Origin of the sequence: Photorhabdus heterorhabditis (assembly GCF_018448905.1) — a bacterium.
Classification (GTDB): domain Bacteria; phylum Pseudomonadota; class Gammaproteobacteria; order Enterobacterales; family Enterobacteriaceae; genus Photorhabdus; species Photorhabdus heterorhabditis.
Genome location: NZ_RCWA01000012.1, coordinates 57,672 through 115,342, shown reverse-complemented (window position 1 = coordinate 115,342; position 57,671 = coordinate 57,672). Strand labels below are relative to the sequence as shown.

Below are 57,671 nucleotides of genomic sequence, written 5' to 3'. Positions count from 1 at the left end.
ATAACCTGAATATTGAATAAGAAATCGAGTTAACTGCCTGTCCCATAAATAAAAATTTACAAAGAAAAGTGATTTTTTATAGAACAGGCTTATAAATATTTACTTAATTTACAATTAAAAACAGCCAAAATTAAGAGAAAATGGCTGCTCGATTAAGAACATCCTCATAGTCATGTAATTCTTTGATTCTACCGTTGTTCAATTTAAATACATTAATATATAAACAATAAAAATCTTTTTTATCTGGCAAGGTCTTACCATTTAGTCGATATTCAACGATAAAAATATCAGGATTATCTGTAGAGTACAGTTCTACATCCTGAACAGAAGTAAAAACCAGAGGTGCCTGACCAAAACTTGCTGAATAATGCTCAAGTATCTGTGACTGGCTCTCAATTGCATCGCGACTGGTGCGAAATGGTAACCTCAGAATGCCATCGTTACAAAATAGAGCAGCAAGTTTTGTTGGTGATTTTTCCAAAACTGCTTCTATATATTTATCGAACACAACTTTAAACATCATTTCTCCTTAGTGTCTTACATATTGTTTGCTTTCAGGGTTATATGACCGTATGATTTCTTTATTCATAAAATAAGAAATTAGTTTTGAGAAAGTTTTTACATTAATATCTGGAAAATCGAGACCCAGGACTTTAATGGCTTCGCGTGTACTTCGATTGTTATAGGTACTATTACCAATATTCAAAGCATTTTCTTTAAAAAGGTGGATCAGTGACCCCAGAGCCACGTCATCGCCATTGACAACCATCTGTTCGAGTTTTTCTAACCATGCTGATTCAGAAACCGTTGTGATGTCATACTCTGTTTGTGTAATAGCCAAATATGCTGGGGTAAAATCTGTGCCTTTCGGATGAAATAAATGGAAGTTTTGATGCTCATGTATCTTATTAGAGGCTGATAATGCCACAATGGCCTGACTGACGAAATCAACTGGCAATAGATCAGTAGTTAGCAATTCAGGGTATGGTGCAATTCCCATTTGGATAAAGCTTTTAATTTGTAGCCATAAAAAATCATCTTCTTGACATGCACCGGTCACACTGTCACCTGATATACGCCCTATCCGATAAATATTGATATCAACACCTTGATATCGGGCCTGCTGTACATACTGTTCAGCCACCCATTTACTTTGGGTATAACCGATAGATAGTGAGTTCGGATAGTCAGGGAGACTATCTTCTGTTATTGGCTGTTTGGGATAGTCCGGTGCAAAGACGGCAATAGTAGAAATATACTCCAGCTTCTTACGCTCATGGTGACAGCAAAAATTAATGACTTCCACGATACCATCAACATTCGCTCCCTTAACAGAACTGTATGGGAGAACAAAATTAATATGGGCAGCTGCGTGATATATTTTAGATACTCTTTCTGATAATGATTGGTATTCTGCCTCTGTTAGATCAAATTTCGCTTTGGCAATATCCCCCACCACAATTTCAACACGTGAAAAATCAATGTTATGATCGATGCCATAGCAATGAGCATTTTTTATTATACGGCTCAATCCGGCATTGTTATTTGTGGCCCTGACTAAACAAATGACTCTACCCGTAATTTGTTGCAGTAAAGCCCGAAGCAGATAGATACCTAAAAAACCGGTAGCACCTGTGAGTAATACATCACTACTCATTGATGGATTTAATTGGAGCGTATACGTCCAATCATGCTGGATGAAAGCATCGTTAATAAATGTATTCTTTATTTCATCATCTGATTTTTTGTCGTTATTCAGATACATCTCAACCGAATCAGCCATCTCACGCAAAGTAGCAGCATTAAATAGTGATTTAATCGGGAAATCGACATTAAATTCTTTGCGCAGTAAATATACTAGCTGTGTTGCTAACAACGAATGCCCTCCGATATTGAAAAAATTATCTCCTAGGTTAATCGCTCGATTCGGAAAAATTTTTTGCCAGAGTAATTTTACTGTTTGTTCAGTTGAAGTCAAAACCTCTTCAATGTCGTTTTTTTCAACATCATCTGACATTTTAGTTATTTCAATGTGATGCAGTGCTTTTCGATCAATTTTACCACTGGGAGTAGTTGGAAGATCAGACAAAAATATGAACTCATTTGGAACCATATAATCTGGTAGATAGCTGCGTAACCTAGTTAACAATTCAACGCGTTCTAATGGCTCAGTTGTGATTATGAAAGCCACCAGCATTTTGTTACCTGCTGATATTTCCTTTCCAATGACTGCAGATACTTTTACACCATCCAATGAATTGATAACTGCTTCTATTCCTGATGGTTCAATGCGGAATCCTCGGATTTTTAACTGGTTATCCAAACGACCAAGATATGTAAATGAGTTATCGGATTTTAGTTTTATTAGATCACCAGATTTATAAGCATGTTGGCTCAGTGTACCTAGCCAGTTTCCGGTTAAAAATCGTGCTTGAGTTTCATGATCTTTGTTGTGATAACCTGGAGAAAGAAAATCACTGATAATCCAAAGTTCACCTGCGACACCAGCTGGAACTATACGTCTGTGTTCATCTAATATAAGCATTGTAAATCCGGGTAGTGGATACCCTATTGATGCGCTGTCTCCCCACGAAGATATATCTGCCGGCATGACATAAGCAGAACAAACATGACTTTCTGAAGGACCATAAAGGTTAATCAGTCTTCGGTTGGTACTAAACATATGTTTAATATCAGAAGTAAGAACCAGCTGTTCACCTGTTGAGTAAACTTCATCAAGCATTGATAGTTGAGCTTTATTCGTGGCTGTTAATTGAGCCAAATGTTGAAGTGCCACATAGGGAAAATATGCCCGGCGGATCTCGTTTAACTCAATGATACTTTGTAAATGATGTAGATCCTTACGTTCGTCTTCATCTGCAATATATAATTTTCCACCAGTACATAAAGTGCCAAATATTTCCTGTACAGAAACATCAAAAGATAAAGACATATAATGAAGTGTGCAATCACCTTCAACGCAAATAGTGATCTCTTTTTGCCATGTAAGAAGATTGGACAGTGTCTTATTTAGTAAACGCACTCCTTTGGGTTGTCCTGTTGAACCGGAAGTGTAGATGACATATAACTCATCTTCTGGCTTCCGTTGCACTGATTGCCAGTTAACATCCCGTATAAATACCGTTTCATCTAATAACACAATTTTATGAATGGTCGCAGATAATGTCGTGACAAACTCACTTGTGGTTATGATGCAATCCACCGCTGCGTCCCGGAGCATATATTCAACACGTTCTTGGGGATAATTGGGGTCAATGGGAACATAAGATGCACCTGTTTTCAAAACGGCTAGCAAAGCGGCAATAGAATCTTCATTTCGGTTTAGCAATAAACCTACTCGTGAACCCACACTGATTGTATGATTTGCATACATGAATTCAGCTAACTGGTTGGCGCGATGATCTAACCATCCATAAGTCCAGTGACCGTGACGTGTTATTAATGCAATACTGTTCGAATGAATTTTTGCATATTCCTCTATCTCACCAATAAAATATGGGTTGTTCATATCAACTAATGGAGTACTTGAACGATTTACGATGTATAGTTGTTCATCTTGAGTGAGTATTTCAACTTCACCTAAAGTCTTTTCACCCCACTCTCCCATATATAAAACTGTTTGTCTATATAGCTCCAGCCAATATTGGATGGTGTTGCCTCTAAATAGTTCGGCATTAAATTCCATAATTAACTGATGAGATATACCCGTTTCAACAAATAGGGTTAAATCATATTTAGCGGATTGAATATACTGCTCGGTGACCTTTATTGAGTAAGGGAAATCCTGTAATGCACCATTGATAGTATCGAGATTGACCAGTAATGTTTGAAACACGGGGTTATCTAAGCCAAAGTTCTGGCCTGTATTTGCAACAATCTCAGTAAACGGTAATTGCTTATTAAAGTGTGCCTGAATAAAGCAATTACGGACTGATACTGCAAACTGATTCACTGTACTACTTGAATCTAAATGAGATCTAAATGGTAAAGTATTAACTAAATATCCCACAGTTTCTTCAAATTCACTGTTATCCCTTAGCGTAAAAGGGATACCAATTGTGATATCTTTTTGACCAGATAAACGATACAGCAAAAACTGCCAGCACATGGTCATATACATGAAAGGAGTCATTGCAAGATTTTTTGCCTGCTGAGATATTTTCAATGCGTCATCATGGCTAAGTTGCAAATTCCGATAACCTGCTTTGGTTCCTTTGCACTCCTTTCTGGGGTAATCAGTTGGGAGATCTATCATAGAAGGGTACGGAGTAAGTACCTCCTTCCAATAGTCTTTCATGGTGGAAATTTCAGGTTTATCTAATTGCTCTTTTTGCCATTGAGTGAACTCCAAATAATCAGCACTGATTTTCAGATAATTAAACTCTCTATTTTCAACTAAATGAGCATAACATTCGAGAATATTCTTTATAAAAATAGTCACTGATGGCGCATCAACGATAATATGATGAAAACAACACGCCAACCAACATCGTTTTAATTCCCCTGTTATCAAACAGATATCGAATAACGGTCCTTTTGCCAAATCATATCGTTTTGACGCCATTTGTTGAATAATTTTTTCTGGATGATTCGCCTCAGTGATAGCTTTGTGCATAATATGAATATAATAGGGTTGTTCTATAACTTGATAAAGCTGATCTTGATGAAATGTAAAGTGTGTGCGTAAAACAGGAGTGACTTCAGCAAATTGAGTAACAGCCTTTTCCAGTAAACTATGATCTAACTGAGTCCCCACTTCTATAAGTAATGGGATATTGTAGCTTTCAGGTTGACTCAGCACCTGATCAAGTAACCATAACCCTTTTTGCCCTTGTGTACTGGGTATATATGTTCTGTTATCCCATGTATCCTTTACTGATTTGTTCAATGATTCATTGCCCATTTTTTCTCTCCAAGTCGTTTTTCCCAAACTTAGCTGCTAATTTTTTGACACTATCCACTGAAAACACATCGGCAGATGAAACATGAATACCAAGTGTTTTACTGACAAGAGAGGCTAATTTGATTAGATGAAGAGAATTTATCCCCTGTTCCCAAAACGAAGTTGCTGGATCAAGATTCTTATAACCCGTTATCTCCTCCCATATTGAGAGAATTTTTGATTCTACGTTATCATCTTGTTGTTTGTGCATTCCATCAGCAATAAGCTGAGCCATTTTATTTCGGTCGCGTTTACCATTTTTATTCATTGGCAAGGAATTAACCTGTGTAAACCGTTCTGGAACCATGTATGATGGCAGTCTTGAATTCATAAATTCGCGAAGATTGGTGTTGGATAGAGAGCCTGATTTATTCAGATAACAGGCATGTAACAGGGGTTCATTATCTGTCTGCTCTATAGTGACAATGACATCTTCTATTTGAGGATGCGAACGTAGCGTATGTTCCACTCCGGTGATTTCGACCCTGAAACCACGAATTTTGCACATGTGGTTGGTGCGTCCTAGTAATGTAAAATTACCGGATTTATCTCTTTTAGCTTGATCATTAGTACGGTAATAACGCTCGTGATTACCATTAATATCCAACCAGACAAAACACTCATTGGTTAATGCAGGATCTGAATATCCTACCGCAAGCCCTGCACCGCTGATGTAAAGTTCCCCAAGTATATCCGGAGCACAAATTTCTAAATTATCATCCAGGACGACCATATTGACGAGAGGTAATGGGCAACCAATAGGAACTGGAGAATTAGCATCAAATATTTCACCGGGTAACACCGGATAAACAGAAGTGAGAGCTGAATTTTCCGTACATCCCATTCCATTGAATATTCGCCCTTTACCTGCTTTCGCTGCAGTTGAAAACAACCTAGGGTTAATAAAATCACCTGAAACAATGACACAATCAGGTTTATGTAAAGTATCTGGAGAAACTTCTACAAATAACCGGAATAGTCCGCCAGATAAGAAAAGAATAGAAATATGCTGATGACTAATGATGTTATCTAGTTCTTCTAAATCGGGGACGTCTTTTGGATAAATAACTAGTGTGGCTCCGGTCAGAAGACTGATCCAAATTTCATTAGCACTTGCAGCAAATGACGGCTCTGCAAGTTGTAAATAACGGTCATTATCTGTGTTACCTAACTGGCTGATAGGGATTGCAAGACGAGTTAAACCACAATGGCGAATAATCACACTCTTAGGTTTACCTGTTGAGCCTGACGTCAACAATATCATGGCTGGGTCTGTCACAACTAACATTTCGGACATGGATTCAAATTTTATTGGTATACAATTTAAATCTCTGGCTTGAGAAAAAAGTTTTTCTACAGAAATAAACAGGAAATTTATTTTTAGATAATTTAATTTTGAACTATTTTTTTTAAATTCAGATGGCTCGAAGTGATCAGTATCTGAAATCAGTAAACTAACGTCAGCAGCTTTGATACAATCTGCTATATACTGTTTTGAAATATTATTAAATGAATTACTTAATGGAACAATAACAGCTCCTAACCTTATTATTGCTATCAGCGTCAGATATAACTCAAGACTACGAGTTATATTAATTGCTACTTTATCTCCCTTTTTTACCCCCATTTTTTGTAAAACAAATGCTACTTGGGCTGATTGTTCCCAAAGTTCACGATACGATAATTTTTTCGAATGAAATATTAACGCTATTTTATTAGGATATTTATTTACTATTTCACTCAAAACACTTGGTATGGTACACAATTGTTTAACCTGTTTTTTAATCATGCAGGAATCCTTCTCATACTTAATATGAATTAAAGTAGCTAAGATATAATAAAATACCCCGATACGAGTAGGGGGTATCTTAAAACCATCAATTTACACCATAGGTGGCGGAGAATTAGACCCTAAGAGCTAATAGTTTAGTTGTTTAAAGATATATTTAAACAATATATGTTCATTTGGGTTTGTTTCTATCTATTGTCTGAGGTGTTAATGAATCGAAGTCTACAATATAATCTTAAAACCAGTCAAATGATTTCCAAAATAAAAAACCATCTACTAAAGTAATTAGGTTAGTAATTAACGTACTGAAAGTGTAAAAATAAAATAATACTTCTTTGAGCATCACCCCCACCTATAATTTAAATTGTTTAAAATCAATTAATTATGATTTTTTTATATGATAATTTTATTTTAATGGTTGACAAGATATAGGTAAGTTATGGATGATTAATATCATCAAATCGGTGATTATTTATATATTCATAAAAGTTATTAATATAGAACAACTGTATGGCATGAGTGGAAAAATAACGATCAATTCAAGTGATAAAAAGCTACCTTGATGCCATTTCATAAAAAAATAACTATTAAATTTATCGTCATTGATTAATCATAAAAATTTTACGTATATTTATAAACAATTGGAAAAATTTTGGTTAGATAAAGCGGTAATAATTTAAATTAGTGATTGTGCTTAACGAGTTATTGCATGTGACCAACAATCGGTTACTCCGAAAGTCGATTTTTTACATAATTTATCAGAAATTTTTCTACTTTATTGAATAAAACTGTGATCACAGTTGGTCGTATATTGCGGGTCAATATGCAAAACCACATTCTAATGCATTTGAAAAATACCAAAATATAACATTACCAGTATGGAGCGGCGACTGTATAAATAGTCCGGAACCTGTTTTAGCTGAAGATATCGCCGAATATTTTGGTTGTGGCTTCAAACCTAAAGAGTCCGAATTATCAAACATTATATGCGGCCCACGATTAAATAAAATACAGGCAATTGAACTAATTAAACTATGAAAAATTGATCAGGAAACATTATGACATTTGACAAAAAGTATGTTGCAGTTATTACCGGTGCATGTGGTGGTATCGGAAAAGCCATCGCTAAACGATTGGCGATGGAAGGAGTAATCTTAGCACTTATTGATAAACAGGCTGATGTTTTGCAATCTCTGGTGAACAAACTCAGCCATGAATATTCTCAACCAATTATCGGTTTTTCTGTGGACGTTACCGAACCTCAACAAGTTGGTAGCACATTTCTTGCGATCAGAAATCAACTTGGACCAATCGGCTATTTGGTGAATGGTGCTGGTGTATTACATCACGGTTCTGTTGAAAATACAGATATTGATGCATGGAATCATATCGTTGCTGTTAATGCGACGGGGGTATTCAACGTCAGTAAAGCTGCAGCCAGTTATATGATGGAGCAAAAAAAAGGTAGCATCGTGACTGTTGCTTCAAATGCCGCACGAGTCCCTCGGGCAACGATGGCAGCATATTGTGCTTCAAAAGCGGCAGCCCAAGCCTTTACATATGCACTTGGGTTAGAGGTAGCTCCATTGGGAATCCGGTGTAATGTTGTGGCTCCTGGTTCAACAGATACGCCAATGCTACGCAGTATGTGGGAAAATGAAAATGACAAAAGTCGCACATTGGACGGTAATCCAGAGCAATTTCGTATCGGTATCCCTCTACGCAAGATTGCCACATCAGATGAAATTGCCGCAGCTGTTTGTTTCTATCTAAGTGAAGAATCAAGTCAAACTACGTTGTCAACTTTATTGGTGGATGGTGGTGCTGCATTAGGTAGCTGTTAGTACATAGCAAACAAAGAGATACAAAATGGAAAAAATATTATCGTACCCATTACCTAAATATACAGATTTGCCCAAATCGGCAGCAAATTGGCTTCCAGATCGGCATCGCACCGCTTTATTGATCCATGATATGCAAAAATACTTTGTGGATTTTTTTGAAACCGAAGCCAGTCCGATAAATAGTGTCATCAGAAACACCCATACACTATTAAGTATTGCTAGAAATTTTAATATCCCTGTATTTTATACTGCTCAACCCGGTAGTATGACCCCAGAACAACGGGGATTATTAAAAATAATCTGGGGTGAAGGCATGAAAGCAAAAGGTGAACATCGGGAAATTATTCCACTCCTGACCCCTATTAAAGATGAAACTGTACTAACTAAGTGGCGTTACAGTGCGTTCGTCAAATCTAATCTGCTACACCATTTAAGGGATTTGAACCGCAATCAACTGATCATTTGTGGTGTGTATGCACATATAGGATGTCTGGCCACCGCTATTGATGCTTACTCACATGATATCGAGACCTTTTTTGTATCAGATGCTGTGGCAGATTTTTCAGAGGAAAAACACCGCATAGCGTTGAATATAGCGGCAGAAATATGCTCTGTAGTGGCATCAACAGAGCAAATCATTGCAAATCTAAAAAAATAATACATCGGGAGACTAAAGATCCTGATAAAACAGATTATAAGGGGAAATAATGTCGCTGAAAGAATTACCACAAAGAGAGCTGAAATCAAATGATGCAAAAAATCTCTTTAGCCGTTTAGTTAAGACAAATAAACCTTTTGCATGTATTTATCGCCCATTATCTGATGCTAAAGACTCTTTTTTATTATTTGAGGGGGAAATAAAATACAGCCATTCACTCTCAGAACTAGAGCCAATTTCGTTGGAGCCAACTCTTTCATTGAAATCAGACGATTTCGATACGATGGATATAACACCTTCCGGAGAACTGAGTGCTTCTCAATTAATTATTATTCCATTTAATCAAATCGCTGAAAAAGGGTTTGCATGCCATAACGACAACGAACCTATCATTATCATGAGCATAAAAACACAAACTCGTTATCAAATAAATAACTGGGGAGTTATTGAGGATAGCAAGCCAATAAAAGCGTCTAATATACATTTCGACATCACAGATAAAAATTACAGCCAAGTGGTGGAACATGTGATCAACGATGAGATTAATGCTGGAGAAGGCAGTAATTTTGTTATGTCGAGAAGTTTAGAGGGTGATATTGAAGACTTTTCATTGGAGAATGCCCTTTCGCTATTTAATCGATTATTGATAAACGAAAGTGGTTCTTATTGGACGTGGATTGTTTATACTGGAGAACGCTATCTTATCGGCAGTAGTCCAGAGCAACATATTCTAGTGGATGGTAAAGATGTTGCCATGAACCCAATAAGTGGTACGTTAAAATATCCAGAAAAAGGAATAGAACAGGCTTTATACCATTTTATTAACAACAAAAAGGAACAGAATGAGCTCTTCATGGTCGTTGATGAGGAGCTAAAAATGATGAGCCGTATATGTGACAGTGATATTACGGTAACTGGTCCTCAATTAAAAATGATGTCTCGGGTTGCACATACGGAATATTTTATCCGTGGTTCAACATCACAGACAATTCAAACTATCCTGAAAGAGTCATTGTTCGCACCAACTGTGACCGGAAGCCCCGTGGAAAATGCATCTCAAGTCATTAAACGCTGGGAAAATCGTGGTCGTGGGTATTACAGTGGTGTTATCGGAATGATTGGCGTTAAGAATAACCAACGTTATCTGGATTCTGCTATCTTAATCCGAGCTGCTGATATTACGAAAAATGGGCATTTCCGATTGACATCAGGGGCAACAATTGTTCGTGATTCAGTTCCAGAAAATGAAGCTGAAGAAACCAAAGCAAAATTGAGTGGTTTAATGAATTCTTTTTTTGAGGAGAAAAAAAGTATTAATCTAACCAATAATACCCATTTATCTGAATATGTGTTGAGTAATATCACTACAATATTACAGCAACGAAATCAGAAAGTGTCTTCCTTCTGGTTAGGGAATTCTAAAAAAATTGCATTAACAACCAGTTCCCTCCCCTCCATTACACTCATTGATATGGAAGACTTGTTTACTGAGATGATTGCTCACCAACTACGTTATATAGGACATGATGTAACGATAGTTTCATGGTTTGAGTCTGGTATACGTTTGCCTCAATTAATGAATACAGGTAAAACAGATATCCTTTTTATTGGTCCAGGGCCAGGAAACCCAAACGCTGTTAATCATGACAAGATGGTAATGGGGCGGACACTGATTACAAATCGTTTAAAACAAAATTTACCACTAGTTGGAACTTGTCTGGGACATCAACTTATTTGTGCTGAATTTGGTTTGCCCATCAAACAGCTTCCCAAAACACGGCAAGGAATGCAGTATAAAATAGCTATTGATAGTATGACCTGCTATGTAGGGTTTTATAATAGTTTTGCCGCGATGCACAAATTACCACACTGGTTTACGCCAAAATACAATCGATTGGTTTATCTTGAACGATTAGATAAAAGTGAAATTATTGCTTTGAAATCTAATAATGTGGCATCAATACAGTTTCATAACGAGTCTTTTTTAACTACTGATGCATTTCCTATTTATAACTGGATGATTAATAATGCTATAGGTTACGCAGATAAGCAGGGTGTGAACATACTTTGATTAATATTTGGATTTAAAGTGTCAATATTGTTCTTTCACTCTTTAGTTTACTATAAAATCCTAAAAAATTATTTAATTAAATTTCATTCGATATAAACATTATTAAAGTTGGTTTTTAAGAAATAATCGTCTTTAAAAAATGGCTAAAATAGTGTGCTAGCGCCCTACGCAGATAAGGAATTGCAAATCAATACATTATAAAGTAACGTATTACTTATATACCCGTTATCTTTCAAGTTGCCTCTTTGTTGGCTGCACTCACTCACCCCGGTCACATAGTTACCTATGCTCCCGGGGATTCGCTCCCTTGCCGCCGCGATCCATCTTGAAATCCAATAGGGTATAGGATGTTGTTGGGACAATTGGTGTGGTATGCGAATAATACACTTGGTTGTCCCCACTGAGCCAATTAACGCTTTACTTTTTTGTTGGTTTTATTTATTAGCAATGCTGACGTAAGTAATCCGCAGTCAATGAATTACCCTCTTCAAACATCGTTTGTGGTGTGCCACTGAACATTACCTGTCCACCAGCAGTCCCCGCACCTTCTCCTAAATCAATCACCCAATCCGCTTCTGCAATAACTTTTATGTTATGTTCAATGATCAGAACAGAATTTCCCTGTTCGACAAGGCGACGAAACAACGTCATAAGTATCGTTACATCTGAAGGATGAAGCCCGGTTGTTGGTTCATCAAAAATATACACGTCACTTTCATTATTAAGGTAAGATGCCAGTTTCAGTCTTTGGCACTCTCCCCCAGACAGATGGTCAAGCGATTCACTAAGGCGCATATAGCCTAACCCAACATTCCGAATATTCCCTAATGTTAGCTGGATCTGGTTGTCTCCCGCGAAAAAATTTGACGCCTCCGTAATACTCATATCCATAAGCTCAACAATCGTTTTACCTCTGTATTTATAATTCAGGGATTGTTGATTGAATTTTTGTCCTTGGCAAGCATCGCAAGGTAAGGTTACTGAATCCATAAAAGCCAAATCAGTTTCAATGACACCCAATCCTTTACATTCAGGGCACGCTCCTTTGGCATTTGGCGAAAACCACGATTTATCCACCTTATTAGCCAAGGCAAAACGTTCCCTGATATGTTCAAAAATACCACTCCACGATGCAATATGAGAACGTTTCGAGGTGTGAATAGGTTTTTGGTCGATAACGACAGCATTGGCACATTTCGGGACAACCTCTCCCATAATCAGGGAGCTTTTTCCTGAGCCTGCTACACCACTGATCACGAGCATTATCCCCAATGGAATATCGATAGAGATCCTTTTAAGATTATGTAGCGTTGCGTTTTTAACAGGGACATAACCAATCGGCTTTCTTGGGTTTCGGTTGAGCTGGATTGTCTGAGAAAGATATTTTCCTGTTAATGTTTCAGAAATTAGCAACCCGTTCAGATTTCCCTGATAAGTGATCGTTCCACCGTTATCACCTGCGCCGGGACCTAAATCAATCACATGATCTGCAATTTTAATAACATCGGGATCATGTTCGACCACTAAAATAGTGTTGCCTTTATCACGCAGCTGCTGGATCAGCGTATTCAGTTTTGTAATATCAGCTGGATGTAAACCGGAACTAGGTTCATCAATAATATAAGTCATTCCAGTGAGGCTACTGCCTAAATGTCTCACCATTTTTAGCCGTTGGGACTCTCCACCTGATAATGTTGCCGTCGGGCGGTTAAGATTCAGATAACCCAAACCAACAGAACACATTGATACTAAACGTTCTTTTAAAGCATTAATCAGCGTATTAACAGAAGGGATATTTAGTGTTGCTATAAACTGACTCAACTCAATAATCGGCATATCAATACAATCGCCGATACTGTTACCCTGAATTAAACACGATAGTATATGTTTATTAAGCCGCTGACCATAGCAGGCAGAGCACTGTTTTATTGAAACAATTTTCTGAAATTCTTCACTTTTGTACTCTTTGTTGTTTTTCACAAGATAATTGCGCGTGAATCTGGGAATAATCCCTTCAAATCGAGCCGATTTAGGCCAACCTGAGGATGGATTTTCTGGAGTAATATTATCCGCATATAGTAAAATCTGGCGTTCTTCGGCAGAGTAATCGGCAATTTTCTTATTATTATCAAACAAACCAGAGTGAGTATACCGACGCCATCGCCAGGTGCCTGGTGCAAATGTGGTATATTCAATTGCACCGTCATTCAGCGATTTGTTTTCATTCACCAGCTTATTAACATCTATTGTGCTGGTAATGCCCAATCCTTCGCAATGTGGACACATTCCTGACGGATGATTGAAAGAGAAAATGTTGGAATACCCGATGAATGGTGTGCCTATTCGGGAAAATAAGAGGCGCAGTAAGGTATAAATATCTGATGCTGTACCAACCGTTGAACGGACATTTTCACCAATACGCTTTTGGTTGATGATAATTGCGGTAGTGAGGTTATTTATTTCATCCATATCCGGTTGACTATAGTATGGTAACCGATGCTGTATATAAGGTGGAAAAGTGTCATTAAGTTGTCGTTGGGATTCCGCTGCAATTGTATCGAATACCAAAGAGCTTTTACCTGAACCAGAAACACCGGTAAATACTGTGATGACATTTTTAGGAATACGTAAATCAATTCCTTTAAGATTATTTTGCCTAGCACCAAGAATTTCAATCGTGTTTTGTTTATGATCCCTCACTTCATTTATCTCCTTACACGTACTAATATTAAGGAAAATAGAGTCATAATCCCACATCCGATTAATACAATAGATACAGGAAACAGAGACACAGATTTGCCAAGACCAGTTAAAAATGCCGTCAAAGAAGCTATTCCAAACTGAAGGGCACCAAGGACAGCAGAGCCTGCCCCCCTTAAATCAGGAACCGCTGTTAATGCTAAACTGGCTGCATTGCCGAAAATTAACGCCATCGTAAACATAAGCATCATGAAAATGGCCGTAGTTAACTCAAGTTGATAAACACTGAGATAATTTACAATCAGTAACAAACAAGATAAGACAAAAGTTGTTACAACACCAACCATGACAAGCCTTTTAGCGCCGATCCGTTCAACCCATCGGGCACTCAATATGCTGCTGAACATCATAATTCCGGCATTAATTGCGAACACAACAGAAAAAAATCCTGGGGTGAAATTAAACATGGACTGGTATATAAAAGGTGATGCTGAAATGTAGGCAAACAGTGCTCCAAAGGTGGCCGAGAATACTAACGTATATCCCATATAGATTCTATTTCTGAACAGTTTGAAAAACTGTTTAACTAAACTGTTCTTAATCCCGCTATATGCTGATTTATTTGGCAAACTTTCTGGCACATAAGCAAACGTTAAGACGGTGAGTATCAGTGAAATAACCGTTAAAAAGACAAATACAACTGGCCACGGAAAATGTGCAGCAATGCCTCCTATCAATGGCGCAATTATCGGCGCTACACCTTGTATCGCTAACATCAGATTGAAATAGTATGCGGCCTTGTTACCAAAACTAAGGTCAGAAACAATGGCTCGTGTCAAGACAATACCTGATGCACCACCAGCACCTTGAAAAAAACGGCTAATGGTTAACATCTCAATACTTGAAGAAAATGAACAAGCAATTGATGCTACAGTTAGCAAAACCATACCGCCTAATAGAAGGTTTCTCCTACCAATAACATCCGACCAAGGGCCAATAATTAATTGTCCAATCGCGAGGCCAAACATAAATGACGTTAGACTTAATTGAATACCAGCTTGAGTTGTGGTTAGTGCGTGAGACATAGCGGGAAATAAAGGGAGGTACATGTCAGTCGAAAGAGCGCCAATAGCACTCAACATTCCCAGAACCAAAACAAGTTTGAATCCCAGCACACCTTTTTGGTAAGACGAAACATTCAAATCTAAGCAATTGTCATTTAGTATATTTTCTGATTTTTTCACTGTCATTCATCTCATATAATAAATATGTCATGAAGACTGTAGCACCATAGAAAAATGATTTCCATTTAGAAATCATTTTTCTTGTTTGCTTGGTGTTACTATTGAAAGTGCTATATTTTCGATAGTAAAGCCTTGTTTCAAGGCGGAGTGTTGAGAGGAAACCGGGTTGTATTACCGATCAAAATCGGCAATTTGATAGGTTTCGTTGGGTAATTAACGCATTCACTTTGCTTAGGATGACTTGATAGAGCAGGTAATAACTGAAGTAACCACGATCGAAAATAACAACAGCATTTTCTCCCAGACACGCAAGGTGTCCTTTTGCATAGTCTCTCATTATTATGATTAATAAAATCAATATTATACACTACTGAGTTCAGTACATCATAGAGGCAGCTTATCATGGCATAGGAGTAATATCTGGATGTGTTTTGGGGGTCTTGTAACATCAAAGGATTAATTTATTATGTCATGTTACTTATATTCATCAGAAGAGCTACCAAAAGGATTTAATTTTCCATCGCATTTTTTGAAAATAGTAAATCAAGAATCTATTTTGGATTTAGAACCTTGGTGGTTTTTGTGCGAATTTGAAAAATTCTCTAAATACTGGTTGTCTGAAATGAATACGCAATATCCAGCAAGGCAACTCGTGCCATTTGCAAAAATATCTTATTCTGACGATATTGCTTGCTTTGATGGCTCTGATGTCTCAGGTGATCCAAAAGTATTTTTTATCCATGCTTTTGCGTCAACTGGGTGGGAAGATAGAGGAGGTCTTAATAATTTTGATGAGTGGCTAGAATTAGCAAAGGAAGAATACGAGGCTAACGCCCCGTAGAAATTCTTCTCCCGCCTTATGTCGGCAGGAGTACCTTTGCGAAGGAAAAAATGGCACCGTGACTTTTAGCATGGCCTCGGTGCCGCCGGTGTAATCCTTCCACTTTTTCGGAGAAAACCTTTTAATTTCCACCTAGTTTTCAATGTATATCTTAGCTATTTTCTCAAATAAAGAACTTTTACTGACTTCCTTTAACCTTAATACATCGTTGGTAAAAGAACGTAGGAAAATAGATGTAATATTTTGTTCCATCGCATTTATCTGTTTGCCCTCTTTATCCATAGTCAGAATATTGTAAATTAAGTTCTCTTTTGCAATCGTTTGATTAGGTGAATTGCATGGTGATACAAAATACAATAAGTCATCTCCCTTCGGTTGAAGATAAATATGTTCATACTGACTCTTCTGTTTAGGCGCTAAATAATAGGGTAAAACTGTTTCAATTGGATTACATACTCTATTCACTAAACTTTCATCTTCCAAAGCATACTCAATATTATCTATTCTCTGATTACCGATGATTCTAGGAATCCTATCCGAATGATATCGACTAAGACATATTTTTTCAACCTCATCGACTAAATAAAAAGAGTCATTATAAAACGTTTTTATATTTTTCATAAATGGACATTTTTGCTCAAGAGTCCTTGCATTCTTTGCAAGTGAATGCCCCTTGATAAAAAGCGTTTTATTACTAATATAAACATCCACTATTGAAGCAAGTATCTCTTCTCTTTTCTTAATGACTCCCGGAGCTCTAATATATATAAGAGTCATCTTTGAATCTGGCAGATCAATATTTTCAATCTTCCTCTCTTTGAAAATTTTTTCTTTTAGCCAAAGTTCACTTTTAATTTTTTGAATTTTTATAAGTACTTTGCTACTTAATTTTTCCAAACCGGTTTTCTTATCATTCTCTACAATGTTATTATCTAAATCTATACCCTGAATGACTACCTCACCCTGCGCTTCAAACCTATGAATTTTCAGTTCCGTATAATAATCCAAATCAGCATTCTCTATTCCCTTGCCCCTAACGTGATCAAATGCATCCCATATCGTATTTTTCCTTTTACCCTCGACTAAAATACTGGTTTTAGCTTCATCAACTAATGAATTAAGAACCAGATAGTTATTACTTTTATCGAGTGATTCAAAACTTTGAACAGGAGCATAAGCTAATTCTTGTAGATCAAATATTTCTTTAACCTCTTTCTCAAAATATATTTTCACTTTCTTATCAGACAAATGTTCTGGAATTCTCGCATCAATCAACACCAAAGGATACGAAAAATTTTTATCCACAGTTATAAAATTATGAAGAACATAATCAGCTCTGAAGTATCTCTCACTAAATGGAATCTCAGCATGATTTAATATTTCTTTTATTTTCTGAATAACTAAATTCTGAGAATAATTTTTACTGTTTCGATACCCTTCTTTAAAACGCATAAATTTTTTCTTAGAATACTCAGTTGCATTGATATCACCTGTAACTTGAAAGTCATTTTCCTTAGTTCTAAATGATAATTGCGTTTCTTCTGTATTCCCTGACATTACCTTTTTTGTTTCAATTCGGAAGACCTTTCTGTGCAAATTCACCACCAACTCTTTTTGCATAGAGAAGTAAAAACGAGGATAAAAAGCATCAATAATCTGGCTATACTTCTCGGCTGATAAATAAAGCTCTGAGTTATAGAATACAGGTTCTATTTCATAATGTTCGTCAAGCTCTTTAAGCAAAGTTCGTTTAATATGCAATCCTACGATCGCTGAAAAAACCTTACATAAAAAATCGCTATCTTCTTCAAATTTATCAACAAATTCTTTTATGCCAGATTCCTGGTGAGACAAATAGAAAAAATGAATTTCTTTACTTCTCGAAAAACTGCCGTAATTCTTCCAAAAACTATCATAAACCACGTTTTCTAATGAACTCAGCGTTAATTTTTTTCGTATAATTTGCTGTATTTCTTTGTGCACTCTGGCATAAAATCTTTTATTATTCTCTCCCTCTTCTTTAAAAAATTTCTTTTGACCATGGGTGACATATAATCCACTGGAATCATCCACTTCAAATAATTTATTGATATTATCACATATATTGCCATCAATATCTAAAATATTCGTTTTCGCTATAGGAGAAATCTTAGAGCAATCATTAACGAAATCAATTAACTTCATCATTATCAAACACCTTGTAATAAATTAAGAATCTGATTATTAATACGAATTTCTTTAACTAACTTACTGCCTGAACCTATACGATCATTCCTATCATAATCTTGCTTTTTGTATCCAAAAGACTCCTTAAATAAGTTAAGATAATAGATTTTACTATCTTTGGAAACTTCTTGTTCAAGGTTTAGAGGATTATTTTCCATCCGAGTATTTAAGTATACGAACTTAATTGATTCATATTTATCACCAATATCATCTAAAATAGTTTCAGCTTTTCTCTGAGCATTATCATGAGTTTTTAAAGATTGGTATTTTTTATCTAAAGTAGATGACCAATTTTTTGAATCAACACAAATCAAATTCCCTCCTGCCTCAATGTAAAAATCAAATAATTCATATACTCTTTTCCCTATTTTTTCACTTAGTAATCTCGGTGCTATTGGCTCACAATTATGTAGCTTGGTTAAAAGTAGAGTAAACAAATATTCACCAACATTCCCTTTAAGCAATGGGATAAAACTGGGATGTGGAATACAATCCTTAAATACATTTTTATTTAGACTTGCAACTTCTTTTAAAAGATATGTTACATATTCATCCCTTCTATCACCAATTCGATTACCAATACCTGCAAGTATCCATTCTTTAGGGGTATATATTGAATAGCCGTGTTCAATATCTGTGAGTGTCACTGTATCATCTTCACGATTTTTAATACATAACTTCAATTGTGGAGTGGAAGATATATCAATATATAGCGCATCAACAGCATCCATCATTGTTTGATACTTCTGAACATGAGGGTTTGATTTTAATTTTCTTATATAGCTTGATGGCGATATCATACTTTCAATAGATCGAAGCTGCTCGTTAAATGCAATTGCATCAATATCACCTTTTCTTGCATACGATAATACTTTGGGTACAAAATCTTCAAAAAATTCCTCAAGCAATACGGAATTCCGAGCTATTTTTTTCTCAAATGATTTTCTCTCTTCGCTCGATCTAAAGCTACACATGGATCTTTCTTTTTCACAGAGCTGCATAAATTGATGATTTAATAATGACATGCTCTCCAAGATAGGGTGATTATTCTTAATACGAGTCAATTGATTAAACTGAACCATTCCATTTTCCACTGCACTATCAGGAATGAATATTTTTGTTTTCATCTTTGTATCTTTACGCTCAACACGACCAATAGCCTGCATTAAATCTTTTAGCTTAGAAATCATATGTTCACGCATTAAGAATTGGTAATCATCACCACTCACTAAATTGATATCAAAATCTTTTAAGAATTTTTCCTCATCTGAATCAGAACATTGTTTCATTAAAAGAAGATAATTCTGTAACGAATGAAGTGTTCTATCATTTGTTTCTTCATCACTGATGATTGAACTCCAGAATGGCGCACTAGTTAACACTAAACATTCAAAGTCTTCTTCAAATAATTCTCCATTTTCACTTGGGTAAGTAATAAAGTAATTTAACCCTGTACCAGCACTTTTATAAGAAGAAAGTAACACAACTTTCGTATCTTGATCCTCTACATGAGTGAATTTTCTAATATCACACTCTTTGCGTAATGCCGCGTCAAATAAAATAACGCGGATCTTATATCCATTCTCAAAAGGTAAATATTCGAATATTTTCCATGAGTCATGAAGTCTTTTCACATTTCTCAGCTTTACATTTTGATTTGAAAAATATGTCCTTAATTTATATTGAAAACGATTACTCAATGCTAAGCTCATCGTATGCTTACCTTCATAAGCAGCGAGGAGCATAGAACAAAGTTGACGCTCAAACTCTATCTTTTGATAGTTATTTAAACTTTTTTTAAAGTCTTTATTCAAACCGTAAAGCTCGTTCTTAAAAAAATTAAATTTTATTTTAAAACTTTCGTCAAAACCTTCTCCAGAATCCAGTAAAGGAACTTCTGAATTAAATATTATAAAATCAACACTCCTGAGTTCTAACCGTTTATCTCGAAGTGAAGCTAGTAACGTAATATCAGTATCACTTCGCTCAGTTATTTTGATACCTAAGTTGTTTGTCTTACCAGAGCAAAATTGTCGTAAGAAACTACGATTATATTGCCCTGAATACGTTTCTGAAAAACCGGTCGTAGCACTGAGACATATGACATTATTCTTGGTGTTATAGAGACTACGCAGTAAAGATATTTCGGGCTGTTCTTTGAGCAGATCAAGAATGAAATTTACATAAGTCAAATTACTTAATGTCTCATCTTGAAATTCTAACTTTTTTTCCCGTTCTATAGTAAAAACTGTTTTAGGTTGGAAATAGGTATAAAAATAAGAAACCAACATCTCTTCCGATACAGGATTATCAAACATTTGTTCTAACTCATTTTTAATTTTTCCTGCTCTTTGTATAAACTTATACATCAGGAAATTTTGACTTCCATCTCCTGCCTGCCTAAGTGATTTAGCAAATTGTGACTTGCTGGAGATCTGCGCAGCAGAAGCGAGTACAACCATTGCCAGTTGATAAATATCATGAAGAGAGGGATTGTTATCTTGACTATTCGTAGAGTAATAAAGCTGACAACCTCCCCCTCCATGTACAAACTCCATTTTTACTTTCTTTAGCGCTTGTTCATTAAAAAAACGTTTAGGAGAAAAGCTGAACACATTTCGTGTAATATTAATGACTTGTTCAACATCACCACTTTTAATCTGAACAAAATCAATATTGCCGGAGAAAAGCTCAAGTAAAGATTCTAAACTTCGTTCAGTGGTTCCCTTTTCTAGAGACAACTCACAATATTCTTTCAAATATTTTCTAATCCTCTGAATAAATTCATCTTTTTTAGAGAAAAAAGGTAAATATTGTATTTCAAAAGCATCAACATCTTTTACTTGTTGTAATAGACGGTAAGTTACCGCGAAAACATGAACAAGCTGTATTTCATCATTAATTAAATTCACACTACGCGACTTAGAAAAAATTCGGTAAGCTTCGTGCTCTTCATCAATTACTAATGTAAAATTAATATTGTGCTTTCTAAAATAGTTGTCGTTATCAAGCTCGAAGAACGCTGTCTTTAGATATTCAATTTGATCGACAACCGATGATTCTAAAAAAGCACTTACTCTATTGTCTGTCGGTTTCTTTTTTCCACCGATCAAATAATCAAACGGCATCGATTTTAAAGTATATTTACCTGCCTGATTTATGTATGGTGTTTTAATCGGTCTGTCAAATTTGCTCGTTGTTGCCAATAAAATACAGGGTGAAACCATAGCTGCTGCCATAGGTAAGCAATGAAGGATGATTTCTTTACGCAATTGATCAATTTCTGTCTCTGCCCGTATAATAATAGGCAGAGCAATAGCCAAATCTTGTTGGTTTAAAGCTGCTTCAGATAATTCATCAAGTACTTTTGCTAAATTAAATTTATATGCTTTAAGCTGATCTTCGTAATCCTGAATAAGACCAAATTCATCACCTTGTTGCTTTTGTGTTATAATTCGTTTTTCAATACTATCTATCATTCTAACAATAATTGCTAAGTTATTAGCTTTTGACTTTAGAGATGATTTCCCCGCTTGCTCTTCCCACTTTAGATAACGTTTTCTATTTTCAATAATTTGCCCGTTGCAGTCTTCAACCCAATTGACAAAGTTCAAGTCTTTCAAATCTTCTTGGCTATAAAATCCAATAAATTCAATGCCCTTATTCTTCGCTTTTTTAATCAGTTCTTGGTCAAAATCAATCTGCGCTTTCTGGGGAGTGATAAATAGAAAATTAGTAAAATCACTGTTTTTTGCATTAACAGGAACCGCTTCAATATAGCGATTAAGCACACCATAACTCTTACCAAAACCCGTTCCGTCATTCGAAAATACCAGCGTTGGGTTATTATTTTTATGTACATTATACAGCTCAGATAACCGGGTTCTCAGTATATTAATGTCATCTTTAAGATGCTGTGGCGCACGCTTATTTGCTAAATAGTTAGCAAAGGTAGGTTGCTCTGACTTATGAGCAATACTGTATGGTTGATACTCTCCATCTGAGAGAATAATCAACTTTTGGTGATATAACTCTTGCATAATATTTCTTTTTGATCGATGTAACTTCTCAGAAAGATGAACAACAACCCTATTTACCAACCAGCCTGCCTCGAAAAGTTTATTAGATTCATTTACAAGAATCTCCTTTTCTTCCTTTACTAACATCTTATAAGATACACATAATGTAAAATCGTCTTTAGAAGCTGTTTTATCCTTCATCGGCAAAGCGACTTTTCTTGCCTTATCTTTACTCCTCTGATATAGGAACCCCATCTTTGCAAGCTCAAACATAATGGCAATAACTGTCGCTTCATCATGTTTAAGATCTTGTCTGATATCCTCCAAAATTCGAGCATTTTCATCAATGACACCATCTAATCTCTTAAATAATTCCAACTTCTCACAAGCAATATCAAAGAGTTTTTCTTTTAGGGTTTCAGACCATCTCACCATTAGATTCCTTTTGCTTTATCTTTGATCGATTAAACTCTACACAACAATCATATAATTTTCCAACAAAAATAATCCTATATCTTAATCATTACTTTGACAGAGAGATAATCTCCTAACAGATCATCGGAAATAGCAGACTATATAAGGATAGAAATAGTGATAAGATATTTCTTAAAAATATCCTTAAATTAGAATAGAAAATCAAATGAAACAAAATGAGAATATTTATCATTTCGATCATTAAAACGATTGTAATACCTAAACCTATTTAAAATTGATCACTAACGTTATTTACTTATTTACTTATTTACTTATTTACTTAAATTATCTAATTAATTATAAAAATAACTTTTTTAATGCAAACCATAAAACACTAATAACAGAATAAACTCTTACATCTATACCCAATAGATTTCAAGATGGATCGCGACGGCAAGGGAGCGAATCCCCGGGAGCATAGATAACACTGTGACCGGGGTGAGTGAGTGCAGCCAACAAAGAGGCAACTTGAAAGATAACAGGTATAAACGTCTATACCTCTTTACTTCTAAAACAAAATTAATATATTCCATTTCGCTATATATGGTTGCTATTCATTCTTTCAAACAAGTACATCTACAGAGTTATCCTCCATAACTATATGAATACAACGGATTATCTGGAGATGATATGACCACATCACACTCTGTTCTCGATATGATTGGTAATACCCCATTGCTGGAGTTAACGCATCTGAATACCGGTCCATGTCAATTATTTATTAAACTGGAGAATCAAAATCCCGGTGGCTCTATTAAAGATCGCGTTGCACTTTCAATGATCGAGCAAGCGGAGAAACAAGGCTTACTCCAGCCCAGTGGTACAATTATCGAAGCCACTGCCGGCAATACTGGTATTGGATTGGCATTAGTCGCCGCCCTGAAAGGTTATAAGCTGATTCTGGTTGTCCCAGATAAAATGAGCCGGGAGAAGGTGTTCCATCTGCGTGCACTGGGTACCGATGTTCGCCTGACCCGTTCTGATGTCAGTAAAGGTCATCCAGAATATTATCAGGATTATGCCCTACGTCTGGCTCAAGAAATACCAGGCGCTTATTACATTGATCAGTTCAATAATCCAGCCAACTCAGCCGCTCACATTGCTACCACCGGCCCGGAGATCTGGCAGCAAATGGATCATAACGTCGATGCCGTGGTGATCGGCGTCGGTTCCGGCGGGACGCTAGGCGGTCTGAGCAACTATTTCGCTCAAGTCTCACCAGAAACCGAGTTTGTATTAGCCGACCCAAGTGGCTCTATTCTGGTAGATTACATCGAACACGGTGAATATGGTGAAGCCGGAAGTTGGCAGGTGGAAGGCATCGGCGAAGATTTTGTTCCTCCCCTAGGTGATTTTAGTCGGGTGCACCACGCCTACCGTGTCAGTGATGCAGAAGCCTTCTCCAGCGCACGTGATCTACTGCTAAAAGAAGGTGTGCTGGCAGGTTCTTCCAGTGGAACTCTACTGGCCGCCGCACTGCGTTATTGCCGCTCACAATCCACGCCAAAGCGTGTGGTTACGCTAGCATGTGACAGTGGGAACAAGTACCTGTCAAAAATGTTTAACGACTACTGGATGCTGGAACAAGGATTTCAGTCACGTATGCCACAACATGATCTGAGTGACTATATCACCTATCGCTATCAGGATGGCGCTACGGTTTTTGTGTCGCCAGAAGATACGTTGAAAACCGCGCATACTCGAATGCGTCTGTATGAAATTTCTCAGTTACCCGTGCTAAAAGATGAACAAGTTGTCGGCATTATCGATGAATGGGATTTGATGCACACAGTGCAGGCTAATCCACACAATTTTACTCTACCCGTTAGCCATGCCATGACCCATCAGGTTCACACTCTGGATAAAAGCGCTTCTTTGCAACAATTGATAGCAACGTTCGACGCCGGGCATGTGGCACTCATCGTCAACCATGGCTGTTTCCTTGGACTCGTAACTCGCACAGATGTGCTGAACGCATGGCGTCAGCAACTTAATTGATTTTCTCGTAGGAATAATATTATGACCAAGTTTGATACTAAAACTGTTCACGCTGGCTATACACCTGACCACACTGGCGCGGTAATGCCAGCGATTTATGCCACTTCGACCTACGCCCAGACTGCGCCCGGCCAGCACACTGGTTATGAGTATTCCCGCAGTGGTAACCCGACACGCGACTCACTGGAAAACGCGATAGCTGAACTGGAAAATGGCAGTCGAGGCTATGCTTTCAGTTCAGGGCTAGCAGCCAGTTCCACGGTGTTGGAACTGCTGGATAAAGATAGTCATCTGGTCGCAGTAGATGATCTGTATGGTGGCACTTACCGGCTGCTGGAAAGGGTACGTAGCCGTACTGCTGGTTTACGTGTTACTTACGTGAAAGCAGATGATATCGCTGGCCTTAAAGCGGCAATTCGTCCCGATACAAAAATGATTTGGGTGGAAACGCCTACCAATCCGTTGCTAAAACTGGCCGATCTGGCTGCTATCGCGCAAGTAGCTCAACAGCATGGAATTATTAGTGTCGCGGATAATACTTTCGCCTCCCCATATATCCAACGCCCACTTGATCTGGGATTCGATATCGTCGTGCACTCTGCGACTAAGTATTTGAATGGTCATTCCGATGTTATTGCTGGATTAGCTGTCGTAGGCAAAGATGCAGAACTAGCCGAAAAGCTCGGTTTTCTGCAAAACTCTGTAGGCGGCGTGCTCGATCCATTTAGTAGTTTTCTGGTTCTGCGTGGAATGCGCACGCTTGCTCTGCGTATGCAACGTCACATTGACAGTGCAACAAAGATTGCTCACTGGCTGGAACAACAACCACAAATCGAAACTGTTTTTTACCCCGGCCTCGCTTCGCATCCTCAGCATGAGCTGGCGAAGCGTCAAATGAAAGGTTTTGGGGGTATGATTTCTGTTCACTTAAAAGGTGATGACGATTATGCCCGTCGGCTGATTCAAGAGTTGAAGTTATTCACACTCGCGGAGAGTCTGGGGGGCGTGGAGAGCTTGATAAGCCAACCTTTCAGTATGACTCACGCATCTATTCCATTAGAAAAACGCCTTGCTTCTGGAATCACACCACAGTTAGTACGTATTTCTGTGGGTATAGAGGATGCCGAGGATCTCATTGCAGATTTGGCTCAGGCGTTGAAAAAAGCCGCTCAATAAAAGAGCAATGCCAGCCAATTTTCTCAACTGGCTGGCATTTCAATAAAAAGTGGTTCTTTTTATGCAATCAAAAGCAAATGTAGAACCAGGATTATTTATCACCCAACAGAACAGATTCCAAGGCGATTTCAATCATTTCATTGAAAGTCGTCTGGCGTTCCTCGGCGGTCAGTTTTTCATGAGTACGGATGTGGTCAGAAACGGTACAGATAGTCAACGCTTTTGCGCCATATTCAGCCGCAACACCGTAAAAACCCGCAGCTTCCATTTCTACACCCAGAATGCCATATTGTTCCATTACATCGAACAGTTGTGGATCAGGTGTATAAAACAGCTCAACCGAGAAGATGTTACCTACACGTACATTGATGTTTTTTGCTTTAGCAGCATCAACAGCGTTACGAACCAGATCGAAATCAGCAATCGCCGCAAAGTCGTGATCTTTAAAACGTATACGGTTAACTTTGGAATCAGTACATGCCCCCATGGCAATAATCACATCACGCAATTGGACATCTTGACGTACTGAACCACAGGAACCTACACGGATAAGAACTTTAGCGCCAAAATCGGTGATCAACTCTTTCGCATAGATAGAGCAAGATGGGATACCCATACCATGCCCCATCACAGAAATCGGGCGGCCTTTATAAGTACCGGTAAATCCCAACATACCGCGTACATCGTTTACTTGTCGCACATTTTCCAGAAAAGTTTCAGCAATGTATTTTGCACGTAGTGGATCACCCGGCATCAAAACAACATCTGCAAAATCGCCCATCTCAGCATTAATATGGGGAGTGGCCATAATTAAGTTCCTTGTTTCTTATTTAATAACTATTTTAGTGAGTATATGACTACCCGAAAGCGGTCAGTAATCAGATTCAAAACATAGACTTGCCGTATTCCATTGGCGACAAACCAAAATATTTAGCAACAGTCTGTCCAATGTCAGCAAAACTTTTACGGTGGCCTAGTGAGCCAGGTTTTATCTTCGGTCCATAAATCAGGACTGGAATGTGCTCACGAGTATGGTCAGTGCCAGGCCATGTAGGGTCACAACCGTGATCTGCCGTCAAGATCAAAATGTCATCATCTTTCACGAGTTTCAGCATTTCAGGCAGACGACGATCAAACAGCTCCAATGCAGCAGCATAACCCGGAACATCACGACGATGACCATAAGAAGAGTCAAAATCGACAAAGTTAGTGAATACGATGGTGTTATCACCCGCTTTTTCCATTTCAACTAGCGTTGCATCGAATAGTGCATCAATGCCGGTCGCTTTCACTTTTTGCGTAATCCCGACGTTTGCATAGATATCTGCAATTTTACCGATAGAAACGACTGTGCCATTTTTCTCATCAACCAATTTTTTCAGCATGGTTGGCGCGGGAGGTTCAACAGCCAAGTCGTGGCGATTACCAGTACGCTGGAAATTGCCAGTCTTATCACCAACAAATGGTCGGGCAATCACACGACCAATATTATAACCACCGTCTGTCAGTTCTTCTCGGGCAATTTCGCACAGCTCGTACAGGCGATCCAAACCGAAAGTTTCTTCGTGACAAGCAATCTGGAATACTGAATCAGCAGAGGTGTAGAAAATCGGTTTACCCGTTTTCATATGCTCTTCACCTAGTTTATCCAGAATGACAGTACCAGAAGAGTGACAATTACCCAGATAACCCGGCAGATTTGCGCGTTCTACCAGTTTGTCCAACAGTTCCTGCGGGAAGCTGTTTTCTTCATCTTTGAAATATCCCCAGTCAAACAAAACCGGTACACCTGCAATTTCCCAGTGACCTGATGGCGTGTCTTTACCTGAAGAGAGTTCGCTGGCATAAGCGTAAGCACCGATAATATCTGCGTCTTTATCCAGACCTACAGGAAAAGTTCCACAGGACTCCTCCGCCGCTTTACCCAAACCTAAATGGCTTAAGTTCGGCAAGTACAGAGGCCCTTTGCGACCGACATCGGCATTACCACAAGCACAGACTTCTGCAATATGCCCCAAAGTGTTAGATCCTTTATCACCAAATTTTTCGGCATCTTCACTGGCTCCAATGCCAAAAGAATCCAATACCATGATGAATGTACGTTTCATAATTTTCTCCTGCGTCAAGTCACGCTAACAATGCGGAAATGCCACCGCAGTTTAATAATAAGTCTGGTTATGATTCGCCGATTTGGCGATAAACCATCGGTGTGGCTGGTTTGGCTTCTACCCCCAGAACAATAGCTTTACGTACTGCCTCTGCCGCTTCCTGCCATTGGTTCTCATTATTGGCATGAATGATAGCTAAGGGAGTATCTGCACTCACTTCTGAACCCAGAGCAACAATATTGCTCAGCCCCACACTGTAATCAATGAGATCCACTGCTTTACGGCGCCCTCCACCGAGGGAAACCACAGACATACCCAGAGCACGGGTATTCATATCAGTGATAAATCCATGCTGTTCAGCTAATACCGGCTTACTGAACGAGGCAGTTGGTAAGTAACGGTCGTAACGCTCAACGAAATCAGTCGGACCTTGCTGTGCAGCGACCATGCGACCAAAGATTTCGGCTGCTTTACCGTTATCTAATACAGACTGGAGTTTATTACACGCATCTTCACGATCTGTCACCAGATTACCCGATACCAGCATTTCAATACAGAGCGCCATTGTAACTTCGAGTAAACGTGGATTGCGATATTCACCCGTCAGAAAGCGAACGGCTTCACGAACTTCAAGTGCATTACCTGCACTGGATGCCAAAACCTGATTCATATCCGTCAACAGTGCAGTCGCTTTACAACCTGCACTATTAGCCACACTAACAATGGATTCTGCCAATTGCTCTGATTTTTTATAAGTCGGCATAAACGCACCTGAGCCAACTTTGACATCCATCACCAAAGCATCCAAACCTTCAGCCAGTTTTTTGCCAAGGATGGATGCCGTGATCAAAGGAATAGAATCCACCGTTGCGGTAATATCACGGGTAGCATAGAAACGTTTATCTGCCGGTGCCAACGAATGAGTCTGGCCGATAATCGCAACACCAACATCCTGAATAATTTTACGAAAACGCTCGTTATCAGGGAAAATATCAAATCCAGGGATCGCTTCTAGTTTGTCCAACGTACCACCGGTATGGCCCAGACCTCGGCCTGAGATCATCGGCACATAACCACCACAGGCAGCTACCATCGGGCCAAGCATCAGGGAAGTGACATCACCAACACCACCGGTCGAGTGTTTATCCACAATCGGGCCATTCAGATGCAAGTTTTTCCAATCCAAAACCGTACCGGAATCGCGTATAGCCAGTGTCAAAGCCACACGTTCTTCCATCGTCATGTCGTGGAAATAGATAGCCATCGCCAGAGCAGCAATTTGCCCTTCGGAAACAGAATCCTCACATATGCCATTAATGAAAAAACGGATCTCTTCTTCATTCAATGGATACCCATCACGCTTTTTACGGATGATTTCTTGTGCTAGCAACAAAGCATTCTCCTCATTATTTAACATCGGAAAAGTTCAGCAAGTCACACACTGACTGATGAAGTGCATGATTATCAGTAATTGCTGCTTTGTTTTTGCCCCTGATGACCCAGAGTATTTAGCAAATCCCCTAACAGGCTGGAAGCACCAAAACGGAAATGACGGGCATCAACCCATTTGTTACCCATGATACGATCAGCCAATGCCAGATATTGTACTGCTTCTTCAGTAGTACGCACACCACCCGCGGGTTTAAAGCCAACAGTTTCACCAACGCCCATATCATGAATAACCTGAATCATGATTTCAGCACTTTCCAGCGTGGCGTTAACTGGCACTTTACCAGTGGAGGTTTTAATAAAATCAGCACCTGCTTTAATTGAAATTTCAGATGCCTGACGGATTAGAGATGCTTCTTTCAGTTCACCCGTTTCAATAATGACTTTTAGCAGAACACCCGCTTCTGCACAGGCTTCTTTACATGCTTTCACCATCTCAAAACCAATTTGTTCATTACCGGCGATCAAGGCACGATATGGGAAAACTACATCTACCTCATCAGCACCATAAGCAATAGCTGCACGGGTTTCAGCTAAAGCGATATCAATATCGTCATTACCGTGTGGAAAATTTGTCACTGTTGCAATACGGATTTCAGGCGTGCCCTGTTCACGTAATACTTTACGAGCCAGAGGAATAAAACGGGGGTAGATACAGATAGCCGCCGTGTTACCTGCCGGGCTTTTCGCCTGATGACAAAGCGCCGTCACTTTTTCATCGGTATCATTATCATTGAGTGTCGTTAAATCCATCAAACTCAGCGCACGTTGTGCTGCTGTGGTTAAATGTGCTGCTGCGGTTAAATCGGTCATAAAACTCTCCAACGTTATTATCGTGGCCAGCTTCGCGCCGGGGCCACACATTCTTTTAAACAATTGTTTGTTGGCGAGTGGACTTGGTTCCTTAAAGATGTAGCGGTGGTATGCCCACGGCGACAGTTGAACTCCTTTTCACCGCGCTATGCTCTATCTTCGGCTTGTGATCCCTAATGCGAGCCTCGCCTTTATCCGTGAAATTATTGGCACATCTTTATTTGAACATTTAGACGCTCAAAAAATTGTGTCTGATGTCACACTAATAAAATGTAATTTGCAAGATAGCAATTTAAAATTTGACATAAATCACATTAATACAAATTTACTCTCTGCTTTATCTGCAAATCAGGTACTGCTGCCACTTTAAATAATACACGATAAAAAATATAACTCACTGCCAAACAGAGAACTTTGGACAGGAATACCCTGTTTTTTCATTAATTAACCTTACTTCTGTTGTAAGAACATTCAGTTCATTTAATTACACGATGGATAACAGTGGTAATGTCAGGTTAAATATTGTACGAACATGCATAACCATCATTTTAAGTTCATCTAAACTGTATTGTTTCTATTCAAAATTCTTATCGAATTCTTTGGTTAAAAAACAACACAATCGATTCTTTTTCAATCATTCCATTTGGGTTATATTGCGATCTTATAGCTCAATATAGGTAATGATTGCTTATGGTTAATGATTTTAATTCAGAACGAAGCGGATTTTGTAATAACCCCTGAAATCACGGATCAAGATCGCAATATCGTCTGGAGCGCAGAAGCCCACGCCGATTTTTGGGAAGATGATGATTTGGATGATGGTCCGGTTGATACCTCCGCGGTTCAAACCCAAACAGCGGCCAAAACGGAAGAATGTGAAAGTACGGAAAAGCAGAAAGCGTGCGAAGAATGTCTGGCTATTCCGGTGACAAGTGAAAAATATCGCAAGGTCAATCGCTGGAGTGCCATTACTATTAACTATCAGCGATTTATTGCCAAAACCCGGTATGACCCGGTGGCACAAATAATTCAGGAGTTTCAGTGTCTGAAAGTGACGTTTGATGGCTGGCAGCCTAAGCGTTGTTTATTTCTAGAAGCCAAGGCGCAGTATGACCAGTTTTTTGATAGTAAGGGAAAACCTAAAAGTTGGTGGAAGGGGGCAAAATCAGGGAAAAAAACAGGCTGAGAGACACCAAGCAGTCTGTAATGCATTAGATAATATGCCTCATGTGGAATGGCATTTTTTACAACCCATAAGTTGCAAATATTTTAAGACGCTATTTATTGAACATAAAAATATTAGTGTTCATTACACCCCCTGTTCCGATTTAATGATAACAGTTTAATTCGAGGTAAATATGGCTATAATTCGTATAGAAATCAATGTGCGTTATGAACAACAGGAAACTATTACTGTAAATTCAGCGTTAATGGATTTGTATTTTATTACACGACAAATAGATATATTTTTTGAAAAGAAAAAAACATGGTACTTAACTGGTTACTCCCGAAAAGAGGCATTAAAACATGTTGTGTTTGATGAACAAGGTCCAACGGAAAAAACAGTGAGTTACTTTGAAAAATCTTATAAAAAAGATTTTCCGTCACTCATCGAAGATATGTGGGATGGAGAACAAGATGAGATAGCTAGTAGTATTAGTTATAATAAATTATCTACTAGAGGCCCTAACTGGGTCAAGTTAGAACTGAACCTAAAAATTGACAGCAACCAGCTTAATATTTCCCGGTTAGTTGAACTTGTCAAATATCTAGTGAACAGTCGTAATTTCCCCTATATTCAAGTTGAAACCAACGAATATACATTACAGAATAAACAGGTTTTCCCTGACCGTCTCAGTGTCGGCTGGATGCTTTATCAGCCTAAAATAATTGATAAATCCTGTCTTCCTATGGCAGAAGAAATACTTCCCGTTTATCAAAACGATCAGCAAATTGGCACATTAATCATCACCCAAAAAGGGATTTTTGATGGTGAAAATCAGGATGATATTGATAAATCCAATGATGTTGAAATTCAGTTGCTCAATCTGGGATTGCTGCCATTAATTACTGAGATTTAAAGGCAACGATATTATTTTCTAATGGTAAAACAATGGAGAACTTTAATGTCAAAGGCTGTTATCCTTCTGGGTGATACAACAGATCATAGCGGTAAAGTCATTACCGCCATTGACCAATATACTTACAACGGTATTTCCATTGCAGGTAAAGGGGATCAGGTCGAATGCCCCCAATGCAAAGGAGTTTTTCCTATTATTGAAGGTGCTGATTCCCTGCAATATCAGGGAAAATCCATTGCACTTGAAGGAATGCAAACAGCATGCGGGGCAAGATTAATTGCCCGTCAGCATAAATTCACACTTGTCAGTTAATGAGAGTTTTATTCGCAACATTTAAGCCTCTGGTTTAAATATTCATATTGCAAAAAATAAGATAAATAGGAGAAGTTAATATGCCTATACCCAATAGATTTCAAATTGCAGCGCGGCGGCAAGTGAGCGCATCCCCAGGAGCATAGATAACTCTGTGACTGGGGTAAGTGAAAAATATCGCAAGGTCAATCGCTGGAGCGCCATTACTATTAACTATCAGCGATTTATTGCCAAAACCCGGTATGACCCGGTGGCACAAATAATTCAGGAGTTTCAGTGTCTGAAAGTGACGTTTGGTGGCTGGCAGCCTAAGCGTTATTTATTTCTGGAGGCTAAGGCGCGGTATGACCAGTTTTTTGATATTGCACTCTGCAATATTTAATGAAGATAAACCGGAAAGAAAATTGATTGCAGGCGGGATTATCCCACCTGCACACTGCAATAAAGTTACAGAGCCAGGAAGAATCCGGCAATGGTTGCACTCATCAGGTTAGATAATGTACCCGCTATAACAGCTTTGATCCCCAGACGAGCAACATCCCCACGACGACTTGGAGCCATACCGCCCAAACCACCCAACAGAATAGCGACGGAAGAAAGGTTAGCAAAACCACACAGCGCAAAGGAGATGATTGCTTTGGTGTGTTCTGACAGAACCTGCAAACCCGCTGCCGCAACCACATCATCTGGTTTCAAATAAGCGCCAAAGTTCATAAAGGCAACGAATTCATTCACAACCAGTTTTTGACCAATGAAAGAACCCGCCACTATGGCTTCATTCCACGGAACACCAATCAAATAAGCAATTGGCGCACAAATCCAGCCCAGCACCAATTCAAGGGAAAGTTGTGGGTAATTCCACCACCCACCAATGCCACCAAGAATACCGTTTACCAATGCAATCAAGGCAACAAACGCCAATAACATTGCACCTACGTTTAATGCTAATTGCATACCAACAACGGCACCAGAAGCAGCGGCATCAATAATGTTAGCAGGGCGGTCCTCTTCCGCAACCAGTGACATTGCATCAACAGTATCGTGGGTTTTTTCGGTTTCAGGCACCATAAGTTTAGCGAACAACAGACCACCTGGCGCCGCCATAAAGGACGCAGCAATCAAATAATCTAAAGATACACCCATTGATGCATAGCCAGCCAGTACCGAACCTGCAACGGATGCTAGGCCACCACTCATAATCGCAAATAGCTCAGACTGGGTCATCGTCGCAATATAAGGACGAACAACCATCGGTGCCTCAGTTTGGCCCACGAAAATATTAGCTGTCGCAGATAAAGATTCTGTACGCGAAGTTCCGAGAATTTTTTGCAGGCCACCGCCCAATATTTTAATAATGAGCTGCATGACACCAATGTAGTACAGAACAGCAATCAGTGAAGAGAAGAAAACAATAATAGGCAGTACGCGCAAGGCGAAAACAAAACCACCGCTGCCAAACAGCTCAAACATTTTGGGGGAAACTAATCCGCCAAAAATAAAATCCATCCCTTTCTGACCATACTGAATAACATTAGAAACCCCCTCAGACATACCCATTAATACTTTCTTACCCACGGGAACGTAAAGTACAAAAGCGCCGATAGTGACCTGAATCAAAAAGGCACCAAGGACAGTACGGAGTTTAATAGCACGATAGTTACTGGAAAAAAGTACTGCGATCAAGATCAGCACTACCATCCCGACCAGGCTCATAAAGAGTTGCATTGGAAGAATCCCTGTTCACTTAATAATAAATTAAATATGTCAGTTGAATGTAAATCGTTCACTGACGCTGAGTCGGCGCTGATTATACTCAGTCATAGGAATGAACAAGCTATCTACATCACAAATACCTACTGAAAAAAGCAATAAAAAAACCAAAAATGTGATGCAAATCACACAATATTGTATAAATAATCTACAGCAAGATAATCTGACCGGCGGGATAACAAATTAATAGATGAATATAATATAAGCGAAGCTAAAGTTTGGTGGTAATTATCCACCGACAACAGCTCTACCGTATCATGTTCACACCATACAGATAAGCAAATAAAGCAATATTTCAAAGACAAATTTAAGGAAACAAACCCAAACCTAAATCACTGAATCAACCCTTTATGGAAAATAATATTTTATTTTGACCGGGTGAGTATTTTCCAATTGGTATTAGCATTTTACTTTGGCGAGAAATATGACTACTATAACAACTGGCCACCATTTTGAAAAAATGCACTTATTAATCGAATCCACTCTGTACAAAAATAACCGTATTAATAGTGCCTAATCCCTGATTAAGCCAAAATTCAATTATCTTTCCACTCCTTCTAGCTATATAAAAATCAGGATAAAAATAAACTATCACAAGCATTAAATACTATACCCAATAGATTTCAATTTGCAGCGCGGCGGTAAGTGAACGCAGCCAACAAAGAGGCAACTTGAAAGATAACAGGTATATTGACGCTATTTCAGGAGATACTCACTAATATTTTTCTAAGGTAATCCCACAGGCGCTAACCAAAATAATTCATCTCCAAGGTTTCCACGGGTAGCGCCACTTTTTCATACAAAATATTACCAATATTATAACCTTGAAGCCTTGAATCTTAATCCATCATCGATTTATCCAGTTTCAGTTAACGGCATCTTTGCCAATAGTAGTTAAAATCACGCTGTAAATCATATAACTAATCCAAATAACTCAATGCTGTTATGATAAAGCTGGGCGGCGATTTCATCAGGAGATTCACGGCGAAGCTCACATAACGAAGCAAAAACCCCGGTAATTCTTTCCGGTCGGTTAGGCTCTCCCTGAAACCCGAAAAGCGGCATATCCGGTGCGTCTGTTTCCAGCACAAGAAAAGTTAAAGGAAGTTCAGCCACTGCGCGACGGGTTTTCTGCGCTCTTTCATAAGTCATGGTTCCCCCTACCCCAATGTAATATCCCAAACGGATAAAAGCCTCCGCCTGAGATAAACTCCCGGCAAATCCGTGTACAACTCCAGTACGAGGAAGGTTGATTCTTCTCAAGATCGCCGCCAGTTGATCGTGGCTTTTTCTGGAATGGAGCATAACGGGTAATTCATACTGTTTTGCTAACCGCAATTGGGCACACAGTAATTCTTCCTGCTTTGCAAACTGGGGTTCAGCCATATAAAGATCGAGGCCAATCTCTCCGACAGCTACCAGCTTTTCATGTTTCTGTTTCAGTAATCGTTCCAGATCTGCCAGATGCGATTCCTGATGTTCATTGATATAAAGAGGATGCAAGCCTAGTCCTGCATAGACCTCTGGATAAGAACAAGCCAGTTTAAACACCCGTTGCAAATTGTGCCCACTGACAGCGGGCACAATAATTTTTTCCACACCAACCTGAGCCGCCCGTTGTAAACTCTGCTGCTCATCATCACGAAATGGAGGGAAATCAAAATGGCAGTGGGTATCAATAAACATGAAACTATCCGTTATTAATCTGTTCTGATGACTCTGTTAACGTAGCTGATGACCTAGCCGAATCTCTATTTTTTACATTCTGGCACAAGAAGTTACGGTTAAAATTGTAATTTTTACGCTCAGCAATACCGAATTCATTATCAACAAACAAGTGACCGACTGTTGCCAGGAAATAGCGACCACTACGGCGCCCAAGATGATAATCCTTATTTAACGCTGCCAAACGGCTGCCTAATGCACTAGCCATTAATGGAGCCGGTGGGTAGATTTCAAAAATCTGTACATCATCAGGTGGGTTCTCAATAAATTTTTGAGTACGGTAGTAGCTTTTCGCATGTTGTTGTAGCATTCGCACCATCTTTTGCAGGCTGCTATCTCCCAACCAATGCTCCATGCGTTTCATCCAATCAGGCGTGTAATAGAGCTGTGAAGGAACCGTACGGATCACCACTATGGTATCAGCTCCTCGGCGATAAGCTTCTTCCACTGGAATCGCATCACTGATACCTCCGTCATAATAAACAACACCGTCGATAGTGACACCATTGCGATAAAATCCTGGAATTGCACTTGATGCTTTAATCACTTCCAGCCAATTTTTCTCATCAGGATGGAAATAGGTAGGTTCAAAATTATCTGAACGACACGCGCACATATAAAATTCGCACCCAGCATCAAATTTGCGTAAAGCTGCCGAAATATCCAATGGAAGTTCGCTAGACACAGTGTCTACAAACCAGTCTAAATCAATTAAATGACCACCACGAACGAAACGCAGAGGATTAAAGAAAATAGGATTTGTTGTATAGCGACTGATAGCCCGCCGGGCATATCCACGTTGTCCACAAATATAAGCTGAAAGGTTCTGAGCACCTGCCGAAGTACCCAGTAATAGATCAAACGGGTTAAATTCAACACGCATAAATTCATCCAGCACACCGGCTGTAAAAATACCGCGTTGCCCTCCACCTTCACAAACAAGCGCAATTTTTCCAGATTTAATATGCGACTCATATTTATGGGATAATAGATCAATATTTCCCAAAGTTATCGGTATACGTTTCCCCACACAGCCCCCAAGAAAATACATGACGGATAGAGCATAACTTGGGGAGTTATTATCCGTCATTATATTATGGTGCTAAGTAGTCAATATTTTGATAAAAAGGCCCCTGGTGAGGGCGCATATCTGGTTAGTACAACTAAAATTTGTTGGATGGGAAACAACCACCCTAGACAAAGAAATATACCTGTTATCTTTCAAGTTGCCTCTTTGTTGGCGGCACTCACTCCGGTCACAGAGTTATCTATGCTCCCGGGGATTCGCTCTCTTGCCGTCGCGATCCATCTTGAAATCTATACCCGTCATCTTTCAAGTTGCTTCTTTGTTGGCTGCACTCACTCACCCCGGTCACATAGTTATCTATGCTCCCGGGGATTCGCTCCCTTGCCGCCGCGATGCATCTTGAAATCCATAGGGTATATTGGGTATATTGGGTATATATTATTTTTTTATGGTTAAACCATTTTGAATAGATTTGACCCCTTTCACTTTAGCGATAACCGCTAAAATTTTCCTGGATTGTTCCTCACTTTTCACAAAACCAGAAATATAAACTACTCCTTTTTCTGTTTTTACAGAGATGTCACTGCTGCTGATACCCTTTTCTGCCAACAGCTCGCTTTTAATTTTTGCTGTGGTTGCACTATCTCCCATGTAACCATCAACACTTTTCACTGAATCATCAATCTTTTGACCAGCACTATCAAATGCTTGTGTCGCTTTATTTTTAAAAGACTCTTCCGCCAGCACATTACCGCTGACCAAGGCGGTGCCTAAAACAACAGCCATCAATGAGTGAGTCAATTTAACATTCTTCATCTTATACCTTCCTTTTGTCGGTTAGATTTCTGAATCTATAAAGCCATTCAATACTGTCTTTGTACACGGTAATCTAAACGTAACCTATACCCGTCATCTTTCAAGTTGCTTCTTTGTTGGCTGCGTTCACTTACCCCAGTCACATAGTTATCTATGCTCCTGGGGATGCGTTCTCTTGCCGCCGCGATGCATCTTGAAATCCATAGGGTATAAACAGAATAACAATCCGCATTAGAATTAGAAATGGGTTATTACTTCCAGTAGCTAAGCTAAATTGGAAAATAAAAACACCAGATACAGTGAAGACCGGGAAATAGTAACAGGAAAATAAAGCAAAGAGCTATAAAATAAGACGGATCTTGCCGACTAAATTATAAATTATTCTTGTGTTATATATATTTTTGTAAAGAAAAAAGGCTAACCTATTGTTAGCCTTATAAAATATTAATGCTCCCGTGTCTTACGGAAATTAACATCAGGGTAACGTTCACCAGTAAGATTCAGATTGACCATGGTTGGCGCAATATAGGTCAGATTATCACCACCATCGAGCGCCAAGTTTTGTTCATTCTTACGCTTAAACTCTTCCAACTTTTTAGCGTCATGACACTCAACCCAACGCGCAGTCGAAACGTTTACTGGTTCATATAAAGCTTCAACGTTGTATTCACTTTTCAGACGAGCAACAACAACATCAAACTGTAGAATACCCACAGCCCCCACAATTAAGTCGTTGTTCATCAGGGGACGAAATACCTGTACTGCACCTTCTTCAGATAGCTGAACCAATCCTTTTAATAACTGCTTCTGCTTCAGAGGATCGCGCAGACGAATACGACGGAATAATTCTGGCGCAAAGTTAGGTATACCCGTAAATTTCAGATCTTCCCCTTGGGTAAAGGTATCACCAATCTGAATTGTCCCGTGGTTATGCAGACCGATAATATCTCCCGGATAGGCATGATCCACATGAGAACGATCACCAGCCATAAATGTTAGCGCATCAGAAATAACAACATCTTTCTTAATTCTTACCTGATGCAACTTCATGCCTTTTTCATATTTACCTGATACCACACGCAAGAAAGCCACGCGGTCGCGGTGTTTAGGGTCCATATTGGCCTGAATCTTAAAGATAAATCCGGTAAATTTCTCTTCTTGAGCAGAAACTGCACGGACATTGGTCTGACGAGGCATTGGTACAGGCGCCCATTTAACCAAACCATCCAGCATATGGTTAACACCAAAGTTACCCAATGCAGTACCGAAAAATACGGGTGTAAGTTCACCTTGCAAAAATGCCTGATGATCAAATTCGTGGGAAGCGCCCTGCACCAGTTCCAACTCCTGACGCAATTGCTCAGCCAAATCTTCACCAATCGCAGCATCCAATTCAGGATTATTCAGCCCCTTAATCGCGCGGACTTCCTGAATAGTGTGCCCCTGCCCGGTTTGATACAGGTACGTTTCATCAAGATAAAGATGATAAACCCCTTTAAAATATTTACCGCACCCAATCGGCCAGGTGATTGGGCAACAAGCAATATTCAACTCATTTTCCACTTCATCCATCAATTCCATTGGATCACGGATATCGCGGTCAAGCTTGTTCATGAACGTCAGAATCGGGGTATCACGCAGACGGGTCACTTCCATCAATTTACGTGTACGATCCTCAACACCTTTAGCGGCATCAATGACCATCAAGCAACAGTCAACCGCCGTCAATGTGCGGTAAGTATCTTCGGAGAAATCTTCATGTCCTGGCGTATCAAGCAAGTTAACCAGACAATCTTGGTAAGGAAATTGCATCACCGAAGTAGTAATGGAAATACCACGTTGTTTTTCCATTTCCATCCAGTCAGATTTCGCGTGCTGATTTGAACCACGACCTTTCACTGTACCTGCTTTCTGAATCGCCTGTCCGAACAGCAACACTTTTTCAGTGATGGTTGTTTTCCCTGCATCAGGGTGAGAAATGATTGCAAAAGTGCGCCGTTTAGCGACTTCTTGCTGAAAAGGGGAATTTGACATCAATAAGAATCTTCTGCTTTGTATACGGGCTTGTACTCAACATCAGGCGCTTCCCCGCAAGGAAAACAACTCCCAAACCCATGGATGAATAAAAAATTGGCGCTCATTTTCGCTGAAATTGGTGCTATAAACAATCAATCAATTTCATTGCACCATTCAGAAAGTAACGGCAATGCCATAATAATGGCATCTTCTTTACCTGTTGCAGTAGGATAATAATTCTTACGCACAGAGACTTGATTAAAGCCTAAATGTTCATACAACCTGATAGCGGAGTAGTTCGATTGTCTTACCTCAAGCCATAAAGTATTCATTCCTTTGTCTGGTAGAATGGATATTAAATATTCCAGTAATGCTTTACCGTAACCTTTACCTTGATAGTCGGGATGAATAGCAATATTAAATAATGTGGCTTCATCTAATACCCATTGAGTGATAGCAAAGCCAATAAGTTGTTCATTAATCGTTATTTTATAATTCAGATACCGCTCACCCTGATTACTGAAAAACGTTTTTTCACTCCACGGGAACGCATGACTAGTTTGTTCAACCAGAAAAGCGAACGGGAGATCAGCGGGAGTTAATAGAGAAATGTTGTTCATGTTGAGAAATCTGCTGCCAAAGAGAACGTTTTGCCTTTCCATCACAATATAAATCATTTAATGCAGGGCTTCTCAAAGAAATCCCTTGCCATGATAGTGTAATATCCACACCCAACAGCCAACATGGGCACTTAACCTGTTCCGGTAGCATCACAACATTATCTGATGTAATGCAGTAAACAGAGGATTTATCCAGCCCCATAGCTGTAAAAATATCTATTAATAATGAGTGAGTTAAATCAATGTGGTCATTGGTAATAATTAGCAGACGGGTGGCATCAGGTAGGTGAACAGCTAACTCACCTTGCAAAACCGCCGGGTTACGTAAGGCCCATTGGGTAATCCCCAATTGAGCTAATAACCTGTCGCGCCGGGTTACCATATCTATTCACCTGCTGTAAAAAATAATCAGTAACATGTTATCAGAGGCCACTATCTGCGCCAATATTGGGTTTTAGATTTATCATTACTTAATATTTGAACACAGAACATGAAGGAGTTTATAGACAAATGTCTGCATTAACCCCCGCCAGTGAAGTTATTTTGCGTCACCGAGAGCAATTTAGCTCTCATCACCTGCTGTTCGCGGGTGATATTCAAGACACACTGGCAACCCAAATTGATGCTGCCAGTGTGCGAGTGCACACTAACCAATATCATCACTGGCAATCACTGATCCGTACTCTGGGTGATAATGCCTGGTTTGGCTTGGCAGCCGAAAAAGCATTTACCCGAGGTTGCGACACCCTTATTTATTACTGGCCTAAAAGTAAGCAAGAAGCTCGCTTTCAATTACGCAGCCTGTTCTCTGTTTTACCAAAAGGTATCAATATCTTTATTGTCGGTGAAAACCGTAGCGGAGTACGTAGTGTAGACAAACTGATGGACGGTATGGCAACTTTCCAAAAAATCGACAGCGCCCGTCGTTGCAGCCTCTTCTACGGCAGATTAGAACATGAGGTGCTGTTTGAACAGGATAACTGGTGGAACAGTTATCAGGTGGAAAACGTCATAGTGAATACTTTACCGGGTGTATTTAGCCAGGATGAACTGGATGTTGGCAGCCGTTTATTGCTTTCTACCTTTGACAAGCCTCTCTCTGGCAATTTACTGGATATCGCATGTGGTGCGGGTGTTTTGGCTGCCGTATTGGGTAAAAATAATCCTGAGCTAGCACTTACTCTCAGTGATGTTAATGCAGCCGCTATTGCCTCCAGTAAAGCAACCTTAAAAGCCAATAAACTGGAAGGTCAAGTTATCGTCAGTAATGTTTATTCCAATATTGAAGATAAATTCAACTGGATTATCTCTAATCCCCCCTTCCATGAAGGATTGAAAACCAGTTTGCGGGCAGCCGACGATCTGATCCGCCAGGCGCCCAGCTACCTTAAACCTGGGGGTAAACTACGGATTGTCGCTAATGCTTTCCTGCCTTATCCCGATTTACTGGATAAAACGTTTGGCAATCATGAAGTCATTGCTCAGACGGGGAAATTCAAAGTTTACCAAGCAATAAAAAAATCCTGATTTGTTTAGCCTGTCCGTGACTATGGACAGGCCATCTTTGATAACAAAATAGTAAATGATGATTTTTACGGCAATCATGCAATACTATAATAAATAATGATTGACGTAGGCTACAAAATCTCTAGAATTCGCCTCCGTGCTATCAATCAAGGTTGATAGTGTCTGAACTTGCGAGGGTGGCGGAATTGGTAGACGCGCTAGCTTCAGGTGTTAGTGTCCTTTCGGACGTGGGGGTTCAAGTCCCCCCCTTCGCACCAAATCAGACAACTGCCAATAAGATTCGGCAACAGAAAATAACAGTACCTGCGAGGGTGGCGGAATTGGTAGACGCGCTAGCTTCAGGTGTTAGTGTCCTTACGGACGTGAGGGTTCAAGTCCCTCCTTTCGCACCAATCTGTTCATTTTTCGCATCAGTTTTCTCACTTACTTTTCCTCCTAAACAACGTCAAAAACAACCAAACCGATTCGCGCCAGCCAGCAAAGCACACAGTACAGCAAATCCTGATGGTATTAACAGAAAATGGCGCGACCTCTGATTCAACAACATAAATAAAGTTAGCAACATTGCGACTACTACCCCAATTTTAAACTGCTCAATTCCTGGATTCACTATTACGAATAGTATTCCCGCCAAACTAGATAAACCCACTCCCCACAAGCTGGTCATTCCCTGCCAGAAAAGAGATCTTTGCCTTTCTTTAGCCCTTATCATAACTTACACCAATTTAAATGATAATGATTACCAATATCATATACAAAAAAGTACGAAGTACAAGCCAGTTGCAATTACTAATCTGATAAGATGAATAACTTGTGACACCAGCGCAAGCTATTCCAGCTTAGTATACTGACAGGACTAAAAAATTGTGGCTTAACAAGAGGCAAAACTAAAGCTGCCAGAATCAGCTACCTTATCACATATTATCGAGTTCAAAGACTACCTTAATAATCAACTTAATAGTATGCAATTACACATATTATTCAATGCAGCTAATCCTCCTTTTTCTTAAATCCTGTTTTGGATATTCCAAACGACTATGGGTAAGACCTGCTCTTATCATCATCTGTAGATAACCTAATGCAACCGCTGTAGGGTCAATCACCTGAATCGGCATTCCTACAACTCCCATCTCTTTGGATAAGTACTTCGCCATCCCTATCATGCCAGTACAACCTAATACTATAGCTGTTACTCGTTCTTCATTAACCATCCTTTTAGTTTGAGTGAGGAGAACATCTTCTAACTTTCCAGGTATTTGGTGCAATTCGTCAATAGATTGATCAATGCTGCAAATACAAGCTAATTTCTGGTGAATACCAGCTAACGTCGCAAGATCTCTAATCAAACGTGCACAAGACTGAGTAATTGTAATTACTCCCCAACGCTTCGAGATCATTCCAGCACTTAACGCAGCAGGCTCGAATCCACCAACGATAGGAATATCAACTATCTCTCTCGCAACGGAAATAGCAGGATCACTTACACAACTCACAAAGACGCCATCATATCCTTCCTTTTCAGATTCGATGATTTTGTCAACAATCTCAGGAGTTGAATACATTTCGTCGTAACGAGACTCAATCGAAGGTGAGCCAGACTCTAAATTAACAACGGTAATTAATACATCCTGTGCAATATAGTAAGAAATCTCCTCTTGTACTGCTGAATTATATTTCGATGTCAACAACGGAACAATAACTTTAATTCTCATAAATGACCCTTTAATTAGTTAACATGTGACCTATCGTTAATTTATCGACTTACTGCATGATTTCGAAAATCAATTAAAACGAGTAATGAAAACAATAACCCTATAGTAATTATCGATGATACTACTATTGCTGAATTAAATAGCTTTCCAGTAAATGCCCATCCTGAAATAAAAACACTGAGACTGAAAAAAATAAGCCTAAAAAAAGTTAATAGAGATGATGCTGAACCCACCAATTTAGGATACAATGCCAAAGAATGAGAGAACACCATACTATATTGAAAAGCAGAACCAATACAAATGACAGCCATTGACAGCGTAAAGGGTATTGCAGATTTAGGATAAAAATGACTGAATATTATGAGTGAACTACACCCTATGCAACAAATGACAATACTCAGATAGATACAATTAACTGAACCAATCTTTCTATTCAAAGCACCTGAATAGAATCCGGCCACCGCTAAACATATTCCTAATATTGCTTGATGTATCGAAAAAATATAGTAACTCATTCCCATTTTATCTATATATAAAAATGGGACAACAGATACATATGCAATACATGCAGACACTAATAACCCAGGGGTAAAAGTATATATCAAGAAACGCGTACTAAATATAAGTTGACAATAATTTCTTGCAACCTCATTTACACTCAGTTTTATCGTATCACGATTTGTTTCAGGAATGATAAACACAGCCATAAGAGAAAGAAAACTCAGTAAAGCCACTAAATGGTAGGTAGATCTCCAATCATAATATACAACAATAAGAGAGCCAGCAACAGGTGCTATAATGAGAGCCGCTGATATTGCTGAGTTAAGGATTCCAAAAACCTGTACTGACTCCTCATCTTTATAGGTATCCGAGCAAATTATAAACCCAACAACCCAAATAGCACTGCACCCAATTCCTTGGATAAACCTAAATAAATACAATTGACTCAGATCACCCGAAATTGAACAACCTACACTACCAATAAAGAATAGAGTAGCTCCGATTAGAATGACTTTTCTTCGCCCATACGACTCAGAAAGAGGACCGAAAATAGGTGTGAATAGGCATAACCCTAAGAAATTCACTATTAAAGTAAATTGCACTGCCGATTCAGTTGCAGAAAAGAACCTCAGCATTTGGGGGAATGCTGGCAAAGTAATATCAACTTCTACAAATGATGGAACCATTCCAACGATAAGTATTATCGGTAAAAGCCTTAACATTAACGGCGACATAAATCAATTCACCTCTGAACATTATTAATCCTATATAATATAAACACAAAGTGCTGCCATCAAACAAGATCGATAAACCAGATTTATTGAATGGATGGCAGATCACACAGATATTGTAAAACCAGACTATTCTGAATAAGAGACCTTTAATGAGAATAATTCACCAAATACTGGAAATATTTCAGTTTTTAAACCTTTATTATATCTAAATGATATATTTAACACTTCCTTTTTTTCATCCTGTGCTAATTTAGGCCACTCTAAGGTGACCTTATTAAATCCAGGCTTAGTGAGATAGCCTGGAATTCGTAGTTGACGATGAGACCATTCAGATGATGGCTTGATTTCTTCAAGCAATTCACCGTTAATTAAAATCCTGACTTTACTTTCTTCGATATATTTCTTAACTCTGCTGGTAATTGCCATATTTAGATCACGATTACCACTCGTGATCAGCGTAAACGATGATGTTGGCCACCATGATTTAAAATATGGAATACTTCTTCGTGTATTTACCTCAGGATCTAGAGAAACTTTAATGACCGCAGTAGCTCGTTCAATATATTGAGGTTCAGTCAAATCTACACCGTATTTAAGCTGGTCGATATAACTCTTTTGATAATATTCTTTCAACATATAACCATGACGACCATACTTATTAAGTATTTCACAAATTGCGTTAATAGTTTGCGCATCTGTACCCGGTGATACTTGAGCAACATAAAAATCGTGTGGAGAATTGACAAGTTCAAGCAACTTTTGCCCTGCTCGACTTAGGCCAAATCCGGCTCCTTTCTCACAACTTCTGGCTTTAACATAAAGCTCCATAACATCCAGTATTTCAGATGAATATTGAACAGCTTTATCAAATAACTTAACAACTCGCCCTCTTTCCGCGACTTCATCAATCGGTCGATTGATATGACTGTTGTATAAAGCAGTATAAAAATAAGAAACAGCTAAATCATATGAAGATGCCCCCAACTCAATGGCTTCTCTTATCATTACCTCCCAATTTACATCTGGCTTATCTTTTCCACGATTAATTAGCCATTCTGCTATAGAAGACATCGCAACTTTGAAACCTTCTGGTGTCATATGGCAATAATCAATAAAGAGTGAATCATCCAACACACTCGTGCCTAAATACTTAGTGAAGTAATATTCTAGATCGATAATTTTGATGCCAACACTTTGCTGGATAATACGTTCTTTAACAAATGAAGGGGTATGCGGGAATGGTGTTACAAGATCATACATTGACGCATAACTGCATTCTGCATCTAAGTATGGCTTAGCTTCTTCAGCACGATTTAACGCAATCAAACTATTAGCCACAATACGGTTAGACGTCGCTGCGTTACCACCATCAATATCGATCATGCTCAGACCCCATTCCAAAGCCTCAACATACTGCCCACTCATTACTGCTTGTGATGCATAACGGTATAATTCATACCACTCAGCGGTTTTGCCATTACCCAACCAATGAAGTGGCGTTTTCCGCTCCCAATCTGCGTAATTGGATGCAGGTAAAGCAAAAATAAATTCAGTACCGCTTTCTTTGGATATTGCATCTATTCTGTTTATCAATATTTCTGCATTCTTTTCCAATTTTTCCTTATATTCAATCGGAATACCATTAGGACCGGAATTTGCAAGTACATTGGCATAATTTCTGCGTCTTTCCAACGGTGGATTATGCTCAAACAACACATCTGAAAACCAGTTATTACCGGCAAGAATAATCACATAGTCCGGTTGTAACTGTAAGCTCGCCTTACAAGTCTCCAATAGTCCCCCCGCATTCATGCAGCTTTTTGCAAGATCGATGACTTCCCATTCGCTATCAGTATGCCGGTTCAATAAATGCGCTAATGTTTTGGCGGGCGTAGTATGAGGAGATAAAAGCATACCAAGCGCGACAGACTCACCGATAAAGCATATCCTTTTCACATCTTTTGCTTTATTCACCGTCAGCTGCTGCCGTGAAGTCTCCCAAAAAATGGAGTCAGACTGATCACGTCTGACAAAAGTAATTTCACCATTAATCTTCTCTGGATGCCATGTCCCGATAGCCGTATATCCATCAATATTTTCACTACATGAAGGAATATTACTGAAAAATGTAGCATCGTTATTATTTTGCCCTTCACTCATTAAATAAATTTGAGCTAATCGCATCACTTCCAAAGCATCTTCTTTATTATCAGAAAGAAACGTTGCTAATTTTTCAGCATTGACGTTAGATTTATTCATATTATTTTCCTAAACACTTAAGTTTATGCTAAATAAAAGTATAAATAGCTTCTATACCCAATAGATTTAAATTTGCAGCACGGCGTCAAGTGAACGCATCCCCAAGAACATAAATAACGATGTGACTGGGGTAAGTGAAAGCAGCCAACAAAGCAACAACTTGAAGGATGAAAGGTATAAATATTATAATTATTTTCATTGAACAATATCAGTATTATGTCAAAAATGTAAACCTTATCGAGTTAATTTTGTGATCATTATTAAAACAAAACATTATAAATCACCACCATTTATCTCTTCATTTTACATGAAAATCAAATATGATCCTTTTCAACAAATTAATATTAATCTATCATTTATCAACAGATTAATAATCATAGGAATAATTAGTTACATGAATTAAGTAAATTTCTGTGTAAAATAGGAGTAATGACATTCAAGCCGTGTAATAGCCAAAGACACACAATTAGCCCGCTTTAAAGCGCGGGCTTGCTTACACTAAATAACAATGGATGGCAGATCACACAGATATTATAAAACCAAACTATTCTGAATAAGAGACCTTTAATGAGAATAATTCACCAAATACTGGAAATATTTCTGTCTTTAAACCTTTATTATATCGAGATGATATATTCAACACTTCCTCTTCTTCATCCTGTGCTAACTTAGGCCACTCCAAAGTAATTGTATTGAATCCCGGTTTAGTGAGAGAGCCTGGAATAATTAATTGGTGACGAGACCATTCCGATGATGGCTTGATTTCTTCAAGCAATTCACCGTTAATTAAAATCTTGACTTTACTCTCTTCGATATATTTCTTAACTCTGCTGGTAATTGCCATATTTAGATCACGATTACCACTCGTAATCAGCGTAAATGATGATGTTGGCCACCATGATTTAAAATATGGAACATTTCTTCGCGTATTTAATTCAATCTCTGCGGAAACTATAATAACCGCACTAGCTCGCTCAATATATTGAGGTTCAGTCAAATCTACGCCGTATTTAAGTTGGTCGATATAACTCTTTTGATAATATTCTTTCAACACATGACCATGACGACCGTACTTATTAAGTATTTCACAGATTGCGTCAATCGTTTGCGCATCTGCGCCTGGTGATGTTTGAGCAATATAAAAATCGTGTGGAGAATTGACAAGTTCAAGTAGCTTTTGCCCTGCTTGACTTAGGCCAAATCCTGCTCCTCTCTCACAACTTCTGGCTTTAATATAAAGCTCCATAACATCCAGTATTTCAGATGAATATTGAACAGCTTTATCAAATAACTTAACGACTCGCCCTCTTTCCGCGACTTCATTAATCGGTCGATTGATATGACTGTTGTATAAAGCAGTATAAAAATAAGAAACAGCTAAATCATATGAAGATACATTTAAATCAATGTCTTCTCTTGCCATTATCTCCCAGTTTACATCTGACTTATCTTTTCCATGATTAATTAGCCATTCTGCTACAGAAGACATCGCAACTTTAAAACCTTCCGGTGTCATATGGCAGTAATCAATAAAGAGTGAATCATCCAACACACTCGTGTCTAAATACTTAGCGAAATAATATTCTAGATCGATAATTTTGATGCCAACGCTTTGTTGGAGAATACGCTCTTTAACAAATGAGGGAGTACTTGGAAGTGGTGTTATAAGATCATACATTAACGCATAACTGCATTCCGCGTCTAAATATGGCTTAGCTTCTTCAGCTCTATTTAACGCAATCAAGCTATTAGCCACAATACGGTTAGACGTCGCCGCAGTGCCGCCATCAATACCGATCATGCTCAGACCCAATTCTAAAGCTTCAACATACTGCCCACTCATTATTGCTTGTGATGCATGGCGATATAATTCATACCACTCAGCAGTTTTGCCATTACCCAACCAATGAAGTGGCGTTTTCCGTTCCCAATCTGCGTAATTGGCTGCCGGTAAAGCAAAAATAAATTCAATACCGCTTTCCTTAGATATTGCATCTATTCTGTTTATCAATATTTCGGCATTCTTTTCCAGCTTTTCCTTATATTCAACCGCCATTCCATTAGGACCTGAATTTGCAAGTACACTGGCATAATTTCTGCGTCTTTCCAACGGGGGATTATGCCCAAATAACACATCTCCAAACCAGTTATTACCCGCAAGGATAACGACATAATCCGGTTGTAATTGTAAGCTCGCCTTACAAGTCTCCAATAACCCCCCTGAGCTCATGCTACTTTTTGCAAGATCGATAACTTCCCATTCGCTATCAGTATGCTGATTCAATAAATGCGCTAATGTTTTGGCGGGCGTAGTATGAGGAGAGAAAAGCATACCAAGCGCGACAGACTCACCGATAAAGCATATCCTTTTCACATTTTTTGCCTTATTCAGCGTTAGCTGCTGCTGTGAGCTTTCCCAAAAAATGGAGTCAGACTGCTCACGTCTGACAAAAATAATTTCACCATCAATTTTCTCTGGATGCCATGTCCCGATAGCCGTATATCCATCAATATTTTCACTGCATGAAGGAATGTTATTAAAAAATTTAGCATCGTTATTGTTTTGATCTTCACTCATTAAATAGATTTGAGCTAATCGCATCACTTCCAAAGCATCTTCTTTATTATCAGAAAGAAACATTGCTAACTTTTCAGTATTGACGTTAGATTTATTCATATTATTTTCCTAAACACTTAAGTTTATGCTAGATAAAAGTATAAATAGCTTCTATAGATTGTCCGGTAAATAGATCACGTTGGGGCTTAATAAGGTTAAACTCTCTTTCTGCCATTTTAGAAAATTCTTTAGAAAGCATAGAACGATCAATAATGAAATCCTCCAGCACTAAAACATCAATGCCTGAATTACCAAAACATCTTATCGCATCGAGAGGAGTACAAACGATCGGTTCTCCCCTAACATTAAAAGAGGTGTTCACTAATATTGGGCAATTCGTCGCGTTATAAAACGCCTTCAGCAAAGAATGAAATTTTGGATTCGTATCAGCGGTAACTGTTTGCGGTCGGCAGGAACCATCAATATGAGTAATTGCGGGTAAACTTAAATCTGACGTTACCTGACAAGTTTCAAGCATAAATGGGGTTGGGATTGATAATTCAATATGATTTGCCGCTTCTTCTTCTAAGATAGCGGGGGCAAATGGTCTAAATCCTTCTCTCTTTTTAACTAAGGCATTTAGCCGATCTCGCATAGAAGGATCTCTGGGATCAGCAATAATACTTCGTGCTCCTAAAGCACGCGGGCCAAATTCCATCCGTCCTTGAAACCAGCCAATAACTTTACCATTAGTCAGCATTTCAACAATAGTCTGCTCAAAACTTTCTCTATCTTCCCGGAAATCTAAAGCTTCAATCCCCATTAAAGTTAGCATTTCCAATACATTTTCATTATTAAATTTCGGCCCAAGATAAGGATTGGTAAATGGTTCGTTACTGTGTCGTTTTCCCGTTATCTCAATATGAGCCAATGCAGCTGCACCCAAGGCAGAACCAGAATCTCCAGCAGCCGGAGGAATAAAAATATTATTAAATAGACCGGTCTTACGGATAGCATGGGTAGCAACACAGTTTAGTGCCACACCACCTGATAAGCATAAATTTATGGAATCAACTTTCTCGCGCAAATTATAAACTTGTTCGATGAGAATCTCTTCCAGCACAACCTGCAAACTTTTCGCTAAATCCATATGATGTTGCAGCATCACAGATTCTTGCTCCCTTGGAGGAAAGCCAATCAAGTCGATAAAAGCATCCGTATACATTCGATTCATTTGGCTAAAGTCAAAGAATTGCATGTTCAGTTTAAAACTGAACTTATTTTCCATGCTGAACATTTCCCGCAACTTATCGGTATATATTGGCTTACCATAAGGTGCCAACCCCATGACTTTATATTCACCACTGAGTACTTTAAATCCCAGATAGTTAGTAATAGTGCTATAAAAGAGGCCGACTGAATTGGGATATTCGATTTTCTCGAATAAATTAATACTATCGCCCTGCGCATAACCAAAAGTAGATGTTTCCCATTCACCTACACCGTCGGAAGTTAATATAGCTGCGTCGGTGAAACCAGAAAATAGATAACTCCCGGCGGCATGAGCCATATGATGATCGTAAAATTTAATCTCTTTCTCATACCCTAATATTTCAGTGATATCACGAAATGGCTTGTGACAATCCAACCAATGAAGGCCATCGGTAGCAGAAAAGTTAAAATTAGAAGCAAGTTGCCTGGACAGCTTTTTATACGGATTCTCATAATAAGCGACACAATCAACATCAGTAATATCAATCCCGCCCTCTTCTAAACAATACCTGAAAGCTCTAATTGGCAATCTGGAATCATTTTTAAGTCTAGAAAATCGCTCTTCTGAAACAGCTGCTACTAATTGACCATCACTGATCAGCGCACAGGAAGAATCATGGAAATTTGCAGAGATACCTATTATATTCATAGCGTTATACCCTATCTTCGTTAGATTTAAGAATAAATACAGAGCGCGTTACCATTTATTATTTTAAAGTAAATCATATATCTTATTTCCATTTATCGATTGAAATATTCACCAAATACTTTTATTAAAAAACAATAACACGCTACAACATATCAATACTGATTTCACAATAGAAATAACTGCTAACTTTTTACTTTATATAATATTTCTTTGAAATTTATTATCTATACCCAATAGATTTCAATTTGCAGCGCAGCGGCAAGTGAACACATCCCCGGGAGTCTAGATAACAATGTGACTGGGGTAAGTGAAAGCAGCCAACAAAACAGCAACTTGAAGGATGAAAGGTATAAACATTATAATTATTTTATTGAACAGTATCAGTCTTATGTCAAAAATGTAAGCCTTGTTGAGTCAATTTTGTGATCATTATTAAAACAAAACATTATAAGGCATCACCATTTATCGCTTCACTTTACATGAAAAGAAAATATATTCCTTTTCAACAAATTAATATTAACCTCTTATTTGTCAAAAATTAATAATCGCAAAAATAATTAGTTAAATGAATTGATTGAATTTCCGCGTGAAATAATGATCAGATAAATATTCAGTGGGCATTCAGGCTGTTTAATCACTGAAAGCATACAATGAACCCGCGTTAAAGCAGGCTTTCTGAATTAAATAGCACTTCCACTCTCTGGCTATTTTTGGAAATGTTCCTTTTCTCTTATTGAGTGGCAGAATCTAGTTTACAAAATACCAATATTGCCGAACTCGGTTTAATCATAATACTCAGGTGCCTTACGAAATGTTGGCCAGGCATCCGGATCATGTCCCGTTACCACAATCGCATCTGTACGTTCGGCTAAATGCCGTAACTTTTGCACCGAACGCACAGTTTCAACGGTAGAAGTGAGAAACCCAGGCAATGCACGTTCTTCCCAATGATCGAGAGTATAAGCAGCATCAATTGTTAACAACAAGCTGCCACTGTTCGGCAAAGTAATCAGTAGTGATTGATGTCCCGGCGAATGCCCCGGAGTAAATACCGTTTTTAAAATTCCATCCCCATAGACATCAAACAAATCATTGCGTTCCCCATCCAGAAACGCCCATTTCAGCTTCGGACGATCAAAATCCTTACGAATGTAGCCACCGACAGCAAACCAGTCCGGTGTGTAGGCATATTCATATTCACGTCGTTGTACAATATGCGTCGCATTAGGGAAGCGCCCTATTGCGCCAGTGTGATCGAGATGAAGATGGGATTGCACCACATAGCGGATATCTGCGGGATCAATCCCCAGTTTTTTCACTTGCGCTACACAGCCTTCATCTTCACGCATTATCGGCCAATAGGTTTTTGTGATAGTTCCCCAGTAGCCTTCGGGGTCGGTTGCAGTTTCAACCGCATTACCGCCATCAATCAGCGTATGACCCTTAGGATGAGTGAGTAGAAAAAATGGAACCGGAATTTCATAATCGGCACCATTCCCCTGATTCATCTTAATATTGTGAACCTTACATTTGAGAGATCCGGTTTGCAGCATATACAGGCGAATGTCTGACATAATGATGTTAACCTTTTTAATCGGATTTATACCCTTCATCCTTCAAGTTACCGCTTTGTTGGCTGCGTTCACTTGCCGGCGAGGTGCTCCACTTTCCTTCATGATTTGTGTCATTTTGCTGATAAACGCAAACGGATCAAACTAGCCAATTCTCTCTCCATACGCGGCGTTACAAGCCTAAATAACAGAACCATGTATGGAAGGATATACAATACCCAGACGAATACCGTGACCGTAATATTAAATTTAAATTTTGTATACAAGTCTGCCCGTTAATCAAAAAATCTGACTAACGGGCAGAATATTAAAAGTAATCTTACTTTCAATTCTTACCATTCAATGCATCATCTGGCAAAAATTACTTTAATTCCATCGCACTACGTATAGTGAAATGGAGATCTGTTTGGTCGGTCAAACCAACAACATTCGCTGCCTGAGGGCCATAAGCGGCAACACGGAGCTGAGTTCCCGTATGTTCCTGCTCTTTCCCCTCAGAATTACTGTAACTCACTGCCATTACAGAACCATCTTTGGTAATCAATGCTTGAGTTAGTCCTGGAGACTTCACATTCGCTTCAATAATCTGGCTAGAGTGAGCATGATCAGCCGTGACAATCACTAATGTATCACCGTGTTCACGCGCATATTTCAGGCCAACTTGAACCGCTTCATCCAATACAACCGTTTCACCAATCTGCCCACAAGGGTTAGCTTTGTGATCCTGCTTATCAATAGACGCACTTTCTACTTGCAAGAAGAAACCATTCTTATTTTCTTTCAACAGATCGATAGCTTTCGCTGTCATCTGTGCCAAAGTTGGCGCATCAGGATTCCGTTTGGAATTCACTTTACAGCTCACCGGAGGGTTATCAATATTACCGTGATAAACCGCTTTAGGCCCTTCCCAAGCAATATCCATATTGCCTTCATGGAACAGACCCAATAGCGGTTTTTTCTGATTTGCTTCGGTAATTGATGCCAGTGACTTAGCATCTCTTACCAGCTGGTAGCCCTGTTCTTGTGCCTGCTCTTCCAGCGTTTTACCTTTTCCATCTCCAGCAACCGATTTCTGGGTGAAAATCTTAGCACCACCACCTAATGTTACATCAGCACGAGCCACTAACAGCTGTTCGGTGATAGAACCTCGTCCCCCATTTTCCAACGCATTCGTCGGACATTCTTCTGCCGTCTCTTTCGGACCAGAACAATAGCGGTTGGTCACATGCGCATATTGTGCAGCTGGTGTAGCATCCTGCACTCTGGCCGTTGTGACGTTGCCGGTCCCTTTACCATTCGCTTTTGCTAGCTCAAGCAAGGTTTGGTGATCTTTACCAAATACATCAATGCCCAATGCCCCATTATAGGTTTTTACGCCAGTAGCCCAAGCTGTAGCAGAAGCGGCAGAATCAGTCACATAGTTAGGTTTATGGGTCTTTTTATCGAGAGAATAGTGTGTATATTGTCCAGTAAATGGCAAAGCATCAATGCCTTTGAAAAATCCACCAGCACCTTCTGCATAGTTACGGGCAATAGTAATTTCAGAATCACCCATCCCATCACCAATAAACAAAATAACATTTCTAGCTTTATGGTTATTAATTGCCGCCTTCAATGCCTCAACCTGATTGTGAGTCATACGACGAGCACCACCAAATTCAGTAATATTGCCTTTTACTGCACGATCTTCCGCCATAATTTGATTAACCTTCTGAGTACTCTCTGCCAACACTGGCAGGCTGACTCCTGAAATTAAGGCTGAAATCATAACTGCGATCAAATTTTTTGTATGTTTTTTAGACATTTAGATTTCCTTGTTAAAAACAATCGGAGTAAAAACTATCGTTATCTACTAAAAGGAATACTAAATAAACTATGTGACAATTATGTGAAAAAAATATACCTAATTTACCACTTTGCTACTAATGACTGTGTTCCGTAAGACAACGTCTCACACCATGAGATATATACCTGTTATCTTTCAAGTTGCCTCTTTGTTGGCTGAACTCACACACCCCGGTCACATAGTTATCTATGCTCCTGGGGATACGTTCACTTGCCGCCGCGCTGCAAATTGAAATCTATTGGGTAAGTCCTCAAGAGAAATTAATTGCATACTAACTTTCATTAGTAATGATATAACCGCGCCCAAATATCCCAAATAAATTATTTTACAACCAATTATTATATGGACATATGAAGAACTTAGCACATTAATATGAGCCTAGTGAACTTACCCCTCTTTTAATGGATTAAACAACAAAGAAACGGAATATATTCTATCCCGTTTCTTCAAATTCGATAAAATTAAAGATGAGTAACTATACCCTATATTAAATACACAATTTATTTCACATCAATAGAATCTAAAATCCCTCTACTCATACTCTTAGCAAAATCCCAATCATATTGTTCATAAACACGAGACAAAGCAAGAAAATGCGTCCCTGAATAGAACATTTCATATTGAGTATGACGTGATGCAAACTCAGAGCCAATGGCATCCCAAACTAATTTCAGTAACTTCACGCGTTCAATGGGTTCAAGTAAGGTTGAATATTGCGTTTTTTCTATTAAGTCACGGATTTCTGGATTTTTTAAGTCAGCATAGTTGGATGGCAACATAATCACACCACCACCAGAAAGTGTTCTGATGTTTTCTATCACTTTTGGATAAATTGACTGCAAAACAACCTGGCAACCATATAGTTGTAATCGATTAGGAATATAGTACTCATTATGTCGATCAGGGTTGTGAAGCAAACCACGAAATAGCCCTTCCATGTTAGTGGCATAGCAAGCCAGCTCAGCTAGTGACTCTCGAACAGCAGGGAATTCATTGGTGCTTATAGCTTCGGTAAGCTGATGAGCCAAACCCGATAAGAAATGTAGCTTAACGGCATATCGGGCCATGCCCTGAACATCCATTAAAACATCAGCAGCAGTTGCCTGAAATTGTCTGCGACACATACCTGTATTTTTATAAATAAAAACTCTTTCCCACGGCACGAGGACATCGTCGAAATAAACTACAGAATCATTTTCATCAAATTGATGCGATAAAGGGGAATCAAATTTATTGCTTCCTATTTCATAGGACTTTCTAGAAAGAATTTTTATCCCTTTAGTATTCAAAGGTAACGCAAAAGATAGAGCATATTGATCATCCACAAATTCTTTAAGTGGATTGAACACACCAACAAAAACCTCTTCTGCAAGGACAGCGGCTGTCCCTAACATTTTTGCCCCTCGAACAATGATTCCTTGCGGTTTTTCCTCCAGTACACGAAGAGTATGAAATACGTTTTTTACATGCTCACTGGGCGTTTTGGATCGATCACCTTGTGGATTGACTAATGTAAAAGTCAAATAAGTATCTTTATCACGGGCATATAAATAGTAGTTTTTTAACGCCTCGGCTCTGTCCCTAGAATATTCCTCAAATATTTCCAGGTGAGTGATCATTCCAGTCATAGCAGAAGCAACATGATCCGGACTTCTGCCTAACCAACCACAACTCTGCATTGCCCAAGCATACGCAGCCTCACCTCTGGCAATCAATTTTTCTCGAGTATCAGGAAGCTCCCAACTTAAACCGACGTTCTTGCCTCCAGGGATTTCAAACGTCATCCGATCGGCATGTTCTGCCTGATAATCATAAAGTGAAGCTACGGTCCTGATTGCATTTCGAAAAGCAGGGTGATCCACATGATTTGTGATCTTTTCTCCATTTAAAAAAACAGTTCTTCCATCACGCAGGCTTTCAATATATTCCTCACCTGTTCTAGACATTAATGACTTCCTCCGAAACGGGATTGATTTTAGGTAAATCGATCTTCAAAGGTCTAAAAATAAAATAGGAGCTTCCAACTACGAACAACCAACCTACAACGAGAATTGCTCCCACGGAGAGCTAACATGTTTCCAATACATCTGTTTATCACTAAAATATTATAACAGCCTTTTAACGATATAACTTCGTAGTCATTCTAATAAACAAATAATTTTCACATGGTAACTTCATGATATTATAATTACTTTTAAACTTTCCTGACGATATTATTTTCCATATATTAAATATATATTGAACAACAATGACTTGATAACCACCGATTCCTGAATAAATATCGGTGGTTTCTATTTTAAAAT

Annotated in this window: 38 protein-coding genes, 2 tRNA genes and 1 pseudogene; 14 read left to right on the top strand and 27 right to left on the bottom strand. The window is 38.8% G+C overall.

All coding sequences use genetic code 11. The features are described from left to right. Nucleotides 1-130 precede the first annotated feature (130 nt). From EAE89_RS10050 to EAE89_RS10040, 3 genes are read right to left on the bottom strand one after another with little or no spacing between them, the layout of a single operon-like run. Nucleotides 131-520, bottom strand: a complete 390-nt coding sequence (locus EAE89_RS10050; RefSeq protein ID WP_054477322.1) for a nuclear transport factor 2 family protein — start codon at nt 518-520, stop codon at nt 131-133. Nucleotides 521-529: 9 nt separating this feature from the next. Then, the gene (locus EAE89_RS10045; protein ID WP_214085746.1) at nt 530-4,924 is read right to left on the bottom strand and encodes a non-ribosomal peptide synthetase family protein; all 4,395 of its coding nucleotides are present in this window, start codon (nt 4,922-4,924) and stop codon (nt 530-532) included. After that, complete coding sequence (locus EAE89_RS10040; RefSeq protein ID WP_054477319.1) at nt 4,914-6,752, bottom strand: non-ribosomal peptide synthetase; 1,839 nt, start codon at nt 6,750-6,752, stop codon at nt 4,914-4,916. Before EAE89_RS10040 ends, EAE89_RS10045 begins: the two co-directional genes overlap by 11 nt. Nucleotides 6,753-7,562: 810 nt before the next feature. Between EAE89_RS10040 and EAE89_RS24370 the strand changes: the two genes are divergently transcribed. Genes EAE89_RS24370 through EAE89_RS10020 form a run of 4 tightly spaced genes read left to right on the top strand, consistent with a single transcriptional unit; the run spans nt 7,563 to nt 11,325 of the window. Then, entirely contained in the window at nt 7,563-7,790 is a 228-nt protein-coding gene (locus EAE89_RS24370; protein ID WP_152911980.1) for a 3-deoxy-7-phosphoheptulonate synthase, read from the top strand. A gap of 20 nt (nt 7,791-7,810) precedes the next feature. After that, nucleotides 7,811-8,596 carry an SDR family NAD(P)-dependent oxidoreductase gene (locus EAE89_RS10030; protein ID WP_054477318.1) on the top strand — a complete coding sequence of 262 codons (786 nt, stop codon included), beginning with the start codon at nt 7,811-7,813 and terminating at the stop codon, nt 8,594-8,596. 25 nt (nt 8,597-8,621) lie between these two features. Then, complete coding sequence (locus tag EAE89_RS10025) at nt 8,622-9,254, top strand: isochorismatase family protein (protein WP_054477316.1); 633 nt, start codon at nt 8,622-8,624, stop codon at nt 9,252-9,254. A 49-nt stretch (nt 9,255-9,303) separates the two neighbouring features. Beyond that, entirely contained in the window at nt 9,304-11,325 is a 2,022-nt protein-coding gene (locus EAE89_RS10020) for a chorismate-binding protein (protein WP_214085745.1), read from the top strand. Nucleotides 11,326-11,766: 441 nt separating this feature from the next. Here the strand turns inward: EAE89_RS10020 and EAE89_RS10015 are convergent, their stop codons facing one another. Then, nucleotides 11,767-14,025 (bottom strand): ATP-binding cassette domain-containing protein, encoded by a 2,259-nt coding sequence (locus EAE89_RS10015; protein WP_214085744.1) that lies wholly within the window; start codon nt 14,023-14,025, stop codon nt 11,767-11,769. Between the two features lie 5 nt (nt 14,026-14,030). After that, nucleotides 14,031-15,275 carry a multidrug effflux MFS transporter gene (locus EAE89_RS10010; protein WP_167338259.1) on the bottom strand — a complete coding sequence of 415 codons (1,245 nt, stop codon included), beginning with the start codon at nt 15,273-15,275 and terminating at the stop codon, nt 14,031-14,033. Nucleotides 15,276-15,735: 460 nt separating this feature from the next. Between EAE89_RS10010 and EAE89_RS10005 the strand changes: the two genes are divergently transcribed. Next, the gene (locus EAE89_RS10005; protein ID WP_054477312.1) at nt 15,736-16,110 is read left to right on the top strand and encodes a hypothetical protein; all 375 of its coding nucleotides are present in this window, start codon (nt 15,736-15,738) and stop codon (nt 16,108-16,110) included. 132 nt (nt 16,111-16,242) lie between these two features. Here the strand turns inward: EAE89_RS10005 and EAE89_RS10000 are convergent, their stop codons facing one another. After that, nucleotides 16,243-18,297, bottom strand: coding sequence for a hypothetical protein (locus tag EAE89_RS10000; protein ID WP_214085743.1), 2,055 nt, complete (start codon nt 18,295-18,297; stop codon nt 16,243-16,245). Nucleotides 18,298-18,299: 2 nt separating this feature from the next. Beyond that, entirely contained in the window at nt 18,300-22,787 is a 4,488-nt protein-coding gene (locus EAE89_RS09995; protein ID WP_214085742.1) for a hypothetical protein, read from the bottom strand. Nucleotides 22,788-23,459: 672 nt separating this feature from the next. Between EAE89_RS09995 and EAE89_RS09990 the strand changes: the two genes are divergently transcribed. After that, nucleotides 23,460-24,827, top strand: a complete 1,368-nt coding sequence (locus EAE89_RS09990; RefSeq protein ID WP_214085741.1) for a pyridoxal-phosphate dependent enzyme — start codon at nt 23,460-23,462, stop codon at nt 24,825-24,827. 21 nt (nt 24,828-24,848) lie between these two features. Continuing rightward, nucleotides 24,849-26,003 (top strand): trans-sulfuration enzyme family protein, encoded by a 1,155-nt coding sequence (locus EAE89_RS09985; protein ID WP_054477304.1) that lies wholly within the window; start codon nt 24,849-24,851, stop codon nt 26,001-26,003. A 91-nt stretch (nt 26,004-26,094) separates the two neighbouring features. Here the strand turns inward: EAE89_RS09985 and deoD are convergent, their stop codons facing one another. The 4 genes from deoD to deoC form a co-directional block, all read right to left on the bottom strand. Then, on the bottom strand, nt 26,095-26,811 hold the full coding sequence (gene deoD / locus EAE89_RS09980) for a purine-nucleoside phosphorylase (RefSeq protein ID WP_149616100.1): 717 nt from the start codon (nt 26,809-26,811) through the stop codon (nt 26,095-26,097). Nucleotides 26,812-26,887: 76 nt separating this feature from the next. Continuing rightward, complete coding sequence (gene deoB / locus EAE89_RS09975; protein ID WP_214085740.1) at nt 26,888-28,111, bottom strand: phosphopentomutase; 1,224 nt, start codon at nt 28,109-28,111, stop codon at nt 26,888-26,890. A 67-nt stretch (nt 28,112-28,178) separates the two neighbouring features. Further along, nucleotides 28,179-29,504, bottom strand: a complete 1,326-nt coding sequence (gene deoA / locus EAE89_RS09970) for a thymidine phosphorylase (RefSeq protein ID WP_054477298.1) — start codon at nt 29,502-29,504, stop codon at nt 28,179-28,181. Between the two features lie 71 nt (nt 29,505-29,575). Continuing rightward, a complete protein-coding gene (gene deoC / locus EAE89_RS09965) occupies nt 29,576-30,373 on the bottom strand; it encodes a deoxyribose-phosphate aldolase (protein ID WP_054477296.1) in 798 nt (265 codons plus the stop codon). Nucleotides 30,374-31,070: 697 nt separating this feature from the next. On the opposite strand from deoC, the gene EAE89_RS09960 reads away from it, so the two are divergent. The 4 genes and pseudogenes from EAE89_RS09960 to EAE89_RS23580 form a co-directional block, all read left to right on the top strand. After that, nucleotides 31,071-31,559 (top strand): Tox-REase-5 domain-containing protein, encoded by a 489-nt coding sequence (locus EAE89_RS09960; RefSeq protein WP_244866333.1) that lies wholly within the window; start codon nt 31,071-31,073, stop codon nt 31,557-31,559. Nucleotides 31,560-31,731: 172 nt separating this feature from the next. Next, nucleotides 31,732-32,454, top strand: coding sequence for an Imm52 family immunity protein (locus tag EAE89_RS09955; RefSeq protein ID WP_214085739.1), 723 nt, complete (start codon nt 31,732-31,734; stop codon nt 32,452-32,454). 45 nt (nt 32,455-32,499) lie between these two features. Next, complete coding sequence (locus EAE89_RS09950; protein ID WP_072161769.1) at nt 32,500-32,766, top strand: PAAR domain-containing protein; 267 nt, start codon at nt 32,500-32,502, stop codon at nt 32,764-32,766. A gap of 166 nt (nt 32,767-32,932) precedes the next feature. Further along, nucleotides 32,933-33,127, top strand: a pseudogene (locus EAE89_RS23580) (Tox-REase-5 domain-containing protein); the annotation flags it as partial. Between the two features lie 86 nt (nt 33,128-33,213). Here the strand turns inward: EAE89_RS23580 and EAE89_RS09940 are convergent. The 7 genes from EAE89_RS09940 to EAE89_RS09910 form a co-directional block, all read right to left on the bottom strand. After that, complete coding sequence (locus EAE89_RS09940; RefSeq protein WP_188093347.1) at nt 33,214-34,479, bottom strand: NupC/NupG family nucleoside CNT transporter; 1,266 nt, start codon at nt 34,477-34,479, stop codon at nt 33,214-33,216. 969 nt (nt 34,480-35,448) lie between these two features. Next, on the bottom strand, nt 35,449-36,222 hold the full coding sequence (locus EAE89_RS09935; RefSeq protein ID WP_054474973.1) for a TatD family hydrolase: 774 nt from the start codon (nt 36,220-36,222) through the stop codon (nt 35,449-35,451). A gap of 4 nt (nt 36,223-36,226) precedes the next feature. Further along, on the bottom strand, nt 36,227-37,291 hold the full coding sequence (locus EAE89_RS09930; protein WP_054474975.1) for a patatin-like phospholipase family protein: 1,065 nt from the start codon (nt 37,289-37,291) through the stop codon (nt 36,227-36,229). Nucleotides 37,292-37,726: 435 nt separating this feature from the next. After that, a complete protein-coding gene (locus EAE89_RS09925; RefSeq protein WP_054481347.1) occupies nt 37,727-38,104 on the bottom strand; it encodes a BON domain-containing protein in 378 nt (125 codons plus the stop codon). Nucleotides 38,105-38,548: 444 nt separating this feature from the next. Continuing rightward, entirely contained in the window at nt 38,549-40,138 is a 1,590-nt protein-coding gene (gene prfC, locus EAE89_RS09920) for a peptide chain release factor 3 (RefSeq protein WP_054481346.1), read from the bottom strand. Between the two features lie 134 nt (nt 40,139-40,272). Next, nucleotides 40,273-40,740 carry a ribosomal protein S18-alanine N-acetyltransferase gene (gene rimI / locus EAE89_RS09915; protein ID WP_054481344.1) on the bottom strand — a complete coding sequence of 156 codons (468 nt, stop codon included), beginning with the start codon at nt 40,738-40,740 and terminating at the stop codon, nt 40,273-40,275. Next, nucleotides 40,709-41,122, bottom strand: coding sequence for a DNA polymerase III subunit psi (locus tag EAE89_RS09910; protein WP_054481341.1), 414 nt, complete (start codon nt 41,120-41,122; stop codon nt 40,709-40,711). Before EAE89_RS09910 ends, rimI begins: the two co-directional genes overlap by 32 nt. A 128-nt stretch (nt 41,123-41,250) precedes the next feature. Here EAE89_RS09910 and rsmC point away from each other — a divergent pair, with 128 nt between their 5' ends. The 3 genes from rsmC (at nt 41,251) to EAE89_RS09895 (ending at nt 42,659) form a co-directional block, all read left to right on the top strand. After that, on the top strand, nt 41,251-42,267 hold the full coding sequence (gene rsmC / locus EAE89_RS09905) for a 16S rRNA (guanine(1207)-N(2))-methyltransferase RsmC (protein WP_054481339.1): 1,017 nt from the start codon (nt 41,251-41,253) through the stop codon (nt 42,265-42,267). Between the two features lie 170 nt (nt 42,268-42,437). Then, nucleotides 42,438-42,524: transfer RNA gene (locus EAE89_RS09900), tRNA-Leu, on the top strand. Nucleotides 42,525-42,572: 48 nt separating this feature from the next. After that, nucleotides 42,573-42,659, top strand: a tRNA-Leu gene (locus EAE89_RS09895). Nucleotides 42,660-42,712: 53 nt separating this feature from the next. Here EAE89_RS09895 and EAE89_RS09890 read toward each other — a convergent pair. From EAE89_RS09890 to EAE89_RS09850, 9 genes are all read right to left on the bottom strand, one after another. After that, nucleotides 42,713-42,979 carry a DUF1435 family protein gene (locus EAE89_RS09890; RefSeq protein ID WP_054481336.1) on the bottom strand — a complete coding sequence of 89 codons (267 nt, stop codon included), beginning with the start codon at nt 42,977-42,979 and terminating at the stop codon, nt 42,713-42,715. 265 nt (nt 42,980-43,244) lie between these two features. Beyond that, nucleotides 43,245-43,979, bottom strand: coding sequence for an aspartate/glutamate racemase family protein (locus EAE89_RS09885; protein WP_054481334.1), 735 nt, complete (start codon nt 43,977-43,979; stop codon nt 43,245-43,247). A gap of 41 nt (nt 43,980-44,020) precedes the next feature. Next, nucleotides 44,021-45,214 (bottom strand): MFS transporter, encoded by a 1,194-nt coding sequence (locus EAE89_RS09880; RefSeq protein WP_054481332.1) that lies wholly within the window; start codon nt 45,212-45,214, stop codon nt 44,021-44,023. Nucleotides 45,215-45,340: 126 nt separating this feature from the next. Next, nucleotides 45,341-47,473 (bottom strand): SGNH/GDSL hydrolase family protein, encoded by a 2,133-nt coding sequence (locus EAE89_RS09875; RefSeq protein WP_214085738.1) that lies wholly within the window; start codon nt 47,471-47,473, stop codon nt 45,341-45,343. A 544-nt stretch (nt 47,474-48,017) separates the two neighbouring features. Then, nucleotides 48,018-50,150 (bottom strand): SGNH/GDSL hydrolase family protein, encoded by a 2,133-nt coding sequence (locus EAE89_RS09870; protein WP_214085737.1) that lies wholly within the window; start codon nt 50,148-50,150, stop codon nt 48,018-48,020. A 28-nt stretch (nt 50,151-50,178) separates the two neighbouring features. Beyond that, complete coding sequence (locus tag EAE89_RS09865; protein WP_214085736.1) at nt 50,179-51,951, bottom strand: carbamoyltransferase family protein; 1,773 nt, start codon at nt 51,949-51,951, stop codon at nt 50,179-50,181. Nucleotides 51,952-52,733: 782 nt separating this feature from the next. Then, nucleotides 52,734-53,525, bottom strand: coding sequence for an AttM family quorum-quenching N-acyl homoserine lactonase (gene attM / locus EAE89_RS09860; RefSeq protein WP_200905778.1), 792 nt, complete (start codon nt 53,523-53,525; stop codon nt 52,734-52,736). A 358-nt stretch (nt 53,526-53,883) separates the two neighbouring features. After that, nucleotides 53,884-55,326 (bottom strand): alkaline phosphatase, encoded by a 1,443-nt coding sequence (phoA, locus tag EAE89_RS09855; protein ID WP_149616697.1) that lies wholly within the window; start codon nt 55,324-55,326, stop codon nt 53,884-53,886. A gap of 542 nt (nt 55,327-55,868) precedes the next feature. Beyond that, entirely contained in the window at nt 55,869-57,314 is a 1,446-nt protein-coding gene (locus EAE89_RS09850; RefSeq protein WP_054481393.1) for a 4-hydroxyphenylacetate 3-hydroxylase family protein, read from the bottom strand. Between the last annotated feature and the right edge of the window lie 357 nt (nt 57,315-57,671).

Coding starts and splice junctions, on each gene's coding strand:
- EAE89_RS10050 (WP_054477322.1), bottom strand. CDS start 520: ATGTTTAAAGTTGTGTTCGATAAATATATAGAAGCAGTTTTGGAAAAA.
- EAE89_RS10045 (WP_214085746.1), bottom strand. CDS start 4,924: ATGGGCAATGAATCATTGAACAAATCAGTAAAGGATACATGGGATAAC.
- EAE89_RS10040 (WP_054477319.1), bottom strand. CDS start 6,752: ATGATTAAAAAACAGGTTAAACAATTGTGTACCATACCAAGTGTTTTG.
- EAE89_RS10030 (WP_054477318.1), top strand. CDS start 7,811: ATGACATTTGACAAAAAGTATGTTGCAGTTATTACCGGTGCATGTGGT.
- EAE89_RS10025 (WP_054477316.1), top strand. CDS start 8,622: ATGGAAAAAATATTATCGTACCCATTACCTAAATATACAGATTTGCCC.
- EAE89_RS10020 (WP_214085745.1), top strand. CDS start 9,304: ATGTCGCTGAAAGAATTACCACAAAGAGAGCTGAAATCAAATGATGCA.
- EAE89_RS10010 (WP_167338259.1), bottom strand. CDS start 15,275: ATGACAGTGAAAAAATCAGAAAATATACTAAATGACAATTGCTTAGAT.
- EAE89_RS10005 (WP_054477312.1), top strand. CDS start 15,736: ATGTCATGTTACTTATATTCATCAGAAGAGCTACCAAAAGGATTTAAT.
- EAE89_RS10000 (WP_214085743.1), bottom strand. CDS start 18,297: ATGATGAAGTTAATTGATTTCGTTAATGATTGCTCTAAGATTTCTCCT.
- EAE89_RS09990 (WP_214085741.1), top strand. CDS start 23,460: ATGACCACATCACACTCTGTTCTCGATATGATTGGTAATACCCCATTG.
- EAE89_RS09985 (WP_054477304.1), top strand. CDS start 24,849: ATGACCAAGTTTGATACTAAAACTGTTCACGCTGGCTATACACCTGAC.
- deoD (WP_149616100.1), bottom strand. CDS start 26,811: ATGGCCACTCCCCATATTAATGCTGAGATGGGCGATTTTGCAGATGTT.
- deoB (WP_214085740.1), bottom strand. CDS start 28,111: ATGAAACGTACATTCATCATGGTATTGGATTCTTTTGGCATTGGAGCC.
- deoC (WP_054477296.1), bottom strand. CDS start 30,373: ATGACCGATTTAACCGCAGCAGCACATTTAACCACAGCAGCACAACGT.
- EAE89_RS09960 (WP_244866333.1), top strand. CDS start 31,071: ATGATTTTAATTCAGAACGAAGCGGATTTTGTAATAACCCCTGAAATC.
- EAE89_RS09955 (WP_214085739.1), top strand. CDS start 31,732: ATGGCTATAATTCGTATAGAAATCAATGTGCGTTATGAACAACAGGAA.
- EAE89_RS09950 (WP_072161769.1), top strand. CDS start 32,500: ATGTCAAAGGCTGTTATCCTTCTGGGTGATACAACAGATCATAGCGGT.
- EAE89_RS09940 (WP_188093347.1), bottom strand. CDS start 34,479: ATGAGCCTGGTCGGGATGGTAGTGCTGATCTTGATCGCAGTACTTTTT.
- EAE89_RS09935 (WP_054474973.1), bottom strand. CDS start 36,222: ATGTTTATTGATACCCACTGCCATTTTGATTTCCCTCCATTTCGTGAT.
- EAE89_RS09925 (WP_054481347.1), bottom strand. CDS start 38,104: ATGAAGAATGTTAAATTGACTCACTCATTGATGGCTGTTGTTTTAGGC.
- prfC (WP_054481346.1), bottom strand. CDS start 40,138: ATGTCAAATTCCCCTTTTCAGCAAGAAGTCGCTAAACGGCGCACTTTT.
- rimI (WP_054481344.1), bottom strand. CDS start 40,740: ATGAACAACATTTCTCTATTAACTCCCGCTGATCTCCCGTTCGCTTTT.
- EAE89_RS09910 (WP_054481341.1), bottom strand. CDS start 41,122: ATGGTAACCCGGCGCGACAGGTTATTAGCTCAATTGGGGATTACCCAA.
- rsmC (WP_054481339.1), top strand. CDS start 41,251: ATGTCTGCATTAACCCCCGCCAGTGAAGTTATTTTGCGTCACCGAGAG.
- EAE89_RS09890 (WP_054481336.1), bottom strand. CDS start 42,979: ATGATAAGGGCTAAAGAAAGGCAAAGATCTCTTTTCTGGCAGGGAATG.
- EAE89_RS09885 (WP_054481334.1), bottom strand. CDS start 43,979: ATGAGAATTAAAGTTATTGTTCCGTTGTTGACATCGAAATATAATTCA.
- EAE89_RS09880 (WP_054481332.1), bottom strand. CDS start 45,214: ATGTCGCCGTTAATGTTAAGGCTTTTACCGATAATACTTATCGTTGGA.
- EAE89_RS09875 (WP_214085738.1), bottom strand. CDS start 47,473: ATGAATAAATCTAACGTCAATGCTGAAAAATTAGCAACGTTTCTTTCT.
- EAE89_RS09870 (WP_214085737.1), bottom strand. CDS start 50,150: ATGAATAAATCTAACGTCAATACTGAAAAGTTAGCAATGTTTCTTTCT.
- EAE89_RS09865 (WP_214085736.1), bottom strand. CDS start 51,951: ATGAATATAATAGGTATCTCTGCAAATTTCCATGATTCTTCCTGTGCG.
- attM (WP_200905778.1), bottom strand. CDS start 53,525: ATGTCAGACATTCGCCTGTATATGCTGCAAACCGGATCTCTCAAATGT.
- phoA (WP_149616697.1), bottom strand. CDS start 55,326: ATGTCTAAAAAACATACAAAAAATTTGATCGCAGTTATGATTTCAGCC.
- EAE89_RS09850 (WP_054481393.1), bottom strand. CDS start 57,314: ATGTCTAGAACAGGTGAGGAATATATTGAAAGCCTGCGTGATGGAAGA.